This is a genomic window from Rhodoferax sp. SPJ21 (genome assembly GCF_058216335.1).
In genome coordinates, this window is record NZ_JBYZMO010000006.1 from 1 (window position 1) to 54696 (window position 54696).

A 54696-nucleotide genomic window follows, 5' to 3' on the forward strand; every position below is an offset into this window, starting at 1 on the left:
AGGCCCGAATCGGCTTCGAAGCGAGCAGTCTGACCTTCGTTGCGCGCCGAATCCTCAAAATTCCGGCAACGGCGGGGTCGGCGTGCATGTCGGTGGGCGGTATTTCAGCAGCCTGCTAAGCTCCCGGCCGGTTTTTCAGCCAATCCAGCATCTGCGGCAAAGGCATGGGCCGGGCGAACCAGTAGCCCTGCATCCAGTGGCAGCCCAGGGCTATCAGTGCATCGCGCTGCTGCTCAGTTTCTATGCCTTCGGCGATCACCCCCACGCCCAGCTCACCGGCCAGCGCCATGATGACCTTGGCGATATGCGCATCGCCACGCCCCAGCAGGGTGACGAAGGAGCGGTCCAGCTTGAGTGTGGAAAACGGCAGGCTTTGCAGGCGGTGCAGCGACGAGTAACCGGTGCCGAAGTCGTCCAGATGCAAGTGAAAACCCGCCTCGGCCAGCAGCTGCAGCTGGCGCTCGGCCAGTTCAGCATCCTTGGCCACGGCCGACTCGGTCAGCTCGAAATGCACGCAGGAGCGGGGTATGCCTTGGCGGTCTAGAAGCTCACACATGTCTTCCACCAGGGTGGTCACCATCAGTTGCTTGGCCGACAGGTTGATGTTCACCACCGTGTACGGGTTCTGCGCCAGCAGGGTCGGCAAGGCGGCGGCAACCTTGTTGGCAATCGCCATACCCAGGGCCACGATCAAACCGCATTCTTCGGCGATGGGGATAAATTTATCCGGCGGGCAAAAGCCGCCGTCCATCGGCCAGCGGGCCAGGGCCTCCATCATGGGCGCAGCGCCGTTGCGCGCGTCCACGATGGGCTGGAACCACACCTCCAGCTCATCCAGGCGCAGGCATTCGCGCAGCCGCTGCTCCAGCAGCATGCGTTCCTGCACATTGCCGAGCATCGATTCACTATAAAAGCTGTAGCGGCCCTTGCCCGCCCGCTTTGCGTCGTACATGGCCAGGTCGGCATTGCGCAGCAGGTCGTCCTTGTTCGTCGAAGGGCCGTGGGCGTAGCAAATGCCCATGGAGCAGCTGACGGTCAGGTAGGAGCCCTGGTATTGCCGGGTCTGGGCGATCGTCTCCTGCACCCGCTCGGCAAAGTGCCGCACGCCCAGCTCGTCGTCCCGGGCCACATACAGCAAAGCGAACTCATCCCCCCCGAGGCGCACCACCACGTCGCTGGTACGCGTCAGCTTTTCCAGCGAGCGGGCAATGCTGGTCAGCAAAAAATCACCGGCCGCATGGCCCAGGGAATCGTTGATGAGCTTGAAGTCGTCCAGGTCAATCAGCAACACTGCCAGAGTCAGACCCGGCTGACGTTGCTGCAAAGCCAGCAGTTGGTCCAGCTGTTCATGCAGCATGCGGCGGTTGCCCAGTTCGGTAAGGGCATCGGTGCGCACATCGCGCTCCAGGCCGGAACGCGCCTTGCCCAGTGCCGCCATCATGGTGTTCAGCGACAAGGCTAGCTCGTCCAGCTCGTCATGGCCCTGTACCGGCCATTGCTGCATCAGAGCCAGGTCGGTGCTGCGCTGGCTACGCGCCAGCTGGGCAAACCTGCCAAGGCGTTTGAGCACTAAGCGATCCAGCAAAAGTACCACCGCCAGGGCGCCCAGCACCACCAGCACCAGCGCGTTGGCCAGCAGTAGAAGCTGACTGGTTTCCTTCTGGGTCTGCATTGTGGGCAGGGTATCCACCACCAGCTGCAGCTGGCTGGGCCCTGCCGTGTCTTTCAGGATGGCGCTGCTGTCATTGCTGACCTGCACCCCGTCCGCCAAAGCGCCCGAAGGACGCAGCACAAAATGGCTGCCGGTTAGCTTCATCAGACGTGTCAGCCGCTCGCCCTGCCATTCGCGGGCCATCAGCATCCAGCCCACAACCGGGGAACCCGTCTGGCGCATGCGTATCGGGCTGAAAACCAGCAACACCGGCTGGCCCTTCAACCAGCGCTTGAATTCACCGCCCTTTTCACGCACCTCAGGAGGCAGCGCAAAAATAGCCGCCATCGCGCCTGCCAACACCGGGTCGTTACCCGCCAGAGGTTCCACCCGACCGCGCCGTATATCCACACTGGAATGCAGATGGCCCGCCAAAGTCAAGAATGCGACATAGTCCACGTCCAGGTTGCGCAGCGACTCCACCGTGTAGCTTTGTGTCAGATAGCCGAGATTGAAGTCTTGCATGTGCTGGGCCGACTCGTCCCACACGCCGTAGTCCAGTGCCGTACGTAAAAGCGCGGTGACCTCCTGTTGCAGCCCCAGGTCCACGCGCAAAAACTGGTCATGCGCCGCGCGCTGGTCAAAAGTAGCGCGCCGTTTAATTTGATCCAGCAAGACGTTTGAATTGATCCAGCATTTTTGGCAAATTTAACGGGCGCATCGGCAATGCTCAGCTAGAACAGCTGAGCGGGCTCTGCATCACGGTCCCAGCTGTAGATGATCAGTTCACCACGCTTTACCGCTTTCCCTCCACCGCCGACGGTGTAGTCGATCTCCTGGTCGCCCTGTTTTTTTTTAGGCCGCTTCGGCCAATTGGCTCTTGAGCGCGTAGCCTTCAAGCGGCCAAATCTTTTGCACTGCATTGGCACGGGCGATCTTTCGGCCAATCGCTGCGTCGAAGTTCTCCGGGCTGGCACATGCGCTTTCGCCGGTGACCGTAAAGCCATTGCGCAGGACCAGCACACAAAACGTCAGGGTGTCCAGCGCTTGTTTTTGGGTGTCATCGCCTAATTCATGGTGCCGCGTTCCCGTGCTACCAGCCGACAGCGCACCATCCCAGCCGGTGAAGTAATGCTCGGTGGCAATCACTTCTTCAATGCGTGCAGGCGTTACGCGGGGAGCTGTCAAGCCCTTGGCTTGGATTTCGGCTTCAATCGTGTTGTCAGAGGTGGACATACCGTGCTTTCGTAAAGTGCCGCCTTCCGGGCGGTGCGGGTTTTCGGATTCAGGTGCTTTGGTCGTGATCAGCACCCAGTTGAGCAAGTGCCCGGCAGTCCGGTTCTTGAATAGGTACGTCACCTGCGCCAGCTTCAGCTTGCGGCGCATCAGCCGCAGGTGCGCATCGGACACGGCTGCATACATGTAATGCAGCCCCAGCTTTTCAAACTCGGCCAGGCCGTGCTCTGCCAGGTGTTCATAGAAGCCTGGCCCCATCAAGCTATATAGAAACGCGCATTCCCCCATGATGGCCACCTGTACGCTGGCTACAGGGTTCATGGTGCCTTCGCGGCCAAAGAACAGGATGGAGCTTTGGCGTGTGATTGCGATGGGACTCATGGTTTAAACAGCTTTCAAAGTCGCTTCAAACCGCGCTTATTGAGGCGCGATAGCCGGTGCTGGTGGCAGCATGGCCAGAAGTTCGGCTTCGGTGGGTACGGGTAACGCACCCGCTTGCACCTGCGCCAATAGCTCATGGCACTTGGCCCAGACAAGCGAGCGCCAAGCGCGAAAAGCTTGGCCATCGACCTGATATTTGGGCACAGCAGGTTCGTCTGCGTAGCTGATGGCCGACAGCAGGTTGTCGTAGCCGTGGGTGCGCGCCTGTTTGTCCATGTGGTCTTGCACCGCCGAAGTCATGGCTGAGGCCGTAGCCGCCATCACGTCGGCAGCGCTTGGCGCTGGGGCAGGCACGATGACAAGTGCGCCGTTGATTACATCCAGCTTCTCGCCGGCCTGTAGGTGCATGGCTTGCAGATATTCGGCATCTGTGATGTCAATCACATCAGCGGGCAGCGCTGGATAGCTCTCGAATTTTGGGTAAAAACCGCAAGTTGATAGTGAAAATCGCATGTCAAACCTCCTTAAATTAGTAGCCAGTAGCACGCCAGTTCACCGTCTGTGACCCACCATTTGCCGCGCAAAGGGCTATTTGAGACGTGGATAAAAAGCGGGCGTTAGCAGCAGTGGCATAGCTAGCATTCCCGCTTGAGCACACGACATTCAGTGCCACGTTAGGGAACGTGATCGGGAGCGACTGAGTGCGTTCGACGTTTGTAGTCCAGGCCGCGTCCGCCAGAGTTCCCCACTGCTCAATCGTGCAGCCTGTCGGACTGTTGAGGTCGGGATATTTTTTCCACCCGTTGGCCGCAAGACTCGATGATGTAATCCCGGCCCCAAGGAAGACCTTCCAATTCGTGCCGTCGGATACAAAGTCGGCAGAAACGCGTGATGGCAATACCACCGTCGCTACGCCACCGGGGTAACCCGGTCCATAAAAAATCCCCCCCGCACTTGACGCAGTAAGAGTGCCGGACGATTGGTTGTTGCACAGCGAAACAACTCCGCCTGGATAAGCAGCCGCAGACGGCAATTGGCACGTGAGCGACGACGAGCCGCTCGACTCGTAAACTCCGCCGAAAGCCGCGTTACCGAGTATTTGATTGGCGTTAAAAATCACATACCCGCTGCGATTACCAAGTGCCCGCTGCACCGCAGCCATCGTCGCCACCTTCGTAGTGCTATCAAACTGGGGTGCGGTCGTAAACACCCCAGCGCTTCGCAATGCCGCCAAAACTTTGGTGTAGCTGGCAGGTACAGCCGGATCAAACTGCGCCCCCACCTGCCCACCAGCCGTCACAACCGCCATCAGCTCCCAAATAAGCTGGTTCATATCCAAGTCAGACACTGCCGTAGGCACGGCCTGCGCCTGCAAGTGCCTGCGAAACCCTGTGCCAGCATCGGTGGCATAACTATTACTGAGCGTGTAGTCCATCGTTCATCCCAATCAAACAAAAATCACATTGAGGGCATAGCGCGCAGGCACCACCCGTTTCAGGTAGCACATCAGCTCCCCGCCATTCAGCTGCCCTTGCAGTAGCCGGTTACCCACCCGCGCAACACCGACGCGGAAATACGTGGATTGCAGGGTCACCGTCACGTACAGCTGGCCGTCCAGCGCCCCCAGTCGGTCACCCACACGGTTCACGCCGCAGCGGAACGGCGTGTTGTAGGCCACGGTGGCCTGGTAGCCCAGCCAGGCGCAAATGGCCACCAGCGCACCCGTGCTGGCTGGGCTGGAATCGGTATAGGTCAGCACCGGGCCGCGCAAGCGCGACAGCAGCAGCTTGCGGCGCAGGTCATCGCTCTGGCTGGTGCCGAAGCAGGCATCGGGCAGGCCCGTGGCTTCTTCCCACTCCGCTAGGCGTGTGATGGTCTGGTGCGGCTGCCACTGCTTGGCGGTCAGCTTGGTGAACTCATGCAGTTCGTTAAAACTGAACGCCAATGCCCGCATGACCTGCATCAGGGTCGAATTTGGATTGCGTGGCCATGCGAAGCCGGTGGGCAGCAGGGCGGCGAGGGCTTGCCAGAACTTATCCATATCAGACGAAGCCCACCGTACCCAGCACCAGCAACCGGTCAAAGGTGCTGACCGTGAACAGCCCGCCCTCGGTCAAGGCCGGGGCGCTGATCGTATGGTTGTATTCACCTGTGACTTCGCTGATCACCTGCTTGAGATGGCTGTGCGGAATAGAGCCTCCCGGTACCGCCTCTCTAAAAAACAGGTCTTGCAGCGCCGTCACCACCCCGGCCCGGATCGCCGCCGTGTCGGGCGATACGTTGAGCGTGACATTGACGGTCACCGGTGTAGGAATGATCACAAACAGTTCATCCGGTGGACCGCGCTTGGGGTCGCGGATGTAGTCGCGCACCAAGCCCTGCTGCACCGTGGTGGGCAGGCCAGGCGATGCGTTGCCATCGGCCATGATGATTACCCCAGCAGTCGTAGCTCCAGCCGGATTGCGCAGGCCCCAGGCACGGGTGATACCAGCCACGCTCAGCGCCCAGCGCGCATAGTCCGCAGGGCAACCACCCATGGGCTCATTGCTCAGGCGCTGCTGCAGGCGGTAGATGGCCTGGGCATCCGTCTCCAAATCGGCCCCAGCGCTGATACCCGCAGCAGTGGCGAAAGCCGCGTCAATGCCATTGAGGGCAGACACCAGCGTCAAAGCGGTGGCGGCATTCAGGTTGCTGGCCGCTCCGGCTACCAGGGCAATCACGCTGGCCGTCACCGTGCCGTCCGCCGCTACGGCCACATCGGCACTCACCTTGTATTGCCGCCCGTCTGTGGTCTGCAGCACGGTGCCGGTGGTCAGCAGCGTGGCCACAACCCCTGTGCCGCTAACAGTGCCCATGGCGGCGGCGGCTTCCTTGCGCTGCATGCCATAGGTGGCCAGCCAGCCGTCCAGGAATTCACCCGCTGACTTGATGGGGATGGCCTGGCGGGCAATGAAGTCGCGCAAATAGCGGTACGCACCATGCAAGCCCATGGCCTCTACAAACGCCAGCGCAGCTATGTTGCTGCGCGCCAGGTCCAGGTCGGCCACACTGGTTACCGCTGCAGGGCCAGCTGACTGCTGTGCGCTGGCCAGCGACTGTTGCAGCAGCCGGGCTGCATTCTGTTGTAGGTCGGATATAGACGGAATCGTGGTGCCCAGAGGTGTAGTGCTCATTGCGCAGCCCTCTGCACGCTGGTGCCCCACAGCACGTCATACACCGGGCGGGTTTGGCGCGGCTGGTAGATGGTGGGCCGCACGGCCAGGCGGTCCATGCGCTCGCCTACCCACTGCGCCGTCACTTCCACCTTGCTGGCAATGCCAGCCTGCAGCATCCAGTCCAGCGACTCAGTTGCCGCAAAGCGTGCCGCCTCCAGCACATCGCCACTGGCCTTGCCCCAGTAGCACAGCCACAGGCGCGAACCCCAGGGGTCGGGCCGCGTATCAAAGTCGGTGGCCATGAACTCATCGCCCACCCAGCCGCGACGGTCGGTATCGTGCAAGGGCAGCTTGTCGTCCACCGTAGCGCGGCGGTCGGTGAACAGGGACAAGATAATGGCCGTCTGTAGCGAGTCCTCCAGCGCCAGCGCATAGGTGGCCAGCACATCGGCATACACCAGCGGCACGCCGCTGGGCTGTACAAAGTCCTTCCACGGATAGCTGCTGGCCGGGCTGGGCGTTACCAGCCGCCAGTCGAACGGAACGCCGAACACGCTGGCCGCGTCGGTGGTGTTGGGTTGGGGGCGGGTGGCTACATCAAACATGCAGCCAGTGTCTTTTTTACCCCCCGTTTTGGCCTGGTGAAGTGGTTCACCAGAGGCCAGTCAACCGCTGTTAGGTCGGCCCGCCCGAAGTGCCCGAGCCCGGCTGCACATTGCTGTGCGTGTGCCCACCACCGATATTCTTGCTCGCGTGCGTGATGCTGGCACCGCTAAATGCCGCATTGCCCGCTACATTCAGCGCAGCCGACACGTTGGTCACCGGGCTTGTCAGGCTGGCGCTGGTGCTGGCGCTCACCTGGAAGGTGTTCGCATTCACCTGGTAGGTTTTGGTATTGACCACATAGGCATCGCAATCCACCTGCACCAGCCGCCCGGCCTTCAGCGTCACGCTGTGCCCTTCTTTGTGCCACACGCTCACGTCATAGGCCGCCAGCGTGGGCCGCTCGGCAATGCGGTCCATACGCAAAATGATGGTGTGGCCACCGGCATTGATCACCAACCCCTGCCCGTCGATGGGCTGCGCGCTAAAGCCGTAGTCCTGCCAACGCTCTGCGGCATCCTTGGCATCAAATTCCAGCATTTCCACCCGCCCGGTCTGCACCTTGCCCTCTTTCAGGCCCCGGATGCGTGCCCGGCGCAAAAAGTTACCCATCATCATGTCAGTTTGCCTTGTCCGATGGGCCACGTGGGTGGTCGCTGGTGTTGCCCCTGTTGCCCCAGTTGCGGTGCTTCATTTTGGTTTTGAGCGGGGCCGTGTCATAGGCCTCTACAGGGCGCACCGTCAATTCGGTCACGTCGCCGTCTTGCAAGCTGCACGTCTGCTTTACCCCGCAAATCAGCCATTCCTGCCCACTGATGCACGCCACATCGTCATAGATGGCCACACGCTGGTTCAGTGGCCAGGGTGCACCCTCAAAGGTCCAGCCCTCCACCACGTAGCGCAGGCCCATGGCATGGCCACGGCGCACCCGCATGGTGTGCGCCACCAGCGTTTGCAACTCCGCCTGCGTCGTGTTGCCATCGGCGTTGATCACCAGGGGCAGATAGCGCTGCATCTCGTCATCCAGTGCCACCGCCTTCAGGCTGCGCGCCGCCTCAAAGTCGGCCACCGTGTTGCACTGGCCATAGGCAAAATAGTGGCTGTGCCGGTTGTCGTCAGAGCCCATGCCCTGCATGCTGATCACGTTCTGGCCGCGCACGATGGCGCCCTTGAAACGCAGCTTTCCCGCCTTGGTCAGCAGCAGCCGCCCGGCGTTGTCCCGCGTCACCAGCACACCGCGCAGCCGGGCCGCACGGGATATGGCATCCAGGGCCGTCTCGCCATGCCACAGCTTGAAGTCTTGCACCGGGTCGCCAATGTCGGTATCGGTCTGCACTTTCAGGCCAAACGGGCTGGCAATGTCCTTGATGATCCGGTCGATCTTGGCTCCACGCCACTGGCCGCCCTTGTAGATGGCAGAGCAGCGCACCAGGTCGCCCGTACGGTCCCGGCCCACAATCTGCATGCCGCAGTCATCCCGACGGTAAAACGGCTCCGCAGACAGCACATAGCCGGTGATCACCACCTCGGTGCCAATGCGCACCTGCACCTCATCCTGGCGCTTTATCTTGGGCACATCCCCCGGTACCATCGACACCGGAATGCTGAACGTGCCCGAGACATTCTCCAGGTTGCGGTCCACCTCGCTTTGCAGCCAGCCCGCGTAGGCCAGGCCATTCACCACCACCTCGATCTGGGCCTGGTCACGGGTGTAGCGGTCTTCACCCGCCTGTGCGGTGCTAGCCATGTAGCGGCACCTGTAAAGCTACGCCAGGCTGCAATAACAGTGGGTGCGTGATGCTGGGGTTCAGCGCCAGGATTTCATCGGCGTAGCTGGCTGTGCCATACAGCTTGTAGCTCACCAGCCATACCGGCATCCAGCTACTGGGCGTGTAGGTTGTCAGCCTGGCCAGGTCACGGCTGCGGCCCTGGATGTCGGCCAACGAGGCCACCAACAGCCCCAGCATCGCGTCATGCCACGGCGGCACCGCCTCGCCATTCACCGTGCTACCCGTGGTGGCCGTGCCACCCACCGTGCTGGTCACCACCGTGGTTGGCAGATCGTTACTCGCCGCCTGCGTCGATGCCCGCAGCAGTAGCCGGGTGCACTGGGTGTTCACCGTAGCCCGCAAGGTCAGCGCATCCCCATAGCTGGTCAATTCCGCCGCCGACACCGCCTGCGTCCAAGCAGCAACAGCCAAGGATTCAAACAGCTGATCGCTCGCCACCGTCAGCGCCGCAAGCTGTGCCCGCGCAGGTGTGGCCAGTCCCAACACGTCGGCATTGCCCGTGCCGTAGATCACCAATCCCGCACCCACGGCAGGCATGATGGACACTTCAAAATCCTTTTTTGTGACCCTTTTAGTCACGTCAAAAATGCTTTCAAAGGCCGTTGCAAAGTCTCGCGCCGCAGCAGTGGTCAAGTCATGCGGCAGGGTAAACAGCGTCACCAGCGCATCGGCCAGGAGGCGGGGCGTGCGCACCAGGTTGTTCAGCCCGTCGCGCAGTGCCTGGTAGTTGCCAATCACCGTATTCGTAAAGTCGCCCAGCCCATCGGTAACCCCCTTGATGCTTGCCCACGTTGCGCCAAGCGAATCGGTAATACGCGACACGGCCCGATCAGCCACCCAGCCTGGCTTATCCGCCACGCTAAAGGCGGACGCAAACGCATCTGCGCTGGCCTGCTTTGCCAGCTCGGCCTTGCGGAATGCCTGCTGCGGGGTGTCCGGCACGCCTGCTGGGTAGCGCCGCGTCTCCGCCCGCACAAACGTCAGCTCAAACCGGGCCATGCCTCCCTCAGTGGTGGGCGCTTCTTTGATGCTGTACTTGCCCAGCACAAACACCTTGACCGTGCCAGCGGTCGGGTGCACCAGCTCACCCACACCCTCGGCATCCAGCGCGGCTCGCAGCTCGTCACGGTCTGCCGTGTACGCGCCACCAATCACATAGGCGCTGAACTTGATTTCTTCCGCAGCCTGCCCCATGCGGAACACTGTGGGCAGGTCTTGAAACGGATATTCCCGTAGCACAGTGTGGTAGCCCGCAGAGTGCTCAATCGTGTCTACCTGAAAGGCCACGTTGCGAAACTTCGCGGGTCGCAGTTGGTCTAGCCATAGGTCGGCCATCAGCGGTTTCCTCCTGGGTTGGTATTGCCGGGGTTGATGCGGATCAGCGATGGCTGTTGCAGCACGCTGGCCGTGGCGCTGGCGGTCGGGTCGCCAGATACACGCACGTCGATCACCATGCGGCCTTCGCCCACCTTGATTTCTGTGCTCTTTCCAGCACCAAGGCTTTGTGGGCTGGCACCTGGCGCCGTCAGTGTCAGAAAGTCCATGGGTGGCATTTGCCACGGCGTAGCACCAGAACCAAAGCGCAGGGCGCTACCACTCGCTGGGGCCATAGCGGCATCACCCGCTTGAAGACGGGCACGAGCCTCCGGTGTCAGCGTTACACCGTCACGAGATTTAGCCTCATGCAACTGGTTTACCGCATCCCCTAACCTGAATAGCTCATAGCCCGCAAACAGACCCGCAACCGCTGTTGCAGCTGGCACGGCTGCAGCAAGAGCCGTCCCGCCGGTAGCTGCTGCGCCACCTTCCGCAGCGGCCGCCGCTGCTGCGGGAGCGCCACGTAGTCCCAGCATCTTTAACAAAGCACCACCCGCGCGCCCGCTGATATACGCACCCAGCGCCCCACCAATACCCAAAGCCGCCGTGCCCGCAGTTGGGTGCGCGTCTAGAAACCCCGCAACCGGTCCACCCAGCGCGTCGTTTGCTGTATCCATCACGGGCTTCAGTGCCTTGCCGGTTTGCCCACCGATCTGCGCCATCACGTTCTCAATCGTGCCGCCCAGGGCTTCCAGCTTGGATGCGAAAGTGCTCAGCTTTACGTCAATCCGTTCGTCCAGGGACGCCTGGTCGGTCACCCGCGCTTGAGCGGCTTCAAACCCGCCCACACCCGCCTGGGCCATGATCAGTGCGGGCCGTCCGCCTTCACTGCCGAATAGAGCCTTCGCCACCTCCAGCTTTGTCTGGTCGTCCGAAGTCCCATCTTTGTTCTTGATCTGGTTGAACTTCTCCAGTTCCGAAAAAATTCCCTTTACCGCGCTGCCATCTTTCTTTTTAAGCTGCCCGTTTTCATCAAAAAAGTCGAACTTGATATTGAGCTTGTCCAGCCGCTCGCTGGCGTCCGCCTTAATACCCTTCTTGGCCTCTTCCAAAGCCTTTGGCCCAGTAGCCAGGCGCGTCAGCATTTCGGCAAAGTTGGTGCCGAACTCCCCGCCATTCATGCCTTTTTGGTTGGCCATGCCCTGGACCGTGAGCACGTCATTCATCCCCTTCAAGCCACCCATGCCTAGCGCATTGATGATGGGGGCCTGGTACTTCGCGGCCATCACCAGCTCTTCAGGAGAAATGCCGCCAGCAAAACGGTTGCGCTGCACTACGTCGGCCATCAATGGCAACTCTTCGTCTTTTAAGCTGTAGGCCTCTCGCAACTTTGCAGTAGTCATGGCCGCACCCGTTTGCGGCATGCCCAGCACCACGCCCAGGTTGGTCGATGCCACCAGGCCACCATTCTTGACAGCCTGCGGGGTTATACCCAGGGATATCAGCTCTGTGGCTGCTGCCGTCATATCCTTGGTAGAGCCTGGCAGCTTGTTGCCTTGGTCCACCGCAATCTTGCGGATGGCGTCATAGTCAGCAGACACCTTGCCACCCTTGCTCATCATGGCAATCTTCAGCTCGGTTTCAGCCGCTTCCAGATTGGCAAACGCCCGAATCGGCGGGGCCACCATGGCTTTGGCACCGTAGTAGCCCGCTGTGGCCTCTGCAAATTTCTGCGGGGCTTTGTCGATGCCCTGGGCCAGTGACTGCTGCATGTGCCGCACTTTGTTCTGGGCCATGTCCGCCACGCTGGCCAGCCGCTGCAAATAGCCAATCTGGCGCTCTACGCTGGTATTGGTGCCCACCTTGGCCAGCACGCGGTCCAGCGCGTCAAACTTGTTCACCGCGCCAGTGATGGCCCCCTGCAGAATCCCCAGCTCCTGCCCGCTCTTATGCGTCAGGTTGTTCCAGTTGGCGAACTTGCTGGATGTGCCCGTGATCGCCTGCGCCATTTGGTCCTGCGCCTGCTTCATCACCTGCGCGTCGGCCTTGGCCCGTGCGCCGATGTTGCTCACCAGATCGATGACGTAACGCAGTTTGAGGTTGGATGCCATGGCGCGTCAGGCTTTCTTGCCCAGCTCAGCCGCCATTGCTTTGAGGCGTGCCAGTGGCAGCATCTCCAAGGTAATCGGTGAGCAATGCAGGGCCTGGGCCAGGTGCAGCAGCAGCTTGTCCCAGCTCTGCACTCTGGCCACTGGGCTGTGGGGATGCCGGGGGCACACCCTCGGGCGCTTTGCCCGCCACCAGGTTGTCAAACGCCGCCTGGGTGATATTCCCGTAGCGTAGCTCCGCCGCCAGCGTGATCAAAAACACGCGCTGCTCAATAAGCCCAAAATCGTGGGTGCTCAGCTTGCCCAGCATGTCCAGGTCCAGCACGGCCTGGGGAATCTTGGTGCCGTCGCACGACAGATACTCGATATGCCGCAGCGTCAAGGCATACCGAAAGTCTGCTTCGCTTTGCAACAGCTTTGGGGCACCGCCCACCATCACCACCCGCTCGGCCATACGCTGGGCTGCTCGTTCATCGGCCACCGTGGTTTCACGCAGCCCCACAGTCCGGTAGCGCAGCGTCTTGCCGCCACTTTCGACTGGTAGGCCGTCTACCAGGATCAAGGTATAGAGGTCGCCAATCGACTGGACTGGTGCAGAGAGGGGTGTTTGTGTATCCATGCCTCGTACTGTGCCGGGGCGGGGCTGTTTGGGCCTGGTGAAGTAGTTCACCAAAGCAAAAGGCCGGGGGATACCCGGCCTTTTTCGTCGTCAAAGTTTGCTCAGCCTACAGCCACTGCAATTCCGCGTTCAAGATGAATGCAATATCCACCGTGCCTCCACCAATATCACCCAGCGACTTGAACGTCGCCTTAGGTGCCAAGCACTTACGCCCGGTAAAGCTGTCACGCATCGCAATCTGGATATTGCTCATGTTCGCGTATGTCTTAGGGTCCGCTGTGGTGCCCCACTGCAGCTTAGCCTTCAGCATGCGCACTACGCGTTTGCGCAGCACAAAGTCGTCGCCGCTAGCGCTGAGCTTCTCGTCATTCTCAAAGCCCGCGGCACCCGAGATGGAGCCCGAACTATCTTCAAACGCCAGCACCTGGCCGTCTGCAATGATCGTGTCGATATGAAATAGTTGGTTTTCGCCTGCCATGGTTGGCTCCTTTTAGCGTCGGTTTTAAACTTGGCCTGCCACCACGCCGCTGCTGATTTCGGTCTGGTAGTGCTGGGTCAAGATCACGGGTTCATCGGTGATCTTGAGCTTGCCGTTAGGGGCATCAATCTCGGCGTTCAGGGTCGAGATGTAATAAGCCATGTTCTGGCACAGCCCGGCGTCAATAAAGATTTTGTACAAGCCAATCATGATCTCCTTGGCCAAGTCCACCGTCATGATCTTCTGGCCGGGGATGGGCTGTGTCACGTACTGCCCCAGCTTGTAGCCCATGTTGTTGTACTTGTTCTGGAACTCGGTCACCCGGTACCAGCGGTAGTAACTCATGGTCTTCAGCCAGCACATCTCCGCCATGCTGCGGTCAGGGGCACCACCCGCGCTGGTCTTGTAATTGGTCACCATACGGAACAAGCTAGCCGTGTAGTCGGCAGCGTTGTTCAACGGCGAACCACCCTTTGTCAGCAGGTTGTTCATGCTGTCCGTTACAAAGCCTGCACCTTGCACCGGCCCCATGTAGCCCAGCAGCTTGGCCGTTGGCCCCACCGCAGGGTCAATGGCTGCACTGCTTTCAATCGCCGCACCCGCCATCGCGGCAGTCTCCCATGGGTTGGTGCAGTCATTGGTTACCGCGATGGTGTGCACATGTGGGCTATTGCGTGTGTTCAGCCATGTCGTTACCACGGCCTCGGTGCCGCGCACACAGTTCACCACCATGCCATCCTGCATATTGTTTTGCAGCCAGCGGGTTGCCAGCTCCGTCTCCAGCAGCAGCATATTCGTACTGTCGGTGAAGGGGCACACGATTTCTGTAGCCCGGTACAAGTTCATGGCCACAATTACCGGGGTCACATCGGGGGTTACCGCGCCACCGGCCATGCCGGGGATGGTCAGCGTCACACCGGTGGCAAGGGCGTCGCTGGCGTAGTACGTCGAGCGCACATTGATGTCATTGCCCGTGGTGCCGCCCCAGTCTGCCGTCAGCGTCACCGTGCTGCCCGCCACCGCCGCAGTCACCGGCAGCTTCGGCAAAGCATTCACTGCCGCTGCCAGCTTGGTGGCAATCGTGGCGCTGGTATCGCTGGTGGTAACGCCCGTGCTCACCCGTTGCCCAGCGATATACAGCATCACTTCACCGGCAGCACTGGGTGCACCCGCAACCACAATCGCACAGGTTGCCGCCACAGGCGTATTTCCTGGGGCAATTGCAATCACGTCAATCGGCAGGCCCAGGTCGGCGTTGGCCTTGGCTGCACGCCACATAGCCACCAGCATGCTGCCTTCGCCCAGCTTCACAATCGCATCTGCCTCATTGCTGATAGTCGTCAGCGTGTTAACCGCCAAGCTGCCAGTCGCCAGCTTATGGCCCACCAGCAGCAAGCGCCGTGGCATGCCACGCTGGCCGCGAATTGCGCGGGTGAAGTCAATCTTCCCGGCCACAAAGGGCACCAGGAAATTGAGGCTCATCAAATTGGTAATCGCCATTTAAATACTCCGTTGTTTCGTTTTAAACCGTGGTTGATCGCGTGGTGAAGGGGCGTTTAAACAGGGTTCACGCGCACCAGGTCACCATCGGCCAAGCGGCGCAGCGTGGTTACCGTCACGGTCTGCAGCGTGGGCACACCAGGCACAAAGTCCTGCCCGGTTTCGTTGTTCAACAGGCTCACGCCCTCTGCAACCTGCACCGTAATCAGCTCGTGCAGGCGGGGCGGGTCTTGCGGTACTGCTGCAGGCACAGGGCTGGCTTCGGTTGAGGCAGCAGAACTAGTAGAGGTGTCGGCGGTGTTTTTAGCCATTTGAAATTCCAATCAAGGGTTTGCAATCAGGGTGATCTTTTCCGTCACCACCAGCGTGCTGCTAGCAACAGTGGTGGCCGCCAGCGTGGCGCGGGCCGTGTCTTCAATCTGCAGCGTCAGCCAGTTCACCAAGGCAGGCATGGGCAGGTTGGGCCGCTCGGCCTGCTCCCACCGCACCAGCCATAGCGCCTGGCCCTTTTTGTCCATGGCGCGGCCATACAGGTTTTCTGCCGTGGGGTCTGCTTCCAGAGGCGCAACCTGCATCGGTTGCGCGTTGTCCACCGTCGGAGTCCATTGGCGCAGCACCAGCGATAACTTGTCTGCCAGCGCCATGGCCCCGCGCATGCGCTGTGCACGCTTGGCGTGCTTGTAGACCACAAACGCAGCCAGACGTGCCTTGCGTGCGTATTTGCCGCTGAACCGTGTGCCGTTGTCTTCCTCGCTCCAGCCCAGCACCGTTACAAAAATGGCCGGGCAGCTGTAGCTGATCTGGTCCACTTCCTCACTGCTGAACTCGCCACCGTAGTCCTGCACATCGGCTACTTCGGTTTTGCTGAACTGGGCACGTATGTAAGCTACGGCCTGGTCTAGTAGCGTGGTACTCATTGCAGCCGCCGTATCTGGTCAATCAGCAGGTCGCCGATGCGTTTTTCATGGGCGTCGGTCATACCCATTACCGGTCGCGCCTCGATCTTGGTTTTATGGCCACGTCCCGTTTCACCACCAAAGTGATGGATAGCGGCATAAATGCTGTTGGAGCCCACTTCCAGCCCGTTTCCTGTCAGCTGGCGTATGTAGCTGTCATAAAGGTGGTGGTGCTCAATCAACGTTTTTCCAGCGCGGTCAATGGCAGCCTGGCTTTGTGGCATTGGCGTGCCATCAAACAGTTTTTGTCCATCCAAGCAGTCCTGGATTTCGCCTACCAGGTAGTCACCTATTTCAAGCCGAACCGCCTTAAATCCGGTCGCATCTGCAGCCGCCAGGCGTGACAAATGGCTGGTCAGCGCAGCATCGCCAAAACCAATGGTCAGTGCAATACCGCTCACCGCATGCCCCCAAAGCCACCCCAGCAAAACCCGCTCACTGCCTGCCCGGATCGCGTCTTACCGCTCACGTTGCTGGTTGCGCCCACACCCGCTGGGCTCACCAGTTGGGTACGGCCTGCGGCCACATCTTTCAACCAGGCACGCCAGGTGTCGGCCACTTTGTCCATTCGCTCCGTGGCGTTGTCGCTGTCGTCTGCTATGGCATAGCGTGCCAGGCCCAGGCAGCAATCCTCCAGCGTGCCAGCATTGGCGTCTGCTGGGGCCAGCGGCAGTTCCACCGCGCTGCGCAGGTAGCCATCCATGAAGTTGCTGGTGGTGCCCAGCACCCTCACCAGCCGGGCCAACCCAGCGTTGGCAGCGTCCATTTCCGCCTGGCTAGGCGTGCCAGCCCACGCACCGCCACCCGCCACGTTGATAGCGCTCTGCAGCAGGTCCGTGGTCAGCAGCTGTTGTTCATCCGCTAACAACTGGGCGGCCTCGGTCAGGCCAAAGCGCTGTACGAACGAGGCGGGTGTGGCGTAGGCCATGGCGTCTTACTTCTTGGCCTTGGCCGTAGCAGCGCTTGCTGCGTCGTCCGTGGGCGTTTTCACCACGCTGGCCGCACCTACTGCCACCAGCGCATCAGCTTGGGTGTCGGGCACTTCCAGCGTATCGCCGGGTTGGTAGATTTCGCCATCGTGCTCGATGGGAGTGATAGCCAGTAGGGCCACCATCACAATTGCTTTCGCCATAAGTCTCTCCAAAAGTTTAAAAGGGTCAGGGCTTGCGTATTGCGCAAGCCGTGGGTACTCAATCAGGCAATCGCGTTCTGGAAGAAGTAGCCCAGCGCCGGGCTGCTGAACACTTCTTTGACCGACTCCGCCACCCGCACCCGTTGCGAGCCGCGGATGCCCATCTTGGGTTCGGGCATATCGCCCGCCACCTTGTCACCCCACTGGGCCGTAAAGCCCCAGCACGGCTGCTGCGCCATTGCCGCTTCAGGGTCGATGTACAGCAGGGCTGCATGCTTGCCCCACACACGCTGGTTGTTGACGGCCTGGCCTTTGCGGGCCGTGTTCACAAAGCCAGCGCCCACCACCACCTGTTTGATTTCCAACACCTGGGCCAATTGGTCACGCGTCACCACGCCACCGGTCTGTGCCGTGCCAAACACCGCCTGCACGATCTTCGGGTGCTGGCGCAGCTTGGTAAACGTGGCCTGGCCGAACACCGCCAGGTTGGGCCGAAACACCGGCACATCCAGCGCTGCCAGCAGTGCATCCAGTGGGTTGCTGTTGGCAAAGTCGCTCCACTGGCTGGTGCCGCTCAAGGTAGCGGTATTGCCCCCCGCATAGTTGGCCGTGTTGAACACTTGGCCCGCAACGCGCACCTCTCGGTCCAGGCCCAGCAGCTTGGTCACCAGCATGGTGCTTACGTCCAGCGGGTTGGGTGGGCCACCACGTTCAGGCTTGGGGCTATCCGCCCAGGCCTGCACTTCATCATTGGGCACCACATCGTCCAGGCCGTAGTCCTTCACTTCGTCGGGCACCAGGGTGCCGGTGAAGTCCACCTCGGTCGGCACACTCTTGCGGCCCACCAGGGTCTGTGGCACGGTGTAGCCTTGGGCTACGTCGTAGTTCGACCACATGAACTTTTTAGCGGTGGGCACGCGGGGCATCACCGTATCGGCAATCAGCGTCACCGCTGGGTTGCTGTACACCATCGCAATGGCGGTAAGGGCGGGATTAACGGGGTAAGAGGTCGTTGCCATGTTCTGTCCAGGTAATTGAAAAAGGTGTTTTGCTTACTGCCGACTAGCCTGATTAGCCCTGGATGGAACCTGGCTCAATCATGATGCGGATCACATCGCCCGCAGCCGTGCCGCTTTCATCGGCAAAGCCCAAAATGCGGTTATTCACACCCGCTGCGGGTGCTGCTACCACCGCACGGCCTACGGCATCAGAGGTCACAGGCGAGCCGCGTGGCACAGCCGCGCCGCACTCCACCCAGCCGATACCCATGCGAACCACGTCGCAGCGCTCGCCCACGGCAATGGGCAGTTCATTGACCACGCCCATCACAAAGTCAGTGGCTGCGGTAGCCGGTGTCACCGTGCGATCAGCAGCGCCGTACTTCACGATGCGGTTGATAGGTATGGCCAGTTCGGCCGTGTAGTTGATTGCAAGCAGCGGGTTTGCCATGGAGAACTCCGAAAGTTAGGTGGGTTGGTGTGTGAGGGGCAGGTGCGGGTCAGCTACGGTGTTGGGCCGATACGTGAGCCACAGCCTGCGGCAGACTCACCGTCACGCCCTTGTCGGCCTGCTCCTTCATGTAGCTGCGGGTAGCTTCTGCCAGTTGGCTGGGGTCAGTGGCGTCCAGCGTGCTGCCAACTTCTTGACCGGTTTTGCGGCCTAACTGCACTTGCACCGGCAGCGCAGCCATAAAGTCGGTGAAGAATTGCGCGGGCGTCTTCTTCACTTCGCCGTCGCTCTTGGTGAAGCTGAATTCAGCAGGCGCGCTCTCCAGCGAAGCCATGAACTCGGCCAGGCCGGGCTCCATCGCAGGCAACAGCTTGCCCGCTGCCTTGGCCGCTGCAATCACACCGCCAATCCGGGTGGCCTGCACCGTGGCTTGCAGAGTTGCCAGTTGCTGGGACTGCGCCGAAAACTGGGCGCGGGTGGTTTCTTCAGCTTCCTTGGCCGCTTTGCTTGCAGCCGCCGCAGTAGCAGCATCCAGCTGCGCTTGGGTAAATGACATCACATCTCCTGTGGTGGTTTTTGAGAAAGGCAGCGGGTCTGCCGGGTTGTTGAGGTCTGCAGGGTCTTCGCCTGGGTCAGCCAGGGCGGCTGTCTTCACCCGTTGGGCGGTATCCGCGATGGACTGGATGCGCCAGTTCGGCAGCGTGGCATCGGCCACGTCCAGGCCCTTGTCTGCAATCAATTGCTCTCGCATGCGGCGCAGCAGCTCTGCCGTATCGTCCAGCGCCATGCCAATGTCGAAGTCATCGGCCTCAAATTGGTAGGCGTCAATCTGCGCGCTGTAGTCCAACGGTGCCAGCCCTGCAATGGCCGGTGGTGCAGCGCCCAGCCAGCCCACATGCTGCAAGCGCCAACCGGCATCTGCATCCTTGTAGACCGACACAGACCGGTTGCGGTACGCGCCGCTGGCCACACTGGCTTCAAAGTCGGGATTGATGTCCGAGAACTTGACGTACAGAGATGCACCTTCGCGCTTGGCCCCTTCCGGCTTCACCCAGCCATAGGCCGGGTCGTTGTGCTTGGGGTGTCCCAGTACGGCAGGCACCGCACCCAATGCCAGGTTGCTCACCATCTGGTCCAGGTCGGACTCGGTAAAGGTACAGGCGCGGCCCTTGCTGTCGGTGTGGCTGCCAGCCTTGAAGACTTCAATCCAGTCATTCAGGCCTTTGAACTGGTGGGCGGCGAGTGGGGTAGCAAGTGGGGTGCGGTGCTGTTTTGACATGCCCCGAACTTTGCCGGGATGGGGCGTTTTAATCTTGGTGAACTGCTTCACCAGCCCCAACGAAAACAGGCCCCGGAATGCGGGGCCTGTGGGGCGTTTGGAGGTGCGGGGGTATGCGCTGGTATCAGCCGCCCACAAAAACCGCGCTACGGCGATTGTGAAGTATGTTTAAACGCATTGTTTGAAGCATTCAGCCCTTTGGTTTGGTACTTGTCGCGGGCAATGAGCGAAACCGTGGTCAAACCGATACCAAAGCGGCTAGCAACATCACGCATCGCATAGCCACGCTGCACATGGTCTTTAACCATAGCCACCAATCCGCGTGTCACTTTCACAGCCATTCAAATTTCCTTTCACAACCCAAACGGGTTATTGGCCCGCCCCGCGTAGTTCTGCGGCTTGGGTGCATCGTCAAACAAATCCATCGTGAACACGTCCGCCTCGGCGTCGCCATGCAAGATGTTGATCACCCAGCGGCGGCTATAGCCAGTCTCGCGGGCAATGTCATCCATCGACAAGCCTTGGCCGCGTAATTGGCGCACCTGTTCGTGGCGCAGCTCTCGCAAGTAGGCGTCGGCATTGGGCAGCTCCAGCGTCTCACCCTCGTATTCAGCCACCAGCTTGCTAAAGCCCACTTCGCCCAGCAGCACTGCCAATGGATGCGTAGCCGTGGCGCGGTTGCGCTTTGGGATAGTGATCCGTCCACCACCTGCACGGCCTACCAGGCGCAGTGCATCAGCTTCGCCCAGTACGCGCACCAGCTCGCGCAACGCGGGCGGCAGCAAAGCGGTATCAATGTGCACGGTGGTGTGGGTCATGGCGTTTACCTCTGCGCCTGTGTGGCCACAGGTGCTGGGGCCGTCGTAGGTTTTTTCACCCGTAGCAGCCACTGTTTCATTTCCTCGATCAGCTTGCCCAGTTGCTCACTGGTGGCAAAGCGCAGGGCATCCATCGGTCCCAGCTCGGTGCCAGTCAGCTGCCGCTTGGCCCACACCTCCACCGCCGTGTCACAGGCTTTGGCACTGGCAGGGCGTGTTACTGCACCACGCTCAGCCAGGTCGTACCACATGGCCCGCAGTTTGCGGTGCTGCAGGCCGTGCAGCGGCTGTGCGCCAGCGGCCACGGGCTTGACCGCAAAGCCTTTGGCTTTGAAGTGCGCCAGCAGCTTCTCGCGCCCAGCGGCGTCCAGGTCGGCGGCGCTAGCCTTGCCTGTCACTGTGAGCAGCACATGCTGATAGTCCTCGGTACTCAGACCTAGGTGGGCCTTGGCCATGTGGATCAGGCCCAGCTCGCGCTTGCGGTTGCCGTTGACAGGGGTAGAGGTGGCAGCCATCGTTACCGCACCGTGGCCAGTTCTGCTGTAACTTGAATGGCGGCGGCCTCCCAGCACTTCTGGTCTGCAGGCTTCAGCCCTTCCCAGGGGGGAATAGCTTCGCCACGCCCCACGCGCTTGGCGTGCGCCTTGGCATACGCCTCGTAGGCTGCACGGCCCAACTGTTCAAAGCTCTTCATACTGCCTCCACAGCCACTTCAAACGGCGTGATCACAAAATCTTCCACACCCGTCACCAACGTAATGCCGCCCACACCGCGCACTGCATCTGGCTCATTGAGCATGGCTTCCTTGTTAGGCTCTTCCTTGGTGCGGATAAAGCGCTGCAGGCCCAGGCGCTTCAAAGTTTCCAGCACAGCATCGGCACCGCGCACGCTTACGCTAGGCGGGCGCTGGCGCCAGTTCACCTCGCCGGTAATCAGGTTGGCCGTTTTGCCCTTTCCGCACAGTTCTTCACGGTTGGCTTCACACCAGGTTTGAACGCCGTTTTGCAGAAGCTCCATCTGGGTTTTAAGCGCTTCCAAGCTGGGGGTGGCAGCTTTGGTCAGGTTGGCAACCGCGTCGTTCAGGTCTGCCGTCTGCCGGGTCAACTCACGCTGCAAGTCGCCTAGCTTCTTGATGTCGGCCTGCGCCTCGGCCTTGGTTTGCGGCGCATAAATTTGCGCCTTGGATTTCAGCTTGGTAGCCATGGTTTTCTCCTGTCTATGCCTATTCGGCGGTTGGTAAATTGGTTGATGCTTTGGTGCGTTCTTGCACTTGGCGCAGTTCGTTCAAGCGTTTGTCAAAGGCAGTTTTCAGCTTGGGTAAGTCACGCGGCAGCAGCAGTGGCTTGGCCGCGTCTTTGATCGCCACCACTGCGGGCACCGTCTCTGCGTTTGCCATCTTGCGCACCGCCCCAGCCAAGCGCACTTCGCTGGTGAAGAAGCTCAGGCCTGCCTCGGTGCGGTCTGGCATAGGGGTCTTTATGGCAGTGCTCACAGCGGGGCCTCCAGCGCAGCCATTGCGCCCATGGCTAGCGCCACTGCAGCACATACCAGCCATAGGGCTAGGTGATTCAGCACGGCCCGAATCTTGGTATTCACGGCAACCTCCGGGCGCTTATGCGGTGGGCATTCGCAAAGAAGTCCATGGCCGTCAAGATGGCTGCAAAACCATCGGCATACAACCCATGGTGCTCACCCACAGAGCCGTCATCCATCACGATGGTGACCAGGTAGGCTTTCATGCCTTGGCTCCGTTTTTCATGGGCCGGTCCATGAACAGCACCTTGGCGGCAATCTTCTCCACCTTCGGTGCAGTCAGCGGCAGGCTACCCATACCAAAGTCGCGCAGGGCGGGCACCAGGTTCTCTGTCAGCACGCGTGCGCTGCCGCCGCTGTAGTCCCACAGGGCATCCAGCACGTCGTCGGCCAATTCACCCGCTTCCACCAGTGCGGCGCGGGCCATATCGTCCATGTCGTCGCGGGTGATCTGCTCTATGGTCTTGGGCCACATACCTACACGGCTGCGTACCTGGTCAAACTGGCCATGCTGTGGCTTGATCAGGCTGGTCAGCCTCTCGGTTCCAATCAATACGATGCCCACCATGGCCATGTCGCGTATGCGGCGCAGGTACTCCATGGCACTGGGGCTGAGCTTTTCTGCCTCATCCACCATCACCAGGTAGTGCGTGCCGCGCAGCACCCGCACCACTTCACGAAACTTGCGGTCCAAACCTTGCGGTACTGCGTTGTGCAGTTGCTCCAGCAGCTCGGTTAGCAGCACGCCAGGTGTCATGTTCGGGCTTGACTCCACCAGCACTGTCATTGGGTTGGTGGCGCGGTATTCCTTGGCGAAGCGGGTTTTGCCCACGCCCACGTAGCCGGTCACTACGCCAAAGTTCTGGTGCTTACGGGTACGGTTGCACACCACATCCATCAGCCGATGCACGCTGCCCTTGATATAGCCCGGCGTGCCATCTTTCAGGCGCTGGCCTTCCACTTCCAGCACTGCAAGGCACTGGGCCAGCTGCTTGGTGGGGCTGCTCACATACTTGCCGCCCAATATCTGGCTTAGCGTTCCGCTGGGAATGCTTGCCGCCTTGCTCAGCCAGGCCCGGCTCTTGTCATGGTCGGCAAGCCACTTCACTACGACGGCGGCGCGGTCCAGGTCTTGTGCCGTGTAGGCGGCATGGGTAGGCGCTAGGGTTTCGGTCATGGTTTGTCTTTCCAGCTCAAGAGGTCAATGTCAAAGTCAGGTTCGGTAGCAGCGGCAGGCGTAGGCAAGGCACGTGGTGTCAAATCGGCAATGGCCTGAGCCTGGTCTTCGGCGGTAATCGCGTCGCTGCGCCGGGCACGGGCCTCGGCCACCTTGCGCTCCAGTCGTTTTTCCTGGCCTGCCAGGCGGCGGTTGCGGCCTTCTTCCAGGCGACTGGTGGGCAGCACACTGATCGTCTTGGTCAGCGTGGCCTCGGTGACTAAACGGCCCTTCAGGTCGTACACCCACACCTTGCGGTCATCGTGCAGGTCGTACTCCACATGCACGCGCTGGGCGTCGTACAAGGCCAAGGCCTCCGCGAAATAGGTACGGCCATGCAGGGTGACCACCTGGCGCAGCACCGTGCGTTCTTCGCGGGGGCGCACCATGGCTTGGGCTTCCATGCCTGCTGCCACGGGCACCAGCTCGGCCCACATTTGGGCAGGCGTGCGGCCATGCAGCTTGGGCTGGGGCTGGTTGTGGTAATGCTGCAACCACTCGGTGAAGCTCTGCACATAGGCCTGCAAGCTGGGTAGCGTGCGCTTGCCTTGTGCCAGCTCGGCGCTCAGGCGGCGGTTGGTTTCGGGGGCCATGTCATCCCCGCAGTACACGGTGCCGTTTGCAAAGAACTTGTCGTGCTTGTCGCGAACGGTGCGGAAGAAGCGCTCAATCCAGCCCTTGCCGTGCGGGTTGCCCGGCAGTGCACCAATCACACCAATGTCAAACCGGGCGTAGAAGCCGGTGGTTTCATCGCTCAGCAGCTTGGCGCGGTAGCCAGGCCCCCGGTCCACATACACCCAGGCGGGCACGTGCTGGTGCGTAGCCATGGCGTGGCTCAGGGCGAACATGGTGGACACGGTGCTTTCCGCTTCCGTCATGTACCAGCCCGCCAGGTAGCCGGTTTTGATGCAGATAAACGCTGTCAGTTCGGGGCGGAATGGTTTGCCTGTGTTGGGGTGGGCCACGTAGCAGTCTGCCGTATGGCCATCGCCTGCGTAAATCTCGCCCACCAGCACTTCGTCCAGGTGGCGGTGCTGGTACTTTTGGCGCGTGAGCTGGTGCAGGTGCTTGCCAATGCGGGCCGGGCTGTTGGCCCCCAGGGTGGCGGGCAGCGCCTTCAGGTAGCGCTTCACCCGACTGGGCGTAGCGTCTTCAAACCCCTCTTGAATCAGCTTTGAAGACACATCAGCAAAGCCGGGTTTGCCTGGTATGTTGTACAGCTCTATGGCGCGGGCATCCCAGCTGTAGCCCTTGCGCACCCGGCCTGTGTGGGCTGGCAGCAAGGCGTTTTTTCCGCCCTTGATGTAGTCGCGCAACCAGCGCTTGATGGTGGGCTCGCTCAGCGTGGCATCGCTGTGCAGGCAGGAGGCCAGGTGGCGCGTGCGGGTATCGGCCACGCCACCGTGCAACTGCGCTGCCAGCAGGCCAGCCGCACGGTTGATACTGGCCCCTTGGCCCACCAGTGCCGCCAGCGGAGCCAGTAAGCCCTCGCGGAAGCCCGCTATACGGCGTTGGTCTTCGCTGGCGCTGGCCCACGGGTCCGCCGTCAGCACGGCGGGTAGGTCGGCCATGTTGTCTATGTGTTGAACGAGCTTGAGTGCGCGCATGGGGGAATCCGGTGATAGAGGGATTTAGGCTTTGAGCTGGGGCGCGTTGGCCGGGCGACCCTTGCCACGCGGGCGGGCCGCAGCACGCTCGTGCTGGCGCAGGTCGGCTTCGTGCTTGTGCAGGGCCGTCAGCTCGGCCCATTCCTTGGCAACCGCCTGGACTTCGGAAGGCTGCAAATGGGCCAGCTCGGCAGGCGGCTCCATACCAATATCGGCGTCGATGGATTCTGCGTAGCTGGCCACTAGTCCGGCTAGCTGTACCTGCAGCGCCACCAGCCCGGCCAGCACCAGCCGGGTGCTGGGCTCTACCCAGGGGCCAGCGAGGTCGTGCCCGCGCAGGCCCGCCAGTTCCACCCCCAGGGGGTAGATGCTGGTAAGCGCCAGCTCGGCCTTCTTGACCAGGGCTGCGGCTTCGGCACGGATATCCAGCACCACAATGGGGGTGCCGGAATCCTCTTCGCTTTGGCTGCGGCGCTTGAGCTGCCTGGCCAGACTGTCGCGCTCGGCTTTGAGGGTGTCGCCATCTACGGACAAGTTGGCTTTTTCTGCCTCCAGGGCATGGATACGCTGGCGCAGCTCACGCACCCCCAGCAGCGTCAGGTCGCCGCCTTCCTCCAGAATTTCCTCAACCACAGCCGGGTCTGCCGATGCCAAGGCCAGCACCTTGGTCTTGGGCAGGTTCAACATTTCTGTGCGCTGTGCCTCTGGCAAAGCGGTCACAAACTTAGCCATCCGCATCAACTCGCCAGCACGCACCGCGCTAAACCCCAATGCTTCGACACGGGGGCCGAATTGACCGTGTGCCACCTCGGCTTTCACACTCAGCAGCAGGTAGCCAACCTCCACACCCATGCGGGCCATCGTGTTGTAGGTCGCGACGGCGCGAGACAAACGCTCATCCACAGAGCCCGCCAAAACGATACCCAGTGATAGCGCCACAGAGGCATCGTCTTGCTGTAAATCCAAATTAACTAACGGACGTAAATTTAAATCAGCGTCCACTACGGTGATTTCAGTTGCTTTATTTTTGGGCATGTTGTTGTTCATCCTTGGTTGGTTTTGTTGAATGCACGGGTAAATTGGCCAACGAGATAGACCGCAAAGTCGGCCGTATCGGCCCCGTCGTTTTCTTGGGTTGGTCCAACATCCAACTCCACGCTGGTGGCCTTCCAGTCGCGGCCATCGGTGGGCAGGGCTTCGCCCAGGTCGGCCAGCCACATCAGCGTTTCGCCCAGGCGGCGCAGGGCGGCGGGGCGAATCTCTAAGCCGTTGAACGGCTGGCCGTCCAGCTCCATCAGCGGCTTGCCGTCGCGGCAGCGGGTGAACTTGGTGAAAAACTTCATGCCGCCATGCCCATAGTCACGGACTTTTTGCGACGCAGCACAGTCTGTTTTTTGGGCGGCCAGAGCGTATCCACCGACTTACCGGTCACGGCAGAAATAGCTTTTTTGATGCGCTCCGATGTGCCGCGTCCGCTCATGACTTGCGAGACGGTGGAGCGTGAAACACCCAGCTCATCCGCAAGGGCGGTGGGGGTTTTTCCAGCCATTCGCATGGCTGCCTTTATTTCTTCGATATGCATGGGTTATCCTTTGTCTAACTTGTTGGACTCGCGGTGTTATTGCCTGTGTTGGGTTTAATTATAGGAACCAAACGGTTCCATTTGCAAGAAATTTTTATGAATCAAACGGTTTCTTTTGGAAATAGGTTGCGAGAAGAGCGCGGGCGACTTGAGCTAAACCAGTCCGAGTTCGGCCTGCTCGGTGGTGTCACAAAGAAAACTCAGATGCTTTACGAATCGGATGAGCGGGCACCAGACGCGCACTACATGGCCTCAATCGCACAGGCAGGTGCAGATGTCCTGTACGTGCTGACTGGTAAGCGCAGCGAGTCAGACGATGAATTTGCAGCCCGTCACCAGCGCATTCGGCGCATGGTTGAGTTGGTCAACGCTATGCCACTACGCGAGTTCACCCGGCTGAGGCTCAGTGCCTTGATGCAAGGCGATGTGGCGCAGGATGGCCTCTACATCGCCAACGCCATCCGCAATGAGGCGCTGGGCATTGACTTCGTGACTGGCAAGCCCATCGACACAAGTCCGGCCCCAGCCCCAGTGAAGGTCAAACAGAAAGCCAAAGGCCCAGGCTCCAGCATCCAGGTGGGCGGCTCAATTGCAGGTTCAACAGTTTTTAACGGAGAGATGGATGGCGACAGTGCAGCGGCAGAGCGGAAGCGGGCAACACGTGCAAGTGGGGCGGGACGTAAGCGGGGGTAGTGCGGTCACTGTCGGCGGCGTCACGATCATCATCAACCAAGGTTCTCAACAGGAAGTTAAGCGCGAGCTGCCCACCACGGTGGGCGATTTGCTGGGCTTAATTAGTGAACTCAAGCCCGCAGAACACAAGTCGTTTTTGAAATTCCTGCACTCGGTGCTGGGCGATCTACCGCTGGACAAGGTGGACGCATCGACTATGCGGCGGGTGAATGCGTATGTGGGTGCGATTTTTGAGAGACGGCAGTGATGTGGGAAGCAACTGCGATATGGGTCGCTGTTACATTCTTGTGGGCCGTGTTTGATTACCGTAAAAATCTACGAGTAAAAAATCCCGCAAAGCCACAGCCGCAAGAATCAGCCAAATCGCAACCATCCCCTGCCCAGGCTGCACCTATGCAGCGTGCGCAATCCCAGCCTCCAGCCGCGCCCACCATTTCCGGCAAGTCTTACACCAAGGTGCTGGCCGAGTGGATTGAGGATGCGTGCCTGGATAAAAGCGTGATATTGCCTGTGAGCGGGCCATTACACCAAGCGTGCATAAATGGTGACCCACGCTCACTTGACCGCCTTTTGAGAACGCTCGTACCCGCTGAAATGTGGGAGTGGCCTGGGTACTCCGCATGGGCCAAGCGAGTGGAGCAAAAGCCTACCCGCATCCGTATGGTGGCCGCTGCTGCCAACATGTTGCAAAGCCGCGTAACCCGGCAAATACGCCTGGCCCAAATGCTAGATAACGACCGCTATCCGTTCTGGCAACTGCGCTCTGTGGGTGGCGCTGGCGACTGCCCGGAATGTGCTCAGCACGACGGGCGCATTGAGTTATCCAGTAGTGATTTCTGGCGCACCCATGGCCCCTTTGTTTGCAGGAAGGTCGGCTGCACATGCTGCGTGCGGGCGTACAACGAGCGGGACATGCAAGACAAGAAATTGCGTCTTGGTGTCAACGCATGACATAGATGTGCAAGTAATTTTTAACCAACCGAGACAAACCAATGGGTGAAGAAGAACAAGGTCAGCTATTTAAAGAAGGCGGTCTCTATGTCTTCAAGGCATCCCACCGGGTGTACTACAACACCACCAAGCCCGTGCCGATTAAGGAGGTCATCCTGGCCCTGCAAGGGCTTGAAGGTATCTTGAAGCCGCTCCCCAAGGTCGTGTCAGGCATTACAGGCATTGCAGCCGACAACAGCCAGGTTCTGATACAGAGCATAGCCTCTGGCAGTCTGATAGAAGACATCGCCATTTGGTTCTTCTTCAAGGACAAAGAAAAGGCTGAGGCCTTTGTGAAGAAGCTGGGCGAGAATAGCGCGGTGCGCTACACCGTCATTACTGCTGCGATTGCTGCCATTGCAGGCTACGGCCTACACATGGCTATGGCAGATAAAACCGCTCCAGGCCTGACTGCCACCAACAGCGTCATCATCAATGCAGGGGCAGGCACGGTCAACATTACGCCCGAAGCTTTTTTGGCAGCGGTGCAAGCTGGTGTGACGGATAAAAAGGGCGTAGCAGAAAGCGCACTCAAACTCATCGGCCCAGCCAGGGCCGATCCCGGCTCTAAAGTTGAGTTTGATGGGCTGGAAATATCTGCATCCGCCATTGCAGAAGCACCTGCACGCATTGAGCTGGAAGCCAATGAGCGCATTGAAGAATATAAGGCAGCCCAGCTTACTATTCGTGCTACCAATTTGGACAGTAAGAAATCAGGTTGGGCTGGAAAATTGGGCCACAGAGAAGAGCGCTTGCCCATTGAACTAGACCCCGCCGTAGCAGAGGCCGATATTTTTGGTCGTTCCGCAGTGATTGTGGATGCAGCTTTGGTCTTCAAAGAAAAAGGGCGTTCCCGTGAGCTAAAACCGGCTCGAATTTACGTGCGTAAGGTCATTAAGTAGGTCGAGCCCCCCCGCCGGTGAACTAGTTCACCAGGCCAAAAAAAACCCCACTCCCGACACTCAGGGCACCCTCACCGGTGCCCTTTTTTCTTGTGTCTCAAAGGAGTGGAATATGTTTAAAAATGCCCCGCGCATGCTCTTGTGGTGTGTGCTGACCCTGGTACTCATGGCCGTGTCGCTATGGGTCCAATCCCGCGCCCCTGGCAGCGTGCTCACCGTCACGCTGTACAAGGCCCACCTGATGGCCCTGGGCGGCTGGGGTGGCTACTGGCTGGACCGGGCGCTGTTCCCGTATGACCGTCCACACCAGTACTTGGAGTATGACGGCACGCCAGAGGAACACGCAGAAGATGAAGCCAGTGTAGAACTGGTATCCGGGTATGCGTTTGGTCATGCGATGCTGCGCCGCGCCATCATCGTGGCAGCCTGCTTGATCTGCGTGGGCTTGGGGGCCTAAATGCGCAGCCCACAAGCCGATCTGCTGCGCCTGGAGCACGCCAGCTTCTGGCGTCGCACCATCGCCATTCTCAGCACCTACCTTGCCACGGTGCTACTGGCCGCCAGCTGCACCACTCCTATCCCCGCCCACAGTGCCAGCATTCCCGCCCAGGCGCAGCACCACAAGCTAACGCTGAAGCGCGAAGCCCAGCGGGTCTGGGGCCTGCAAGCCCCGGTGGCCAGCTTCGCCGCACAGGTGCACCAAGAGAGCCGGTGGAATGCATCCGCCCGTAGCCAGGTGGGTGCGGTAGGCCTCACCCAGTTCATGCCCGCCACGGCGCAGTGGATTGGCGGCTTGTCACCCGACCTGGCAGAACGCGCACCGCTGAACCCCACATGGGCACTGCGCGCCCTGGTGGTGTATGACCAGTGGTTGTGGCAACGCATCCGCGCCGACAACGATTGCGAGCGCATGGCCTTTGTGCTGAGCGCCTACAACGGCGGACTGGGCTGGGTCTACAAGCGCCAGAAGTTGAGCCCGCAGCCTGGCCTGTGCTTTGACCACACCTGCGCGATCAACCCTGGTGTGACGCCAGCAAGCCAGGCAGAAAACGCCCATTACCCTGCCGTCATTTTGCGGACCTTTGAGCCGCTTTATTCCGAGTGGGGTGCTGGCTCTTGCACAGGGGCGGTGCTGTGAGTGCCGCCGTGAAGTGGGCTGCGGCTGTGCTCACCGCCCTGATCCTGGCCGGGCTGCTGCACGCCCTCTACAACACGGGCCGCTTGGCAGGCAAGGCTGAATGCGAGGCCACCCAGGCCAAGGCTGTAGAAAAAGCCGAGGTGGTGGTTCACGCCCAGGCCAAGACCGACATCACCCGCGCCCACACCACGGGACGCCAGCGTGAGCAGTCGCGCCAGCACATCGATACCGTTTTTACCCAACTGGCAACAGAGGCCGCCCATGAAAAACCTGATCCTGTCGATAGCTGTGTGCTGCCTGCTGAGCGCCTGCGCATCTGGAGGGCTGCGAACGTCGGAGCCAACACTGGTACAGCCGATAGCCGTACCGCCACCAGCCAACCTGACGGTGCCACCGCAGCCCCTGCCTCAGCCCCAATCGGGCCAGATGCTGGAGCTGGAAGCCAACCACCGGGCGGTGGCCCAGGCCTACCACCAGCTAGCGGCGCAGATGTGCGCACTGCTGACCTTCCTGCAACTTGAAACCGAAGGCTGTGCTCCGTGGATGAAAAGTTTCTAGAACAAGCCAGCGCCCTGGAGCAGGTGCAGCGCGACAACGCATTGCGCAATGCCCAGGACCAACTCAGTGGTTGCGGCCGAAGTGAGTGTGAAGACTGCGGCCACCCCATTCCACAGGCGCGCCGCGCAGCGCTGCCTGGTGCGGTTCGCTGCATTGCCTGCCAGTCCATTTTTGAAAATTTGAAAGTAAGAAAACATGTCTGATAACTCCAACGCAACCGCTACCGCCGTGCTGGTTGAACTCGGTCAAGTCAAGGGCCAATTGCAGGCCATGACAGACCTGCTGCGCCAGAACCATGCGGCCACGCAAACCCGTATTGAAGACTTTTCAAAGTCGGTTGGTGTGCGGTTTGACGGCATCGAGAAACGCCTGGGCACGCTGGAAGAAAACGAGCGTGGCACCGCCATCCGCGCAGCCGGTACCGGCGCGCTGGCGGGTGCCATCGTGGCCGCAGGTGTTGCCATGATCAAGGGCCTGGGCCACTAAAACCCATGGCCTACACCCCGCAAACCCGCGCCAAGGTGCGAGCCAAATACGTGCAGGGCGCGCCCCTCAAAACGGCGGCTGAAGCCTGCAAGGTGCCCTACAACACCGTGCGCAACTGGAAGCGCGAAGACGCCGAAGCCGGTAACGACTGGGACATGGGCCGCACCGCTCGCCGCATGACCAAGAGCGGTGTGGAAGAGATGGCTAACGAGGTGCTAGGCGAGCTGGCCGACCAGTTCCTGGTCACCCTGGAAGCGGTTAAGAAAGACCCCACCATGCCCGCCGCCACGCGGGCGCAAATCCTGGTGCAGCTGATGGACGGCTACGGCAAGTCCATCAAGGCAGCCAGCACCGCCATGCCCAACGCCAACCGCTTGGCCACAGCGATGGACGTGGTGAAGTTTCTCAGCCAGTTCATCACCCAGCACTACCCCAAGTTCCGCGAAACCTTTATCGCGGTAACAGAGGCTGCTGGAGCCGACTTTGTACGTGAATTTGGAGGCCAATCCCATGCTTGAAAACCTGTTTTCCTTGGTGCTAATGCCATTTCGCTACGCCGCGTTTGCCTTGGTATCCATCGCGGCGAATGTGCTGGTGTGGCTGTTATCGCCCGTGCTGGCTTTGATGGTGGTGGTAGAGCCCTGGGACGGTGCCCCCAGGGAGTTTCTGCCGCGCTGGTGCCGCTGGTTGCAGACGCACGACAACCCGCTAGATGCCTGGTGGCGCGACGGCTATTACAAAGACGCATTCGACTGGAGCGCAAAGCTCACTGATGCGGACTTTGAACAGTCTGCCTGGTTGCGCTATGTGGCGCGCATGTGCTGGCTGCAGCGTAACCCGGCCTATGGCTTGGCCACCTATGCGCTGGGCTATCGCAAGACCAAGGAATACAAGGAGGCCCGGACAAAGCGCGGCGAATGGGACACGGCTAGCACGAACATGGAGTTGGTGGTCTCTAAGTGTGACGATAGTCCGCTGTGGCAGCGTTGGGCATTTTTGTTTCATGCACAGCTCTACTACACCCGCACCCGCTATGTGCGCATCCAGATTGGCTGGAAGCTGCAGCGTGACGAGCCCAAGGTGATGCTGGCCACCCACTTCAATCCATTTCGCAAGTGGGCTAGCACCTAATGGCAAAGCAGCGCCAGCTCAAAGAAAAGCAGTTCCTGGAAGAGCTGCGGGCATTTGCGGATGAACAGCGCAAGCTGGTCGAGGCCGAGTGCGACGGCTTTGCCACGGACTTCGCGGCACGCGATGTACGCCGCACCCGCGCCCAGGTCGATTACGAGTTTTTCTGCCGCACGTACTTTCCGCACTATGTCAAAAGTGAACCCAGCCTGTTCCACCGTTGGTTCTTCGACAATGTACCCAAGCTGATCGACGAACCCCGAGGCAATTGGGTGGACATCTCCGCGCCTCGTGGTGAAGCCAAATCCACCCTGGGCACCCAGCTATTGACGTTGTGGTGTGTGGTCACGGGTCGCAAGCACTTCGTGCCCATCGTGATGGATAGCTTCGACCAGGCAGCCACCATGCTGGAAGCCGTGAAAGTCGAGCTGGAAAGCAATCCACGCCTGGCGATGGACTTCCCAGAAGCTTGCGGCGCTGGTCGCGTGTGGAATGCAGGCGTGATCCTCACCGCCAACGGGGCCAAGCTGCAAGCCTTTGGCTCTGGCAAAAAGATGCGCGGCCTACGCCACGGCCCGCACCGGCCCGACCTGGTGCTGCTGGATGATATTGAAAACGACCAGAACGTCACCCAAAAAGACCAGCGCGACAAAGTGGAAGCCTGGGTCAAGAAGACCGTTGTCCCCCTCGGTCCACCCGAGGGGACGATGGATATCGTCTACCTCAATACCATCCTGCATTACGACTCGGTGGCGAACCGCTTCCATAAAAACCCGCTGTGGAAACGCATCAAATTCCGCGCTATCACCCGCTGGCCAGACCGCATGGACCTGTGGCAGGCCTGGGAGGAAATGTTCATCAATGACGGCGAAGAAGCCGCCGATGTCTTCTACGCGCAGCACCGCGCCGAGATGGATGCTGGCTCCATAGTCAGCTGGCCCACAGTGCGCCCGCTGGTCAAGTTGATGAAGTTGCGGGCCGGTGACCACCACGCCTTCGACTGCGAGTACCAGAACGACCCAAGCAACGACGATGCAGCGTTCTTTACTCACATGCAATATTGGGTGCAGCCCCAGCGTGACTGGGTGTACTACGGTGCACACGATCCAAGCCTGGGCAAAAACAATAAAAGCCGCGACCCATGCGCCTGCCTTGTAGGTGGGTTTGACCGGTTGAGCGGCAAGCTCAGCGTTGTAGAGGCCGCAGTGGCCCGCATGGTGCCGGACCGCCAGATCAGCAAGATCATCGAATTCCAGCGCGAGTACCGCTGTCTCGTATGGGGCGTGGAATCCATCCAGTTTCAGGAGTTCTTCCGGCAGGAGCTGGTGAAGCGGTCCGCACAGCAAGGCGTAGCCGTGCCTGCCGTGGCCCTCACGCCCAACACCGATAAAGCCCTGCGCATTGAGTCGCTGAGCCCGCACGTAGCCAACGGCCTGATCCTATTTAGCCAGGCGCACACGGTACTGAATGAGCAACTTCGCCACTGGCCCGAGGCCGACCATGACGACGGCCCCGATGCTCTGCACATGCTCTGGATGCTGTGCACGAGCCGGGCGGGCGGTATCCCAAGAATCATCACCGGACCAAGAAAATGACCCCAGCACGCGGCCTACTCAAAACCCTGGGCGGATGGCTTAGTAAGCCTATTGCCACCGCTGACAGTGACCCCCAGCGCTTCTTTGGCACGCTGTACGCATTGCCCAACCCCGACCCCATCCTGCGCCAGATGGGCGAGGCAGACAAGGTGTACCAATCCATCATGGCCGATGCGCATGTGCTGGGTGAACTTCGCTCGGTGCGCGGTTCTTTTCGCTCGCAAGAATTCCGGCTAAAAGAAGGCGATGGCTCGGATACGGCATCCGCTGCAGCCTTGGAGTTGTGCCAGCAATGGCTAGCCAAGCAGCAGCCAAACGCCGTAGCCGATTGGTTGGAGGTCATGTGGCAAATGACCAGCTCCATCTTCACGGGCTACAAGGTGCATGAGCTGGTGTGGGACTTGGTAGACGGCAAATACCTGCCGGTGCAGGTGCTAGACCGGCCCAATCGGCGGTTTAAGTTTGATGTGGATGGCAAGGTGCTGCTGGTCAGTCGCGGTAACTTCCAGGGTGAACCAGTAGAGCCATACCAATTTGTGGTCAGTCGCAACATGCCCACCAATGACAACCCCTATGGGGTCGCACTCTTATCCAGCTGTTTCTGGCCGTGGACTTTTAAAACGGGTGGTTGGCGTTATTTCGTCAAATACTGTGAGCGGCATGGTTTGCCTTGGCCCGTAGGGCGCTACCCAGCGGGTACACCTGAAGACCAGCAAAACGAGTTGGCTACTGCGCTGGCCAGCATGGTCGAAGCGGGCTATCTGGTTACCCAAGAAGGCAACGGCATTGAACTGCTGGTGCCCAACAGCAGTGGCGGCAAGCTGCCACAGCAAAGCCTGATCGACCTCTGCAATAAGGAAATGTCCAAGGCCCTGACCAGCCAGGCTATGGTGGGCGAACAACTGGACGTAGGTGCACGGGCAGCAAGTGATACCGCCAAAGAGCGCCAGGATGAAGTCCACGACTCTGACCGCGACATCGCTGCTGCCGGTATGAACCAGGTTTTTGCCTGGATTACCCTGTTCAATTTTGGTGAAGGTGTTGCGGCGCCCACTTTGGAGTTCTACAAACGCGAGACGGCCAACAAGACCCGCGCCGAAACCTACCAGATTGCGGCGCAAATGGGTGCCAAGCCTTCTCGCAAGGCGATGCTGGATGAGTTAGATATACCTGGTGCAGAAGACGATGCAGATGCTTTGCTGCCAGTTGTGGCACAGGCCACTACTTCGGCAACTGCCGCGAAGCCGCCCCCACCCAAAGTGAACTTTGCAGCCATGCAGGGATTCACTTTCGCCAAGGCTGCAGGCATGACGGAAGACGAAGCCATGGCACTGGCCAGCGATGCTGCAGACCAGGCTATCGAAGACCACATGATTGCCCCGGTCTACGCCATGCTGGTGCAGTTTGAGCAAGACGGCAAGACACTGGCCCAGTTCAAAGACGCACTGGCCGACCTGGTAGGGCCGATGGACGATGAAGCCTTGCGTGAGGTGCTGGACCGGTCGCTGACATATTCAATCTTGCGTGGTGCAGCCACGAATGCAGCATGATGCGCGTCTACATTGCCGGGCCGATGACGGGGCTGCCTGATTTCAATTACCCCGCATTCAACGTTGCCGCCGCCAGCTTGCGGGCCATAGGCTACTGCGTGGAAAACCCCGCAGAAAACCCGGTGCCTCCGTGTGGCTCATGGGATGGCTATATGGCCATGGCCATAGCGCAGCTGGTGACATGTGATTGCGTGGCATTCCTGCCTGGCTGGACTAGCTCTAGGGGCGCACGGGTAGAGAACCGCCTGGCGCACGACCTGTTTTTGAAGGTCATCACCGTGGCGGCGCTGCTGGAGGGCGTGGGCTATGGCGAATGAGGTGCAACCGTTCGGTGTGAAGTTCAGCGAGGCCATCGCCTATCTGAAGGGCAAGCTGCCCGAAGCCACGCTGAAATATGACGATCTGGCCGGGCCAGTGCATGGCCCCATCTTCGCCGTGGCTGGGGCTACCCAAGCAGACGTGCTAGCAGACATCCATGGTTCGCTGGCACGCGGCCTGGAAAATGGCACCACCATCACCCAGTTCCGCAAAGACTTCGATGCCACCGTGCAGCAGCACGGCTGGACCTACAAAGGCAAACGCGGCTGGCGCACCCGCGTCATTTTCGACACCAACATGCGCACGGCCCACATGGCCGGGCGCTGGCAGCAAATCCAGGCCAACAAAGACCGCTATCCCTATTTGCAGTACCGCACGGCGGGTGATTCCCATGTACGCCCCCAGCACCGCCTGTGGTCTGGCCTGATCTACCCAGTGAACTCGCCCTTTTGGGATACGCACTATCCGCCCAACGGCTGGGGTTGCCGCTGTACCGTTCGCGCCTACGCCCAGCGCGACATCACGGACAAGAACCTGCAAGTGCAGCCCCCGTTCGACCCCGCCAAGATGAAAACCCGCGACGTGGTGACCTTGGACGGTGAACTGAAAGACCGCGTGCCCGTGGGCATAGACCCCGGCTGGGACCACAACGTAGGCAAGAGCTGGATCACACCAGAGCTGGCCCTGGGTGAAAAGTTGGCCCGCCTGCCGCTGGAATTACGCGGCCCCATGGTGGACAAAGCCATTTCACCCGCGTTTCAAACGGTGTTGAATGACCGTTTTAAGGCCTTTCGAGCCACGCTTAAAGTGGCAGGCCGCCCAAGCGGCGAAGCACAGATTGTGGGTTTCTTGGATAGCGCCACCCTGGGTGTGCTGTCCCAGGAACTGCCCGCAGTCACTCTGGAGTCCACCGCTGTGGTCGTAATGGACAACAAAACAGCCCACCTGGAAGGCAATCACAAAGCTGCATCGGCGCAGCAATGGCCCGACGACTGGATTGACGCACTGCCAGAGCACTTTCGCAACTACCGGGCTGTGCTGTGGGACATTAAAAGTGAAAGCTTGGTGGTGGTCCCGCAAGGCAGCTTCAACAACACCGTGCCCAAGATCACCGTAAGGCTCAATCAAAAGACCAAGCTGGGTAAGGCGGTTTCTGTGGTGTCTTTGGGTAGTGGCCGAATCGCCAACCTGGGAGATAACAACGCCTACAAACTGTTGGTAGGCAAGCTGTGAAGAGGGAGGCCAGGGAGTGCGCTAGGTTCCATAATCAAGTCGCCCTGCGGCGGATTGGGGCTGGTGCATTTCCAGTCCACTGACCTGGCTCAATTCTAGTCTTTGGGCATTTAACCCGCAAACTTCAAACACCCACCGGGCATTTTCTGGGCATTAAACCCACACTTTGCGCCCAATTTTGGTCACTCGCTGGATCAAAATAAACGTTTCTCACCCAATCGACCAATTTGGCCCAACCTTTTGATTCCATTGGGCTTTTTTGGAATTCCAGCCTGCATTCGGGTGGATCAATCCAAACGTCTCCCCCCTTCAAACGATGCCTGGCTACGGTCCAGCAGCGATGAGCTGACCCAAAAGCTGGCCACACCGACCACGCAAAACAGCAGCGCCAGCAAGCCCAAAATGCGTGTGCGCAAGCTGCTCATCTTTGCCTGAAGGGGTTAAGTAGCTGCATCACAAATTCCGCATCAGAATGACAAACATGCCGAATATGAAATACAAATTATTACATTTCGCATGTCGTTACCCGAACCCATCACAGCGCCGCGTTACGACTGGGCTTGGCCGCCACGGGCGGACGGGTATGGCGCAGCGTCATGCCCAGCAAAAGCACCAGGTAAAACGCAAAGGCCAGGCGGGGCACATCCAACAAGCTATCGAACAGGCCAACGACCACAAACCCGACTAGGCCGCCAGCAATGCCGGGAGCCAGCGGGTGGTCCTTGGCCCGCCCCAGGGTGACACGCCACAGCGCCGCCAGGCCCATGGCAACAAACAGCGCCAAGCCCACACCGCCCTGGTCAAACAGCTCGTTCATAAACACGTTCTTGATGTGCCAGGGCAAGTGGTTGCGGTCGCTGGAAAAGAACCAGCGCTGCAGGTCTTGCGAAAAATCTCCGTTGTCCAGAAGCTGACGACCGTCCGCGCTATTGAGCTGGATGTTGTCTACGTCCACCAGCCCCAACACGCTGTCGGTAGCAACCGAGAACGACACAATCCGCGGCGCAAACCAGGCGCCACTGGACAGCTCGCCGCCCTTGAGCGGCACCTCGAAGCTTTGCCAGTCGGTGGTCTTGGGCTCGACATACACGCCGCCCAGCAGGCAGCCAGCGCTGTACAGCAGGTGCTTCTCGCACACCTCCAGGTGCACATTCACCGGTTTGGTAACGCGTACCGACAGGCTGACTGTGACCGGCCCCTTGGGCGGCAGAATGCGCTGCGAAACGCGCAGTATCTCGCCCCAACCCATGTATTGCTGCTTGCCGCCGGCCAGCACCAAGTAGTTGTTGCCAGCCTGGCTGGACAGGCGATAGTCGCCAGGGTGCTCTATCGAGGAACGGGCAAAAAAGTAGCTGGACGGATAACGGCCCAGGCCCTTGCCCAGCACCGGGTCCAGCGGCGCATCCAACATCTGCCAGCCTTCGCTCCAGTGCGCCAAACGGGTATCCAGATCGCTGCTGCTGGTTGAGAAACGGTCCCCCATGTAGGCACCGCCACCAAAGATACCCACGATGCCCCCCACCAACAGCATGGCGGCCCCCGTCGTGGCATGCCAGCGCAGGCGATCGGGCCACAGGCTGACAGGCGCCGCACCTGCCGCAAATGCCAGCAACACTAGCACCAGCAACACCGGCAATGTGGCCTCCAGCCCCCGGCCATAGCCCCAATGCTCAGCCACCAGACCCATGCCCATCAACAGCCCCAGATAGCTGGCAAACGCCAATTGCGCCGCCAACCCCGTAGGCTGCCTATGTCCCGCTGGCGCGGCGCTACGACTGCTGGCTAGCAGCAGGCCAGCCGTCAACAAGGCACTGACCGCATAGACCAGGTACGCCCCCTTGTCCAGCGCCAATGCAATGCCCCACCAGGCTGCACACAGCAAACCACCGGCCACCAGGCCGACGATCCAATCCGCCTGCGTGAAACGTCGCAGCTGGCTAGCCAAGGGCATCAACAAGCCCATGGCGCCCAGCAAACAGGCCAATCCACGGTAGCCGCTGGACGGAAAGGTCCACCACACGCCCAGGCTGAATATGACCAACAAGGCAAGCGCCGACAACAGCCTCGCAGATGCCGGCTTTGCAACCGATGCCCCCGCCTGCGCCACCCTGCGCCGGTTGGCCAACAAATACAAAGCCCCCGTCACGCCGACCGCTATGGGCAGAGCCAGGTAGACCCCGCGCGAGAAAGTAGTTAGGCAGGCATAGGCCCCCATGCCCAGACACAGCGCAAAAGCACTCCAGCGGCGCAGCGAGCGGGCCACCAGCAGTTCACGCACCACGAATGGCAGCGTCAGGGCCAGAAAGCCGTCCAAAGCCGCGCCGCCCACATGCATCTCCCAAAACAGGGCGGTAGTCCGGTAATCGGAAGAAAAATTGAACAGATCCACAAAGGCGGAGCGCTCCCACATCGTCGCCCAGGACGCGGCGGCCAGGCCCAGAGCCAAGCCCGCTGCCAGCCAGCGGCTGGCCTGCTCGCCCCGGCGCACCACAGCGGCCCGCCACAGCGGAAACACCAGCAAGGCCAAAAAGAAGCTTTTCGCCAGACGCAGGCTATTCATGGACTCGTGGTAGCCCTGGTACCAGCCAAAACTAAAGCCACCGGCGTTGTCAAAACCCCGGACCATGGATACCAGAATTGAAATGCCGAACAGCAGTACTAGCAGCCATACGCCCCCAGACGCGTGCTGGCCGCTGCCCCGCCTGTGCTCTGCCGTCAATGGGTATAGAGTGCGCCGGGCGTACCCTCCTGCGGCCGCCGCCAGCACCAGCATGTCCAGCTCTTCAAAGGTCAGCCAGCCCGTCCAGGGTGCAAAGCCAATCAATGGCAGCAAACCCGGTATCGCCAGTAGCCAGGTATCGGGCCAGCGGTAGAAAACCGCGCAGGCCAACGCAAACAGTGCGAGCGCCACAGAAGGCAACACTGGGTAGTGCAGGGCCAGCGCCAGGCCGGCACCACCACTGGCCAGGGCCAGCAGCGCATAACGTGCGCGAAAGCGCAGAGTGCGAGGCTCTGCGCTCGCGCCGGCCAAAAGCTGCTGTTGGGAGTCCATCCTGGTCCGCCGCCGTCCGTGTTGAAGTGGGGTGATGGTATCGTACGCAAGTCCTATCCGATCGGATACGCCAGCCCGTGCCACTGCGCATCTGGCGCTGCTGACGCCCCTGTTTATGGCCCTATGAGCTCCAACCTACCCCGACGACGCTTCTCTCTACTCCGGCTCATCCGCAGCCGCCCGCGCCTGTTTTCCTCGGCTTTGGTGGGCATACTGGTCGTCCTGGTCCTGGCCTATTCGCCGGACTTTAAAACCGCTACCCGCTTGATACTGGGCTGGAACACCTTTGCTCTGATCTACCTGGCATTGGCAGCACGCATGATCTTCTATTCCGACCACGACAAGATGCGTAGCCGCGCGCTGCAACAGGACGAAGGCCGCGGCACGATACTGGCCCTGGTGGTGCTGGCTGCGCTGGCTACGCTAGGCGCCATCATTGCCCAACTGGGGGTGGTGAAAGACCTGCAAGGCTGGCTGCGCTATACCCATATCGGCCTGGCTGCCCTGACCATCGCTACATCCTGGGCCTTTACCCACGTGATGTTTGCCCTGCACTATGCCCATGACTTCTATGCGGCGCAGGTGCGCTGCAAGCCCGTAGGCCTGTCGTTCCCCGGCACGGACAAGCCGGACTATGGCGATTTTCTGTATTTCGCCTGCATCATCGGCACCTCAGGACAGACCGCCGACGTCAGCTTTACCACCTCGGCCATGCGGCGTACCGGCCTGCTGCACTGCGTGCTGGCCTTCTTCTTCAACACCACCCTGGTGGCACTGACCATCAATATTGCATCCGGGCTTCTGTGAATACACATTCCACCACGTCTTTATCCCGCCGGCTGAACAACCCAGCCCTGGTCCTGCTGTTGCTCGCGCTGTGGCTGCTGGCGACTCTGGGCGTGCGCCCACTGCTGCTGCCCGACGAAGGACGCTACGGCAATGTGGCGCGCGAGATGTTGCTGGGCGACGGCCTGGTGCCCACGCTGAACGGCCTGCCCTTCTTCCACAAGCCGCCGCTGATGTACTGGCTGGACATGGCAGCTTTTCAGGTATTTGGGGTCAGCGCCTTTGCCGCGCGTTTTGGCGCCTTCGTAGGCGCCTGGCTGATGGGCGCATCGCTGTTCCTGGCGCTGCGCCGCTGGGTCGGCCTGCGGTTTGCACTCATTGCACTGGGCATACTGGCCACCTGCCCATTCTTCTATGTAGGCAGCCAATATGCCAATCTGGACATGCTGGTGGCCGGCATGCTGACGGTGGCCGTGCTGTGCTTTGTACGCGCGCTGGAGCTGCCCAAGATAGACCTGGCCTGGCTGGTCGCTGGCTGGCTGGCCTGCGCACTGGCGATGTTGGCCAAGGGCCTGATCGGCTTCGTGCTGCCCGCACTGGTGCTCGGCCCCTGGCTGCTGGCACAGGGCCGTTGGCGGCAGATCATCGGCATGCTGCATCCGCTGGGCTTGCTGGCGTTCGGCCTGGTGGCTGCACCCTGGTTTCTGTGGATGCAGCAACGCTTCCCGGGGTTTTACGACTACTTCTTCATAGAGCAGCATTTCCGCCGCTTCGCCCAGGCCACGTTCAACAACGTCCACCCCTTCTGGTTCTATATCGCCGTGTTGCCGCTGCTGACCCTGCCGTGGAGCTTGTACTTGCGCAGCCAGTTGCAACCCAGTCCTGACGCACAAGCCCAGCCACTCAAGGGGCTGACCAGCCTGATGGTGTGGTGGGTGCTGGCCATCGTCGGATTCTTCTCGCTGCCCAGCAGCAAGCTGGTGGGCTACATCCTGCCTGCGCTGGCACCTTGGTGCGCGCTGCTGGCCGTGACAGTTGCGCGTGGCCGCGCCTGGCGTTGGCTGATACCCACCAGCGCAGCACTGTGCGTGGCTGTGGTGCTGGGCCTGGCCTGCAAGGCGCCGGGCTCGCACCGGGACGCGGCCCAAGAACTGGCCCGCGTGCAGCAAGCCGAAGACCATGTGGTGTTCGTCAACGACGCGTTTTACGACGTGCCGTTCTATGCCCATTTGCGCCAACCCGCCATCGTGCTGAGCACCTGGAGCGATGCGGATATTTCCCAGCACGACAACTGGCGCAAAGAGTTTGCCGACGCCGCCCGCTTCGACACGGCCCAGGCCGCAAAAGTGCTGTGGACGCCGGATCGCCTGGCCACGCTACGCTGCAGCCCCGGCACAACCTGGTTGGTCGCCGAGAAAAACTACAGTCTGCCGGCAGAGTTGGGCACTGCCAGCCCGGTCTTCACTGGTGCCAACGCGCAGCTGCTGCGGCTGGAAAAAACCGGCTGCCCTTAAATCGTCCCCAACACCACGTCCGCGCTGCGCAGATCCTGCGCAAAAGCCTCGCTGCGCAAGTACGCCCATTCGCGCAGCCTTGCCGGAGCAATCGGGTCCACCACAGTGTGCGCTGGGCCTTCCACGCCAGGGTGGCAAAACAGCAAGCCGCCCTGTGCGGGCAGGGCTGCCAGCCAGGCCCGCATGCGCCGGGCGTAGTCGGGATCGATGAAGTCGTAAGCCCCGGTCAAACAAGGGTTGTGGCGTATGCCCTGGCGGGCCAGCGCGCTTTGCAGCGCACGGCCACCGGTTGCCTGGATAAGCCAACGTTTCAGCCCTTCGCCCGGCCCTAGTAGGCGGCCAGTGGCGCGCACGGCCGGCATGGGCGATAGCGACGTGACCAGCGCCAGCAGCTCCTGCCTCACACCGGGCAAATGGTGTACGTGCTGGTGGCCATCTACGAAATGCGGAGCAGCGCCAGTTGCATCGGCAAACGCCTGCCACTGCGCCCGCAACTCCAGGGCAATCGCAGCCATCGGCAGTTGCCGCAGGTGCGCAGCCAGAATCAGCTTCGGCAAAGCCAGGAAGCGCGGCCAATGGCGGCGCAGCTCAGGGCTCAGGGGTTGGCCCTCCGTCAGGTTGAAATGCAGTCCGCGCTGCACGGCGGCTGGCATGGCCGCCAGCAATGGCAAAGAAGCTTGCCAACCCGGCGCCTGGGGCATGCAAGACACCAGATTGATGCGGCCGGCCTGGGCCAGCTGCGCAATCCCTTCCGAAATACCTGGCGTCAGACCAAAATCATCGGCGCAGATGGCCAAAACACGCGTCACCCGGCCTGCCCTTCATCCGCACCATCGGTAAACGTGCTGCGCCCTTGCTCAGACGCCACGATGTAGATGGGCCGGTGTTTCACCTCGTCAAAAATCCGCCCCACGTATTCGCCCAGTATGCCGATGGACAGCAGCTGCACGCCGCTGAAAAACATCATGCTGGTCGCCAAGGTGGCCCAGCCGGGCACGGCCTCGGAATCGATATAGTGCTCCATCACGATCCAGCAACCAAACAACAAGGCGCCCAACGCGATCAAAGAGCCCAACGCACTCCATAAGCGCAGCGGAAAATTGGTAAAGGTGGTGACACCGGTAAATGCCAGCCGGGCCAGTCGCTTGAGCGAGAAGCTGCTCTGCCCGGAAGCCCGTTCGTGCGGCGTGTAGGGCAGTATCTGCGTGCGAAAACCCACCCAGGCAAACAGGCCCTTCATGAAGCGGTTGCGCTCAGGCAAGGACTTCAGGGCATCTACCACGCGGCGGTCCATCAGCCGGAAATCCCCGGCGTCCACAGGTATGTGCACCGAAGAATTGGTGTTGATCAGCCGGTAGAACAACCAGGTCCCGAGGCGCTTGGCCACGGTTTCGTCAGCGCGCGACGAACGTGCAGCACACACCATGTCAACGCCTTCGCGCCAGGCATGCAGCATGGGGCCCAGCATGTCTACCGGGTGCTGCAAATCGGCATCCATGCAGACCACTACATCGCCCTGGGCGTGTTCAATACCGGCGGTAAGTGCACATTCCTTGCCGAAATTGCGGCTCAGGCGCAGATACCGCACGCCGGATGCACTGACCCAGGGCAACATGGCCAAGGGCGTGGCGTCCCGGCTGCCATCGTCCACCACCAGCACCTCCCATTCGTCTGTCAACTGGCGCAATGCGTGCGTTAGCCCAGTCAGCATGGCAGGCAGGTTGGACGCCTCGTTATAGGCGGGCACCACCACGCTCATGCGCGGGCGCAAGGAACGGGTTGAAGAAGATGCCTGCGCCGCAGCCGGTTCGTTATTCATAAAAACTATATTATTCAAGCCCTCGGAGCCCCTGTCCGATTCGCGAGGCCCAAGTGTAGGTGTTCGCCGTAACGCTGCCGTGAACGCGCGTATTGGTGTTTCCTCTCCACTTAAAAGAACAAGCAACTGCTATATTGCACTGCAACAATACTTTCCCCCTGCTGAAACCACCATGCTCTACCAAATCTACGAAACCCAGCGCGCGTTGATGGAGCCGTTTGCAGATTTTGCGCAAGCAGCTTCCAAGCTTTACAGCACCCCCATGTCCCCCCTCGGGAAAACCAGCCTGTCGCAGCGCGTGTCTGCCGGCTATGACCTGCTCTACCGCCTGGGCAAGGACTATGAGAAGCCCACATTCGGCTTGCAAACCATCGAGGTAGATGGCACCAATATCGCCATCCACGAGCGTGTGGAAATCGACAAGCCCTTCTGCGAACTGCGCCGTTTCAAGCGCTTCACTGACGACATACACACCCTGACCCAGCTCAAGGGCCAGCCCGCCGTGCTGATCGTGGCCCCGCTGTCGGGCCACTACGCTACGCTGCTGCGCGACACTGTCAAAACCATGCTGAAAGACCACAAGGTCTACATCACCGACTGGAAGAATGCCCGCCTGGTGCCCTTGTCCGAAGGTGAGTTTCACCTGGACGACTACGTGAACTATGTGCAGGAGTTCATTCGCCACCTGCAAGGTATTTACGGCAACTGCCATGTCATGAGCGTATGCCAGCCCACCGTGCCGGTGCTGGCAGCCGTGTCGCTGATGGCCTCGCGCGGCGACCTGACCCCTCTGACCATGACCATGATGGGCGGCCCCATCGACGCCCGCAAGTCACCCACGGCGGTGAACAACCTGGCCATGAACAAGAGCTACGAGTGGTTCGAAAGCAATGTGATCTACAAGGTGCCGTCCAGCTTCCCCGGCGCAGGCCGCAGGGTCTACCCGGGTTTCCTGCAGCACACCGGCTTCGTAGCCATGAACCCGAACCACCACGCCAAGAGCCATTACGACTACTTCCAGGACCTGATCAAGGGCGACGATGTGGGCGCCGAGGTGCACCGCAAGTTCTACGACGAATACAACGCCGTGCTGGACATGGACGCGAATTACTACCTGGAAACCATCTCCACCGTTTTCCAGGACTTCAAGCTGGTCAACGGCACCTGGAACGTGCGCGGCATAGACGGCAAGATCGAACTGGTGAAACCGCAAGACATCAGCCAGACAGCCCTGCTCACCGTGGAAGGCGAATTGGACGACATCTCTGGCTCCGGCCAAACCCGTGCTGCCCACGATCTGTGCACGGGTATCCCCACCAGCCAACAGCAGCACTACGAAGTCCAGGGCGCAGGCCACTACGGCATCTTCAGTGGCCGCCGCTGGCGCGAAATGGTCTACCCCGAGGTCAAGGCGTTCATCAAGGCGCACAGCCAGGTTGCCGCCGCCTCGACACCCAGCACCACCACACCTGCGACGCCCGCTGCACTGGCCAGCCCAGCTCCAGTAGCAACTGTGGCGGAGAAGCCGGCAGCCGCCGAACCTGTGGCCCGCAAGGCGACGGCACGCAAACCTGCGGCCCAGAAAGCCTGATTCAGCGTAAGGTCCAGGTGCCAGTGCTTTCACCCCCCTCGGCACGCATGCTGCAGGCCGAGCAGATCAACGCTGCGCTTCCCCAGACCCAGTGCACGCGTTGCGGCTACCCGGACTGTGCATCCTATGCACAGGCCATAGCCGCTCTGGAAGCCCCCATCAACCAATGCCCACCCGGCGGAGCCGAGGGCATTGCGCGGCTGGCACGCATTACTGGGCAGGTGGTCGTACCGCTGAACCCCACCTTTGGGGTGGAAACCAGCCGCGCTGTCGCCGTGGTCGATGAAAGCTGGTGCATAGGCTGTACGTTGTGCTTAGCCGCCTGCCCCACAGACGCCATTCTGGGCAGCAACAAACGCATGCACACCGTCATCGAGGCGCATTGCACCGGCTGCGAACTGTGCCTGCCCGTCTGCCCTGTGGACTGCATCCAGCTAGTGAACGCCAGTGGCGAGCGCACCGGCTGGGACGCCTGGTCAGCCGCCGAGGCACTTAACGCCCAGGCTCGCTATTCAATCCATAGCAGCAGGCGCAATCAGGATATGCGCCAAGCCGAGAAAACATCTGAAAAATCTAGCCAAGTAGCCGCCCCCGCCACAGTAGCTGACCCGCTCCCGGCTGCAGACTCCAAGCAGGCCACCATCGCCGCCGCTCTGGCGCGTGCGCGTGCCCGGCGCCAGCCCAGCGGCAGCTGACCGCACCATCCACAAAGGGGAGCATGCCCCGGGGCCGATAGCAACTAAAAGCCTACAACGCGGGAGTCGGCCTTGTTATAGTCAATTGGCGTTACAAAATGCCACATCGATCAGCCGTGCCCAGGAGCCTGTACATGCAAAACTCTCTGCGAAACATCCGAATCTTGGCCTGCACCCTGGGTGCTTTCTGGACGTTCTCGGTGATGGCCCTGGACAAACCGGAGGGGCGCGTCATCCTGACCATCAGCGGCACCATCACGCAGGCCAATGTGGGCGCCAATGCGGAGTTCGACATGAAGATGCTGGAGAAACTGCCGCAAAAAACCTTCACCGTGCAAACCCCCTGGTATGCCACGCCGGTCAGCTTCACCGGTCCCTTGCTGCGCGATGTACTAGCCGCTGCGGGTGCGAAGGGCAACAAGATCGTGGCTACGGCACTGAACGACTACAAGACCGACATCCCGTTTGACAATGCCGTCAAGTTCGACACCATCGTCGCCCGCTTGATGAACGACAAGCCTATGCCGGTGCGCGAAAAAGGCCCACTGTTCATCGTCTACCCGTTTGACACCAAGCCCGAGCTGCGCACTGAAATCTATTACAACCGCTCGGCCTGGCAGCTCAGCGGCCTGAAGATCCAATAAAGTCTTCGCGGTCACCGGGTATGTCCAGCAGCCCCCAAGCCAGGCCCAGGCCCGCCACCGCCAGAACCGGCATAGACCGGCCCGCTCTTTCACACGCTCTGCAGTAAAGCGTACGTGCCAGCCATGCACGTACCGAACGACGAGGAGATCCTATGAGCCATCCATCCGATGCGCCAGACAGACTGACAGTACTGGTGGTAGACGACACGCCAGACAATCTGTCATTGATGAGCAACCTGCTGCGCAGCGTGTACCGGGTCAAACTGGCGCCGAATGGCGAGCGCGCGCTGAAAATTGCCCAGGCGGATGACAAACCCGACCTGATCCTGCTCGACATCATGATGCCCGACATGGACGGCTACGAGGTCCTCCGCCAACTGCAGGCACAAGCAGCAACCGCGAATATCCCGGTCATCTTCCTCACCGCGATGAGCGCCACGGAGGACGAGAAGATTGGCCTCGACCTGGGGGCCGTGGACTACATCACCAAGCCCATCAGCCCCGCCACCGTCATGTCCCGGGTACGCAACCACCTGGAGCTCAAACGGGCCCGCGACTTTCTGCAGAACCAAAGCCGCTACCTGGAGCTGGAGGTGCAAAAACGCACCCGCGAAGTTGCCGCCATCCAGGACATTACCGTGCGTGCCATCGCCCTGCTGGCCGAAACCCGCGACAACGAGACCGGCAACCATTTGCGGCGCACCCAGAAATACGTGAAAGCGCTAGCGCAGCAATTGCAGACCCACCCGCGCTTCAGCGACGAACTGACCGATGCGGCCATCGAGTCGCTGTACAAGTCTGCGCCGCTGCACGACATCGGCAAAGTCGGCATACCCGACCGCATTTTGCTCAAGGAAAGCAAGCTGGACTTCAACGAGTTCGAGATCATGAAGACCCACACCACGCTGGGCCACGCAGCGCTGGTCAAGGCCGAAGAAGGCGCCGACTACGCCACGGCATTCCTGCGCTACGCCAAGGAAATCACCCTCTGCCACCAGGAGAAATGGGATGGTTCGGGCTACCCGCAGGGCCTGCGGGGCGACGCCATACCCATCTCCGCGCGGCTGATGGCGCTGGCAGATGTGTACGACGCACTGATCTCCAAACGCGTCTACAAGCCCGGCTTCAGCCATGCCGAGGCCAGCGGCATCATCCACCGGGGCAGTGGCTCCCATTTCGACCCGGATATCGTGACGGCCTTCGGCGCCATCGAGGCGCAATTCCAGAAAATTGCCATCGATTTCGCCGACGATGACGGCATGGCGTCGGCCGAGGTATACCGCATGGCCCAGGAATTCGCGGCCGAATCCAGCAGAAAAGTTTAGGCCGGCACCTGCGCCCAGCGCGCGAATGCCCCCACCACTTCGGGCGGCGCCTGCACCAGTTCAATCAGCACGCCCTCGCCCGACACCGGGAACGCCTCGTTCGACTTGGGGTGCACAAAGCAGATGTCAAAGCCCGCAGCCCCTTTGCGGATGCCGCCTGGCGCAAAACGCACGCCCTGGGCCGTCAACCACTCCACGGCCAGCGGCAAGTCGTCCACCCACAGGCCCACATGGTTCAGCGGCGTGGTGTGCACCGCTGGCTTTTTGTCTACGTCCAGAGGCTGCATCAGGTCCACCTCGACCTTGAACGGGCCACTGCCGAGGGCGCAAATATCTTCGTCTACGTTCTCGCGCTCGCTGACGAAGTTACCAGTGACCTCCAGGCCCAGCAAGTCCACCCACAGCGTGCGCAGACGCTGCTTGTCGGGGCCGCCAATGGCGATTTGCTGGATGCCCAGGACTTTGAATGGCCTGTCCTGAGCCTGTCGAAGGAGCCTGTCCTGAGCCTGTCGAAGGAGCCTATCCTGAGCCTGTCGAAGGAGACGGGTCATCGGTTTAAGCCGCCAGCATGCCCGACGTAGGCAAGCCCAGCTTGGCCAGCAGTTGGCGGTCGGCTTCCACATCCGGGTTGCCGGTAACCAGCAGCTTGTCGCCGTAGAAGATCGAATTCGCACCGGCCAGGAAGCACATGGCCTGCACGGCCTCGCCCATCTGCTGGCGGCCGGCAGAAAGACGCACGCGGGTGGTCGGCATGGTGATGCGGGCCACGGCGATCACGCGCACAAACTCCAGCGGGTCCAGCGGGGGGGCATCGGCCAGCGGCGTGCCCTCCACGCGCACCAGGTTGTTCACCGGCACCGATTCGGGGTAGCTGGGCTCCAGATTCGCCAGCTGGGCCACCAGGCCGGCGCGCTGGGCGCGGGTCTCGCCCATGCCGACGATGCCGCCGCTGCAGACCTTCACGCCAGCGCCGCGCACGCGGTCCAGCGTGTCCAGGCGGTCCTGGTAGACGCGGGTGTCGATGATGTCGCCGTAGAAGTCGGGCGAGGTGTCCAGGTTGTGGTTGTAGTAGTCCAGGCCGGCATCGCGCAGCTGGGCGGCGTGGCCGTCTTCCAGCATGCCCAGGGTGGCGCAGGTTTCCATGCCCAGAGCCTTCACGGCTTTCACCAGCTCGGCCACGTTGTCCACATCGCGGTCCTTCGGGCTGCGCCAGGCAGCTCCCATGCAGAAGCGCGTGGCACCGGCCTCCTGGGCCGCCTTGGCGGCTGCCACCACCACGTCCACGCCCAGCATCTTGGTGGCCGGGGTCCCGGTGTCGTAGTGCACCGACTGCGGGCAGTAGCCGCAGTCTTCCGGGCAGCCACCGGTCTTGATGGACAGCAGGGTCGACAGCTGTACGTCACCGGCGGGGAAGTTCTCGCGGTGCACGGTTTGGGCGCGGTGCATCAGCTCCAGGAAAGGCAGCTCGAACAGCGCCTCGACTTCGGCCAGGGGCCAGCGCTCTTCGGAATTCGCCACGGGTTTCGGAGCCGCACGGTGCAAAGTGATCGGCTGTTCAAGGGTCGCAGTATTCATAGGTGTTGCTTATTCAAATCGGACAATGGGCTGGTCTACAGACAGGGATTCTCCCTTAGCTGCCAGGACCTCTTCCACCACGCCATCGGCGGCGGCAAACAGCACATTTTCCATCTTCATGGCTTCGATCACAGCGACGCGCTCGCCGGCCTGCACTTTTTGGCCCGGCTGCACCGCCACATCCACCAGCAAACCCGGCATGGGCGAGAGCACAAACCGGCTCATATCCGGCGGCGCCTTGTAAGGCATCAGGGCATGCAGAACTGCGGCGCGCGGCGACAGCACCAGGGCATCCAGCTGGCGGCCATCGTGCGCGATGCGCAGGGCCAGCGGGTTGCGCAAGGTGCCGCGTTCGACCTGTGCCGTGAAGGGCTGGCCGTTGCAGGTGCCGTGGATGCGCGGTGATCCCAGGCGAGCATTACTACAAAATTTATAGCTGCTTGCGCCTATAGATACTGCGCTAGAGCCAGTTTTTCCTTCAAAGTCCTGCACACGCACCTGGGTGTGCACCGCATGCCCGCCGGCGCCCAGGGCCACCACAGTAAAGTCCTCGCCCACCTCCACCTCGTGCCCGACCACCTGGCCGTGGATGCCGCTGGCGCGGTCGCGGTAGCGGCGGTGCACAAAGGCGGCCAGGGCCAGCAGAAAGTCGGGGTCTGCATGCGGCACGTCCTCGGCACGGAAGCCACTGGCGTATTGCTCGGCGATGAAACCGGTGTTGAAGTCGCCGGCCACAAACTTCGGGTGGGCCAGCAGCGCCGCCTGGAACGGGATATTGCTGCTCACGCCGCGAATCACAAAGCCGTTCAGCGCCTCGCGCATCTTGGCAATCGCATCCAGCCGGTCCGTGCCGTGCACGATCAGCTTGGCGATCATGGAGTCGTAGTACATCGGGATCTCGCCGCCGTCCTGCACGCCGGTGTCCACGCGCACGCCGTACAAATCCTGCGTGTTCGCCTGGAACATGGTTTCCTTCGGCGGCTGAAAGCGCACCAGGCGCCCGGTGCTAGGCAGGAAGTTGCGGAACGGGTCTTCAGCGTTGATGCGGCACTCTATTGCCCAGCCATTGCGCTGCACGTCGGCCTGCGCCAGCGGCAGCTTCTCGCCAGCCGCCACGCGGATCATCAGCTCTACCAGGTCCAGGCCGGTGATGCATTCGGTCACCGGGTGCTCCACCTGCAGGCGGGTGTTCATCTCCAGAAAGTAAAAGCTCTGGTCCTTGCCGACCACGAACTCCACCGTGCCCGCGCTCTGGTACTGCACGGCCTTGGCCAGGGCCACGGCCTGCTCGCCCATGGCTTTGCGCGTGGCGTCGCTGATGAAGGGGCTGGGCGCCTCTTCAATCACCTTCTGGTGGCGGCGCTGGATGGAGCATTCGCGCTCGTTCAGGTAGATCACATGGCCATGCGCATCGCCCAGCAGCTGGATCTCGATATGGCGGGGTTCCTCGACAAACTTTTCGATGAAAACGCGGTCGTCGCCAAAGCTGTTGCGCGCCTCGTTGCGGCAGCTGGTAAAGCCCTCCAGCGCCTCCTTGTCGTTATAGGCCACGCGCAGGCCCTTGCCGCCGCCGCCGGCGCTGGCCTTGATCATCACCGGGTAGCCTATGCCCTGGGCGATTTGCACCGCGCGCTCGGCCGTTTCTATGGCGTCATTGACGCCCGGGATGCAGTTCACACCTGCGGCAGCCGCTAGCTTTTTGGAAGCAATCTTGTCGCCCATGGCCGCTATCGAATGGTGCTTGGGGCCGATGAAGACAATGCCCTCCTCCTCCACCCGCTTGGCAAACTCGGCGTTCTCGCTCAGGAAGCCATAGCCCGGGTGCACCGCCTGCGCGCCGGTAGCCTTGCAGGCGGCGATGATCTTGTCGGCCTGCAGATAGCTCTCGCGGCTGGGTGCTGCGCCTATGTGCACGGCCTCGTCGGCCAGATCCACGTGGCGGGCGTCCTTGTCGGCGTCGGAATACACGGCCACGGTTTGGATGCCCATCTTGCGGGCGGTGGTGATGACGCGGCAGGCGATTTCGCCGCGGTTGGCGATCAGGATTTTTTTGAACATGGAATAGTCCTAAGTTTTATTCTTCAGCAAGGCTTTGCGTTCGGCGGTGAAATCCCACCAGGGCTGGCGCGGGCCGCCTTGCATGAATTTCTTGGCCGCCATGAAGGTGTCCAGCACGCAGGGGTCGTGGCGCTGACCCATGGGGCCGCGCAAGGCCTCGTACACCTGCAGCGGGTCCATGGCGGCCACGTCGGCTGGTGTCTGAACCCCTAGACCACGCAGATCCTGCGCAATCGAGGCGCCGATATTGGGGATGTCGGTCAGCACGCGGGCTTGGGCCGCAGTCTCGGCTTTGGGCATGGCTTTCTGACCGGCTTTACAGCGGAATATTGCCGTGCTTGCGCCACGGGTTTTCGATCTTCTTGCTGGCCAGCATGACTAGGCTGCGACAGATGCGCTTGCGGGTCTCGTGCGGCAGGATCACGTCGTCGATATAGCCGCGTGCGCCGGCCACAAAGGGGTTGGCGAAGCGGGCCTTGTACTCGGCTTCCTTGGCGGCCAGCTTGGCCGGGTCGCCCTTGTCGTCGCGGAAGATGATTTCCACCGCGCCCTTGGCGCCCATCACGGCGATCTCGGCGTGCGGCCAGGCGAAGTTGACGTCGCCGCGCAGGTGCTTGGAGGCCATCACGTCATACGCGCCGCCATAGGCCTTGCGGGTGATGACGGTGACCTTGGGCACGGTGCATTCGGCGTAGGCATACAGCAGCTTGGCGCCGTGCTTGATGATGCCGCCGAACTCCTGGCTGGTGCCGGGCATGAAGCCGGGCACGTCCACGAAGGTGATCACCGGAATGTTGAAGGCGTCGCAGAAGCGGATGAAGCGCGCGGCCTTGATGCTGCTCTTGATGTCCAGGCAACCGGCCAGCACCAGGGGCTGGTTGGCCACGATGCCGACCGTCTGGCCCTCCATACGGGCGAAGCCAATGAGGATGTTTTTCGCGTACTCGGGCTGGATCTCGAAGAAGTCGCCGTCGTCCACCGTCTTGGTGATCAGCTCCTTCATGTCGTAGGGCTTGTTGGGGTTGTCTGGCACCAGGGTGTCCAGGCTGTAGTCCATGCGGTCGGCGCGGTCGCCACTGGGGCGCAGGGGGGCCTTTTCGCGGTTGTTCAGCGGCAGGTAGTTGTACAGGCGGCGCAGCATCAGCAGGGCCTCCACGTCGTTCTCAAACGCCAGGTCGGCCACGCCGCTTTGCGTGGTGTGGGTGATGGCGCCGCCCAGCTCCTCGGCTGTCACTTCCTCATGCGTCACGGTCTTCACCACCTCGGGGCCGGTGACGAACATATAGCTGCTGTCCTTCACCATGAAGATGAAGTCGGTCATGGCCGGGCTGTACACCGCGCCACCTGCGCAGGGACCCATCACCATGCTGATCTGCGGCACCACACCGCTGGCCATGGCGTTTTTCAGGAACACATCGGCATAGCCGCCGAGCGAAGCCACGCCCTCCTGGATGCGTGCGCCGCCCGAGTCGTTCAGGCCGATGACGGGCGCGCCGACCTTCATGGCCTGGTCCATGATCTTGCAGATTTTTTCGGCATGGGCTTCGCTCAAAGCGCCGCCGAACACGGTGAAGTCCTGGCTGAAGACGAACACCAGGCGGCCATTGATCATGCCGTAGCCGGTGACCACGCCGTCGCCGGGAATCTTGTTGTCGGCCATGCCGAAGTCGGCGCAGCGGTGCTCGACAAACATGTCCCATTCTTCGAACGTGCCTTCGTCCAGCAGCAGCTCCAGCCGCTCGCGGGCTGTGAGCTTGCCCTTGCTGTGTTGCGCGTCTATACGCTTTTGCCCGCCGCCCATGCGGGCTTGTTCACGCTTGGCTTCCAGCTGTTCCAGGATGTGTTGCATAAGAATGGTTGCTCCGTTTTTGATAGCTAGCTACGCAGATATTTGCTGCGCCAGCAATAGATTTCGTGCTGCAGTGGATGCGGGCAGCCGCCCTGCCGCCACCTCGGCCTGCAGCTGCGGCAACAGGGCCTGCACCTGCGGGTGCTGGCGAAAGGCCTGCTTCAGCCCCGCGTCAATGCGCTCCCACATCCAGGCCAGCGACTGCTGCTGGCGCCGGGTCTGCCAGTTACCGTTGGCGGTTTGCAGCTTTTGGAACTGCAGGGCTGCGGCCCAGAACGCCTCCACGCCCTGGCCACCCAGTGCGCTCAGCAGCAGGGCCTGCGGCCGCCAGTGGGCGTCGTCGTGCGGGCCAAACAAGCCCAGCAGCTGCATGGCCGAGGTCATTTGCAGCTGGGCGCGCTGGGCTGCCAGTGCGTCGATGTCGGCCTTATTGATCAGCACCAAGTCGGCCAGCTCAACCACGCCTTTTTTGATGGCCTGCAGGTCGTCACCGGCGTTGGGCAGCTGCATCAGCACGAACATGTCCGTCATGCCGGCCACGGCCGTCTCAGACTGGCCCACGCCCACGGTTTCCACAATCACTACGTCATAACCCGCGGCCTCGCAGACCAGCATGGCCTCACGCGTCTTCTCGGCCACGCCGCCCAGGGTGCCGCTGCTGGGGCTGGGGCGGATGTAGGCGCGCTCGTGCACCGACAGTTGTTCCATGCGCGTCTTGTCGCCCAGGATGGAGCCACCAGATACCGTGCTGGACGGGTCGATGGTCAGCACTGCCACGCGGTGGCCC

Annotated in this window: 65 protein-coding genes and 1 pseudogene (1 of these 66 only partly in view); 21 read left to right on the forward strand and 45 right to left on the reverse strand. The window is 61.0% G+C overall.

Going from position 1 to position 54696, the window contains the following annotated elements; all coding sequences use genetic code 11:
• Positions 1-115 precede the first annotated feature (115 nt).
• The 35 genes and pseudogenes from AC4BBN_RS22030 to AC4BBN_RS22200 all read right to left on the reverse strand — a co-directional run bounded on the left by AC4BBN_RS22030 (position 116) and on the right by AC4BBN_RS22200 (position 26410).
• Entirely contained in the window at positions 116-2326 is a 2211-nt protein-coding gene (locus tag AC4BBN_RS22030; protein WP_490594179.1) for a putative bifunctional diguanylate cyclase/phosphodiesterase, read from the reverse strand.
• A gap of 59 nt (positions 2327-2385) precedes the next feature.
• Positions 2386-2487 (reverse strand): annotated as a pseudogene (locus AC4BBN_RS22035) (DNA adenine methylase); the annotation flags it as partial.
• Between the two features lie 19 nt (positions 2488-2506).
• A complete protein-coding gene (locus AC4BBN_RS22040; RefSeq protein ID WP_490594180.1) occupies positions 2507-3268 on the reverse strand; it encodes a Gp49 family protein in 762 nt (253 codons plus the stop codon).
• 36 nt (positions 3269-3304) lie between these two features.
• On the reverse strand, positions 3305-3712 hold the full coding sequence (locus tag AC4BBN_RS22045; RefSeq protein WP_490594181.1) for a hypothetical protein: 408 nt from the start codon (positions 3710-3712) through the stop codon (positions 3305-3307).
• An 85-nt stretch (positions 3713-3797) separates the two neighbouring features.
• A complete protein-coding gene (locus AC4BBN_RS22050; protein ID WP_490594182.1) occupies positions 3798-4703 on the reverse strand; it encodes a gp53-like domain-containing protein in 906 nt (301 codons plus the stop codon).
• A gap of 12 nt (positions 4704-4715) precedes the next feature.
• Entirely contained in the window at positions 4716-5309 is a 594-nt protein-coding gene (locus AC4BBN_RS22055; protein ID WP_490594183.1) for a putative phage tail protein, read from the reverse strand.
• Between the two features lies 1 nt (position 5310).
• The gene (locus AC4BBN_RS22060; protein ID WP_490594184.1) at positions 5311-6441 is read right to left on the reverse strand and encodes a baseplate J/gp47 family protein; all 1131 of its coding nucleotides are present in this window, start codon (positions 6439-6441) and stop codon (positions 5311-5313) included.
• Entirely contained in the window at positions 6438-7028 is a 591-nt protein-coding gene (locus AC4BBN_RS22065; RefSeq protein ID WP_490594185.1) for a phage GP46 family protein, read from the reverse strand. Before AC4BBN_RS22065 ends, AC4BBN_RS22060 begins: the two co-directional genes overlap by 4 nt.
• Positions 7029-7098: 70 nt before the next feature.
• The gene (locus tag AC4BBN_RS22070) at positions 7099-7644 is read right to left on the reverse strand and encodes a phage baseplate assembly protein V (RefSeq protein WP_490594186.1); all 546 of its coding nucleotides are present in this window, start codon (positions 7642-7644) and stop codon (positions 7099-7101) included.
• A 1-nt stretch (position 7645) separates the two neighbouring features.
• Positions 7646-8773, reverse strand: a complete 1128-nt coding sequence (locus tag AC4BBN_RS22075; RefSeq protein ID WP_490594187.1) for a phage baseplate assembly protein — start codon at positions 8771-8773, stop codon at positions 7646-7648.
• On the reverse strand, positions 8766-10151 hold the full coding sequence (locus AC4BBN_RS22080; protein ID WP_490594188.1) for a DNA circularization protein: 1386 nt from the start codon (positions 10149-10151) through the stop codon (positions 8766-8768). The genes AC4BBN_RS22075 and AC4BBN_RS22080 overlap by 8 nt, the downstream gene beginning before the upstream one ends.
• A complete protein-coding gene (locus AC4BBN_RS22085) occupies positions 10151-12244 on the reverse strand; it encodes a phage tail tape measure protein (RefSeq protein WP_490594189.1) in 2094 nt (697 codons plus the stop codon). Before AC4BBN_RS22085 ends, AC4BBN_RS22080 begins: the two co-directional genes overlap by 1 nt.
• Positions 12245-12269: 25 nt before the next feature.
• Entirely contained in the window at positions 12270-12860 is a 591-nt protein-coding gene (locus AC4BBN_RS22090) for a phage tail assembly protein (RefSeq protein WP_490594190.1), read from the reverse strand.
• A 106-nt stretch (positions 12861-12966) separates the two neighbouring features.
• Positions 12967-13338: a hypothetical protein gene (locus AC4BBN_RS22095; protein WP_490594191.1), complete on the reverse strand. Its 372-nt coding sequence runs from the start codon at positions 13336-13338 to the stop codon at positions 12967-12969.
• Between the two features lie 24 nt (positions 13339-13362).
• Positions 13363-14838: a phage tail protein gene (locus tag AC4BBN_RS22100; protein ID WP_490594192.1), complete on the reverse strand. Its 1476-nt coding sequence runs from the start codon at positions 14836-14838 to the stop codon at positions 13363-13365.
• 56 nt (positions 14839-14894) lie between these two features.
• Complete coding sequence (locus tag AC4BBN_RS22105) at positions 14895-15149, reverse strand: hypothetical protein (RefSeq protein WP_490594193.1); 255 nt, start codon at positions 15147-15149, stop codon at positions 14895-14897.
• A 12-nt stretch (positions 15150-15161) separates the two neighbouring features.
• Positions 15162-15755, reverse strand: a complete 594-nt coding sequence (locus AC4BBN_RS22110) for a phage protein Gp37 (RefSeq protein WP_490594194.1) — start codon at positions 15753-15755, stop codon at positions 15162-15164.
• The gene (locus tag AC4BBN_RS22115; RefSeq protein WP_490594195.1) at positions 15752-16195 is read right to left on the reverse strand and encodes a phage virion morphogenesis protein; all 444 of its coding nucleotides are present in this window, start codon (positions 16193-16195) and stop codon (positions 15752-15754) included. Before AC4BBN_RS22115 ends, AC4BBN_RS22110 begins: the two co-directional genes overlap by 4 nt.
• Positions 16192-16722, reverse strand: a complete 531-nt coding sequence (locus tag AC4BBN_RS22120; RefSeq protein ID WP_490594196.1) for a phage protein Gp36 family protein — start codon at positions 16720-16722, stop codon at positions 16192-16194. Before AC4BBN_RS22120 ends, AC4BBN_RS22115 begins: the two co-directional genes overlap by 4 nt.
• A 6-nt stretch (positions 16723-16728) precedes the next feature.
• On the reverse strand, positions 16729-16926 hold the full coding sequence (locus tag AC4BBN_RS22125; protein WP_490594197.1) for a DUF7210 family protein: 198 nt from the start codon (positions 16924-16926) through the stop codon (positions 16729-16731).
• 62 nt (positions 16927-16988) lie between these two features.
• A complete protein-coding gene (locus tag AC4BBN_RS22130) occupies positions 16989-17945 on the reverse strand; it encodes a major capsid protein (RefSeq protein WP_490594198.1) in 957 nt (318 codons plus the stop codon).
• A gap of 52 nt (positions 17946-17997) precedes the next feature.
• Positions 17998-18375, reverse strand: a complete 378-nt coding sequence (locus AC4BBN_RS22135) for a structural cement protein Gp24 (RefSeq protein WP_490594199.1) — start codon at positions 18373-18375, stop codon at positions 17998-18000.
• Positions 18376-18424: 49 nt separating this feature from the next.
• On the reverse strand, positions 18425-19654 hold the full coding sequence (locus AC4BBN_RS22140; protein ID WP_490594200.1) for a hypothetical protein: 1230 nt from the start codon (positions 19652-19654) through the stop codon (positions 18425-18427).
• Between the two features lie 146 nt (positions 19655-19800).
• Entirely contained in the window at positions 19801-19995 is a 195-nt protein-coding gene (locus AC4BBN_RS22145) for a hypothetical protein (protein ID WP_490594201.1), read from the reverse strand.
• A 12-nt stretch (positions 19996-20007) separates the two neighbouring features.
• A complete protein-coding gene (locus tag AC4BBN_RS22150) occupies positions 20008-20472 on the reverse strand; it encodes a helix-turn-helix domain-containing protein (RefSeq protein ID WP_490594202.1) in 465 nt (154 codons plus the stop codon).
• A gap of 5 nt (positions 20473-20477) precedes the next feature.
• Positions 20478-20987, reverse strand: a complete 510-nt coding sequence (locus AC4BBN_RS22155) for a phage protein GemA/Gp16 family protein (RefSeq protein ID WP_490594203.1) — start codon at positions 20985-20987, stop codon at positions 20478-20480.
• Positions 20988-20989: 2 nt separating this feature from the next.
• A complete protein-coding gene (locus tag AC4BBN_RS22160; RefSeq protein ID WP_490594204.1) occupies positions 20990-21166 on the reverse strand; it encodes a hypothetical protein in 177 nt (58 codons plus the stop codon).
• Positions 21163-21675 carry a host-nuclease inhibitor Gam family protein gene (locus tag AC4BBN_RS22165; RefSeq protein ID WP_490594205.1) on the reverse strand — a complete coding sequence of 171 codons (513 nt, stop codon included), beginning with the start codon at positions 21673-21675 and terminating at the stop codon, positions 21163-21165. The genes AC4BBN_RS22160 and AC4BBN_RS22165 overlap by 4 nt, the downstream gene beginning before the upstream one ends.
• Positions 21676-21694: 19 nt before the next feature.
• Positions 21695-21940 carry a hypothetical protein gene (locus AC4BBN_RS22170; RefSeq protein ID WP_490594206.1) on the reverse strand — a complete coding sequence of 82 codons (246 nt, stop codon included), beginning with the start codon at positions 21938-21940 and terminating at the stop codon, positions 21695-21697.
• Between the two features lie 124 nt (positions 21941-22064).
• Positions 22065-22211, reverse strand: coding sequence for a hypothetical protein (locus tag AC4BBN_RS22175; protein WP_490594207.1), 147 nt, complete (start codon positions 22209-22211; stop codon positions 22065-22067).
• The gene (locus AC4BBN_RS22180; protein WP_490594208.1) at positions 22208-23182 is read right to left on the reverse strand and encodes an AAA family ATPase; all 975 of its coding nucleotides are present in this window, start codon (positions 23180-23182) and stop codon (positions 22208-22210) included. Before AC4BBN_RS22180 ends, AC4BBN_RS22175 begins: the two co-directional genes overlap by 4 nt.
• Positions 23179-24828: a transposase gene (locus AC4BBN_RS22185; RefSeq protein WP_490594209.1), complete on the reverse strand. Its 1650-nt coding sequence runs from the start codon at positions 24826-24828 to the stop codon at positions 23179-23181. The genes AC4BBN_RS22180 and AC4BBN_RS22185 overlap by 4 nt, the downstream gene beginning before the upstream one ends.
• Positions 24829-24852: 24 nt before the next feature.
• Positions 24853-25863: a hypothetical protein gene (locus AC4BBN_RS22190; RefSeq protein ID WP_490594210.1), complete on the reverse strand. Its 1011-nt coding sequence runs from the start codon at positions 25861-25863 to the stop codon at positions 24853-24855.
• A gap of 8 nt (positions 25864-25871) precedes the next feature.
• Positions 25872-26171 (reverse strand): hypothetical protein, encoded by a 300-nt coding sequence (locus tag AC4BBN_RS22195; protein ID WP_490594211.1) that lies wholly within the window; start codon positions 26169-26171, stop codon positions 25872-25874.
• The gene (locus tag AC4BBN_RS22200) at positions 26168-26410 is read right to left on the reverse strand and encodes a helix-turn-helix domain-containing protein (protein WP_490594212.1); all 243 of its coding nucleotides are present in this window, start codon (positions 26408-26410) and stop codon (positions 26168-26170) included. The genes AC4BBN_RS22195 and AC4BBN_RS22200 overlap by 4 nt, the downstream gene beginning before the upstream one ends.
• A gap of 33 nt (positions 26411-26443) precedes the next feature.
• Here AC4BBN_RS22200 and AC4BBN_RS22205 point away from each other — a divergent pair, with 33 nt between their 5' ends.
• The 15 genes from AC4BBN_RS22205 (at position 26444) to AC4BBN_RS22275 (ending at position 37001) form a co-directional block, all read left to right on the forward strand.
• Positions 26444-27103 carry a helix-turn-helix domain-containing protein gene (locus tag AC4BBN_RS22205; protein ID WP_490594213.1) on the forward strand — a complete coding sequence of 220 codons (660 nt, stop codon included), beginning with the start codon at positions 26444-26446 and terminating at the stop codon, positions 27101-27103.
• Positions 27078-27350 (forward strand): hypothetical protein, encoded by a 273-nt coding sequence (locus AC4BBN_RS22210; RefSeq protein ID WP_490594214.1) that lies wholly within the window; start codon positions 27078-27080, stop codon positions 27348-27350. The genes AC4BBN_RS22205 and AC4BBN_RS22210 overlap by 26 nt, the downstream gene beginning before the upstream one ends.
• A 47-nt stretch (positions 27351-27397) precedes the next feature.
• Positions 27398-28054 carry a putative phage head morphogenesis protein gene (locus AC4BBN_RS22215; RefSeq protein ID WP_490594215.1) on the forward strand — a complete coding sequence of 219 codons (657 nt, stop codon included), beginning with the start codon at positions 27398-27400 and terminating at the stop codon, positions 28052-28054.
• A 41-nt stretch (positions 28055-28095) separates the two neighbouring features.
• Positions 28096-28995, forward strand: a complete 900-nt coding sequence (locus AC4BBN_RS22220) for a hypothetical protein (RefSeq protein ID WP_490594216.1) — start codon at positions 28096-28098, stop codon at positions 28993-28995.
• A 112-nt stretch (positions 28996-29107) separates the two neighbouring features.
• On the forward strand, positions 29108-29452 hold the full coding sequence (locus AC4BBN_RS22225; protein WP_490594217.1) for a putative holin: 345 nt from the start codon (positions 29108-29110) through the stop codon (positions 29450-29452).
• Entirely contained in the window at positions 29453-30133 is a 681-nt protein-coding gene (locus AC4BBN_RS22230) for a transglycosylase SLT domain-containing protein (protein ID WP_490594218.1), read from the forward strand.
• On the forward strand, positions 30130-30654 hold the full coding sequence (locus AC4BBN_RS22235) for a hypothetical protein (protein ID WP_490594219.1): 525 nt from the start codon (positions 30130-30132) through the stop codon (positions 30652-30654). The genes AC4BBN_RS22230 and AC4BBN_RS22235 overlap by 4 nt, the downstream gene beginning before the upstream one ends.
• An 18-nt stretch (positions 30655-30672) precedes the next feature.
• Entirely contained in the window at positions 30673-30894 is a 222-nt protein-coding gene (locus AC4BBN_RS22240) for a TraR/DksA family transcriptional regulator (RefSeq protein ID WP_490594220.1), read from the forward strand.
• Positions 30887-31177, forward strand: a complete 291-nt coding sequence (locus tag AC4BBN_RS22245; RefSeq protein WP_490594221.1) for a hypothetical protein — start codon at positions 30887-30889, stop codon at positions 31175-31177. The genes AC4BBN_RS22240 and AC4BBN_RS22245 overlap by 8 nt, the downstream gene beginning before the upstream one ends.
• Before the next feature lie 5 nt (positions 31178-31182).
• Positions 31183-31695, forward strand: coding sequence for a DUF1804 family protein (locus AC4BBN_RS22250; protein ID WP_490594222.1), 513 nt, complete (start codon positions 31183-31185; stop codon positions 31693-31695).
• Complete coding sequence (locus AC4BBN_RS22255; RefSeq protein ID WP_490594223.1) at positions 31688-32308, forward strand: DUF7338 family protein; 621 nt, start codon at positions 31688-31690, stop codon at positions 32306-32308. Before AC4BBN_RS22250 ends, AC4BBN_RS22255 begins: the two co-directional genes overlap by 8 nt.
• Positions 32308-33900, forward strand: a complete 1593-nt coding sequence (gene terL / locus AC4BBN_RS22260; protein ID WP_490594224.1) for a phage terminase large subunit — start codon at positions 32308-32310, stop codon at positions 33898-33900. Before AC4BBN_RS22255 ends, terL begins: the two co-directional genes overlap by 1 nt.
• Entirely contained in the window at positions 33897-35450 is a 1554-nt protein-coding gene (locus tag AC4BBN_RS22265; RefSeq protein WP_490594225.1) for a DUF935 domain-containing protein, read from the forward strand. Before terL ends, AC4BBN_RS22265 begins: the two co-directional genes overlap by 4 nt.
• Entirely contained in the window at positions 35447-35767 is a 321-nt protein-coding gene (locus AC4BBN_RS22270) for a DUF4406 domain-containing protein (RefSeq protein WP_490594226.1), read from the forward strand. Before AC4BBN_RS22265 ends, AC4BBN_RS22270 begins: the two co-directional genes overlap by 4 nt.
• A 1-nt stretch (position 35768) precedes the next feature.
• Complete coding sequence (locus AC4BBN_RS22275; protein WP_490594227.1) at positions 35769-37001, forward strand: phage head morphogenesis protein; 1233 nt, start codon at positions 35769-35771, stop codon at positions 36999-37001.
• A 287-nt stretch (positions 37002-37288) separates the two neighbouring features.
• On the opposite strand, the gene AC4BBN_RS22280 is transcribed toward AC4BBN_RS22275, so the two are convergent.
• Positions 37289-37417, reverse strand: coding sequence for a hypothetical protein (locus tag AC4BBN_RS22280; RefSeq protein ID WP_490594228.1), 129 nt, complete (start codon positions 37415-37417; stop codon positions 37289-37291).
• A 119-nt stretch (positions 37418-37536) separates the two neighbouring features.
• Positions 37537-40053, reverse strand: coding sequence for a hypothetical protein (locus AC4BBN_RS22285; RefSeq protein ID WP_490594229.1), 2517 nt, complete (start codon positions 40051-40053; stop codon positions 37537-37539).
• A 123-nt stretch (positions 40054-40176) separates the two neighbouring features.
• Here AC4BBN_RS22285 and AC4BBN_RS22290 point away from each other — a divergent pair, with 123 nt between their 5' ends.
• Positions 40177-40860: a DUF1345 domain-containing protein gene (locus AC4BBN_RS22290; RefSeq protein ID WP_490594230.1), complete on the forward strand. Its 684-nt coding sequence runs from the start codon at positions 40177-40179 to the stop codon at positions 40858-40860.
• Positions 40857-42353, forward strand: a complete 1497-nt coding sequence (locus tag AC4BBN_RS22295; RefSeq protein WP_490594231.1) for a phospholipid carrier-dependent glycosyltransferase — start codon at positions 40857-40859, stop codon at positions 42351-42353. Before AC4BBN_RS22290 ends, AC4BBN_RS22295 begins: the two co-directional genes overlap by 4 nt.
• Here AC4BBN_RS22295 and AC4BBN_RS22300 read toward each other — a convergent pair.
• Positions 42350-43162, reverse strand: a complete 813-nt coding sequence (locus AC4BBN_RS22300) for a ChbG/HpnK family deacetylase (protein ID WP_490594232.1) — start codon at positions 43160-43162, stop codon at positions 42350-42352. The two genes, AC4BBN_RS22295 and AC4BBN_RS22300, sit on opposite strands and share 4 nt — an antisense overlap.
• Entirely contained in the window at positions 43159-44172 is a 1014-nt protein-coding gene (locus AC4BBN_RS22305; RefSeq protein WP_490594233.1) for a glycosyltransferase family 2 protein, read from the reverse strand. Before AC4BBN_RS22305 ends, AC4BBN_RS22300 begins: the two co-directional genes overlap by 4 nt.
• Positions 44173-44344: 172 nt before the next feature.
• Here AC4BBN_RS22305 and AC4BBN_RS22310 point away from each other — a divergent pair, with 172 nt between their 5' ends.
• The 4 genes from AC4BBN_RS22310 (at position 44345) to AC4BBN_RS22325 (ending at position 48427) form a co-directional block, all read left to right on the forward strand.
• Positions 44345-45763 (forward strand): polyhydroxyalkanoate depolymerase, encoded by a 1419-nt coding sequence (locus AC4BBN_RS22310; protein ID WP_490594234.1) that lies wholly within the window; start codon positions 44345-44347, stop codon positions 45761-45763.
• A 47-nt stretch (positions 45764-45810) separates the two neighbouring features.
• Positions 45811-46458 carry an RnfABCDGE type electron transport complex subunit B gene (locus AC4BBN_RS22315; RefSeq protein ID WP_490594242.1) on the forward strand — a complete coding sequence of 216 codons (648 nt, stop codon included), beginning with the start codon at positions 45811-45813 and terminating at the stop codon, positions 46456-46458.
• 134 nt (positions 46459-46592) lie between these two features.
• On the forward strand, positions 46593-47102 hold the full coding sequence (locus AC4BBN_RS22320) for a putative pterin-binding protein (protein ID WP_490594235.1): 510 nt from the start codon (positions 46593-46595) through the stop codon (positions 47100-47102).
• 152 nt (positions 47103-47254) lie between these two features.
• Positions 47255-48427, forward strand: a complete 1173-nt coding sequence (locus AC4BBN_RS22325; protein WP_490594236.1) for a response regulator — start codon at positions 47255-47257, stop codon at positions 48425-48427.
• Here AC4BBN_RS22325 and AC4BBN_RS22330 read toward each other — a convergent pair.
• The 6 genes in view from AC4BBN_RS22330 to meaB are tightly spaced (at most 30 nt apart) and all read right to left on the reverse strand, a layout consistent with a single transcriptional unit that may run on beyond the window.
• Entirely contained in the window at positions 48424-48978 is a 555-nt protein-coding gene (locus tag AC4BBN_RS22330; protein WP_490594237.1) for a VOC family protein, read from the reverse strand. The two genes, AC4BBN_RS22325 and AC4BBN_RS22330, sit on opposite strands and share 4 nt — an antisense overlap.
• Before the next feature lie 4 nt (positions 48979-48982).
• Positions 48983-50002 carry a biotin synthase BioB gene (bioB, locus tag AC4BBN_RS22335; protein WP_490594238.1) on the reverse strand — a complete coding sequence of 340 codons (1020 nt, stop codon included), beginning with the start codon at positions 50000-50002 and terminating at the stop codon, positions 48983-48985.
• Positions 50003-50011: 9 nt separating this feature from the next.
• On the reverse strand, positions 50012-52060 hold the full coding sequence (locus AC4BBN_RS22340) for an acetyl-CoA carboxylase biotin carboxylase subunit (RefSeq protein WP_490594239.1): 2049 nt from the start codon (positions 52058-52060) through the stop codon (positions 50012-50014).
• A gap of 9 nt (positions 52061-52069) precedes the next feature.
• Entirely contained in the window at positions 52070-52360 is a 291-nt protein-coding gene (locus AC4BBN_RS22345; RefSeq protein ID WP_490594240.1) for a helix-hairpin-helix domain-containing protein, read from the reverse strand.
• A gap of 16 nt (positions 52361-52376) precedes the next feature.
• Positions 52377-53909 carry an acyl-CoA carboxylase subunit beta gene (locus tag AC4BBN_RS22350; RefSeq protein ID WP_490594241.1) on the reverse strand — a complete coding sequence of 511 codons (1533 nt, stop codon included), beginning with the start codon at positions 53907-53909 and terminating at the stop codon, positions 52377-52379.
• Between the two features lie 30 nt (positions 53910-53939).
• Positions 53940-54696, reverse strand: partial view of a methylmalonyl Co-A mutase-associated GTPase MeaB gene (gene meaB, locus AC4BBN_RS22355; RefSeq protein ID WP_490594243.1) — the 3' portion only. The gene runs 197 nt beyond the window's last position; 757 of the gene's 954 nt are visible here — the last part of the coding sequence; its start codon lies off the right edge, out of view; it ends in the stop codon at positions 53940-53942.

Excerpts from the sequence above, each read along its gene's own strand:
- AC4BBN_RS22075 (WP_490594187.1), bottom strand. The coding sequence starts at position 8,773 with ATGGCTAGCACCGCACAGGCGGGTGAAGACCGCTACACCCGTGACCAG.
- AC4BBN_RS22250 (WP_490594222.1), top strand. The coding sequence starts at position 31,183 with ATGGCCTACACCCCGCAAACCCGCGCCAAGGTGCGAGCCAAATACGTG.
- AC4BBN_RS22245 (WP_490594221.1), top strand. The coding sequence starts at position 30,887 with ATGTCTGATAACTCCAACGCAACCGCTACCGCCGTGCTGGTTGAACTC.
- AC4BBN_RS22220 (WP_490594216.1), top strand. The coding sequence starts at position 28,096 with ATGGGTGAAGAAGAACAAGGTCAGCTATTTAAAGAAGGCGGTCTCTAT.
- bioB (WP_490594238.1), bottom strand. The coding sequence starts at position 50,002 with ATGAATACTGCGACCCTTGAACAGCCGATCACTTTGCACCGTGCGGCT.
- AC4BBN_RS22070 (WP_490594186.1), bottom strand. The coding sequence starts at position 7,644 with ATGATGATGGGTAACTTTTTGCGCCGGGCACGCATCCGGGGCCTGAAA.
- AC4BBN_RS22150 (WP_490594202.1), bottom strand. The coding sequence starts at position 20,472 with ATGACCCACACCACCGTGCACATTGATACCGCTTTGCTGCCGCCCGCG.
- AC4BBN_RS22140 (WP_490594200.1), bottom strand. The coding sequence starts at position 19,654 with ATGTCAAAACAGCACCGCACCCCACTTGCTACCCCACTCGCCGCCCAC.
- AC4BBN_RS22190 (WP_490594210.1), bottom strand. The coding sequence starts at position 25,863 with ATGCCCAAAAATAAAGCAACTGAAATCACCGTAGTGGACGCTGATTTA.
- AC4BBN_RS22130 (WP_490594198.1), bottom strand. The coding sequence starts at position 17,945 with ATGGCAACGACCTCTTACCCCGTTAATCCCGCCCTTACCGCCATTGCG.
- AC4BBN_RS22200 (WP_490594212.1), bottom strand. The coding sequence starts at position 26,410 with ATGCATATCGAAGAAATAAAGGCAGCCATGCGAATGGCTGGAAAAACC.
- AC4BBN_RS22060 (WP_490594184.1), bottom strand. The coding sequence starts at position 6,441 with ATGAGCACTACACCTCTGGGCACCACGATTCCGTCTATATCCGACCTA.
- AC4BBN_RS22195 (WP_490594211.1), bottom strand. The coding sequence starts at position 26,171 with ATGAAGTTTTTCACCAAGTTCACCCGCTGCCGCGACGGCAAGCCGCTG.
- AC4BBN_RS22080 (WP_490594188.1), bottom strand. The coding sequence starts at position 10,151 with ATGGCCGACCTATGGCTAGACCAACTGCGACCCGCGAAGTTTCGCAAC.
- AC4BBN_RS22305 (WP_490594233.1), bottom strand. The coding sequence starts at position 44,172 with ATGAATAACGAACCGGCTGCGGCGCAGGCATCTTCTTCAACCCGTTCC.
- AC4BBN_RS22230 (WP_490594218.1), top strand. The coding sequence starts at position 29,453 with ATGCGCAGCCCACAAGCCGATCTGCTGCGCCTGGAGCACGCCAGCTTC.
- AC4BBN_RS22345 (WP_490594240.1), bottom strand. The coding sequence starts at position 52,360 with ATGCCCAAAGCCGAGACTGCGGCCCAAGCCCGCGTGCTGACCGACATC.
- AC4BBN_RS22090 (WP_490594190.1), bottom strand. The coding sequence starts at position 12,860 with ATGGATACACAAACACCCCTCTCTGCACCAGTCCAGTCGATTGGCGAC.
- terL (WP_490594224.1), top strand. The coding sequence starts at position 32,308 with ATGGCAAAGCAGCGCCAGCTCAAAGAAAAGCAGTTCCTGGAAGAGCTG.
- AC4BBN_RS22165 (WP_490594205.1), bottom strand. The coding sequence starts at position 21,675 with ATGGCTACCAAGCTGAAATCCAAGGCGCAAATTTATGCGCCGCAAACC.
- AC4BBN_RS22105 (WP_490594193.1), bottom strand. The coding sequence starts at position 15,149 with ATGGCTAAAAACACCGCCGACACCTCTACTAGTTCTGCTGCCTCAACC.
- AC4BBN_RS22315 (WP_490594242.1), top strand. The coding sequence starts at position 45,811 with ATGCTGCAGGCCGAGCAGATCAACGCTGCGCTTCCCCAGACCCAGTGC.
- AC4BBN_RS22285 (WP_490594229.1), bottom strand. The coding sequence starts at position 40,053 with ATGGACTCCCAACAGCAGCTTTTGGCCGGCGCGAGCGCAGAGCCTCGC.
- AC4BBN_RS22325 (WP_490594236.1), top strand. The coding sequence starts at position 47,255 with ATGAGCCATCCATCCGATGCGCCAGACAGACTGACAGTACTGGTGGTA.
- AC4BBN_RS22185 (WP_490594209.1), bottom strand. The coding sequence starts at position 24,828 with ATGCGCGCACTCAAGCTCGTTCAACACATAGACAACATGGCCGACCTA.
- AC4BBN_RS22050 (WP_490594182.1), bottom strand. The coding sequence starts at position 4,703 with ATGGACTACACGCTCAGTAATAGTTATGCCACCGATGCTGGCACAGGG.
- AC4BBN_RS22095 (WP_490594191.1), bottom strand. The coding sequence starts at position 13,338 with ATGGCAGGCGAAAACCAACTATTTCATATCGACACGATCATTGCAGAC.
- AC4BBN_RS22100 (WP_490594192.1), bottom strand. The coding sequence starts at position 14,838 with ATGGCGATTACCAATTTGATGAGCCTCAATTTCCTGGTGCCCTTTGTG.
- AC4BBN_RS22265 (WP_490594225.1), top strand. The coding sequence starts at position 33,897 with ATGACCCCAGCACGCGGCCTACTCAAAACCCTGGGCGGATGGCTTAGT.
- AC4BBN_RS22320 (WP_490594235.1), top strand. The coding sequence starts at position 46,593 with ATGCAAAACTCTCTGCGAAACATCCGAATCTTGGCCTGCACCCTGGGT.
- AC4BBN_RS22120 (WP_490594196.1), bottom strand. The coding sequence starts at position 16,722 with ATGGCCTACGCCACACCCGCCTCGTTCGTACAGCGCTTTGGCCTGACC.
- AC4BBN_RS22180 (WP_490594208.1), bottom strand. The coding sequence starts at position 23,182 with ATGACCGAAACCCTAGCGCCTACCCATGCCGCCTACACGGCACAAGAC.
- AC4BBN_RS22255 (WP_490594223.1), top strand. The coding sequence starts at position 31,688 with ATGCTTGAAAACCTGTTTTCCTTGGTGCTAATGCCATTTCGCTACGCC.
- AC4BBN_RS22145 (WP_490594201.1), bottom strand. The coding sequence starts at position 19,995 with ATGGCTGTGAAAGTGACACGCGGATTGGTGGCTATGGTTAAAGACCAT.
- AC4BBN_RS22290 (WP_490594230.1), top strand. The coding sequence starts at position 40,177 with ATGAGCTCCAACCTACCCCGACGACGCTTCTCTCTACTCCGGCTCATC.
- AC4BBN_RS22040 (WP_490594180.1), bottom strand. The coding sequence starts at position 3,268 with ATGAGTCCCATCGCAATCACACGCCAAAGCTCCATCCTGTTCTTTGGC.
- AC4BBN_RS22170 (WP_490594206.1), bottom strand. The coding sequence starts at position 21,940 with ATGCCAGACCGCACCGAGGCAGGCCTGAGCTTCTTCACCAGCGAAGTG.
- AC4BBN_RS22160 (WP_490594204.1), bottom strand. The coding sequence starts at position 21,166 with ATGAAGAGCTTTGAACAGTTGGGCCGTGCAGCCTACGAGGCGTATGCC.
- AC4BBN_RS22155 (WP_490594203.1), bottom strand. The coding sequence starts at position 20,987 with ATGGCTGCCACCTCTACCCCTGTCAACGGCAACCGCAAGCGCGAGCTG.
- AC4BBN_RS22065 (WP_490594185.1), bottom strand. The coding sequence starts at position 7,028 with ATGTTTGATGTAGCCACCCGCCCCCAACCCAACACCACCGACGCGGCC.
- AC4BBN_RS22085 (WP_490594189.1), bottom strand. The coding sequence starts at position 12,244 with ATGGCATCCAACCTCAAACTGCGTTACGTCATCGATCTGGTGAGCAAC.
- AC4BBN_RS22340 (WP_490594239.1), bottom strand. The coding sequence starts at position 52,060 with ATGTTCAAAAAAATCCTGATCGCCAACCGCGGCGAAATCGCCTGCCGC.
- AC4BBN_RS22350 (WP_490594241.1), bottom strand. The coding sequence starts at position 53,909 with ATGCAACACATCCTGGAACAGCTGGAAGCCAAGCGTGAACAAGCCCGC.
- AC4BBN_RS22175 (WP_490594207.1), bottom strand. The coding sequence starts at position 22,211 with ATGAAAGCCTACCTGGTCACCATCGTGATGGATGACGGCTCTGTGGGT.
- AC4BBN_RS22125 (WP_490594197.1), bottom strand. The coding sequence starts at position 16,926 with ATGGCGAAAGCAATTGTGATGGTGGCCCTACTGGCTATCACTCCCATC.
- AC4BBN_RS22055 (WP_490594183.1), bottom strand. The coding sequence starts at position 5,309 with ATGGATAAGTTCTGGCAAGCCCTCGCCGCCCTGCTGCCCACCGGCTTC.
- AC4BBN_RS22330 (WP_490594237.1), bottom strand. The coding sequence starts at position 48,978 with ATGACCCGTCTCCTTCGACAGGCTCAGGATAGGCTCCTTCGACAGGCT.
- AC4BBN_RS22225 (WP_490594217.1), top strand. The coding sequence starts at position 29,108 with ATGTTTAAAAATGCCCCGCGCATGCTCTTGTGGTGTGTGCTGACCCTG.
- AC4BBN_RS22110 (WP_490594194.1), bottom strand. The coding sequence starts at position 15,755 with ATGAGTACCACGCTACTAGACCAGGCCGTAGCTTACATACGTGCCCAG.
- AC4BBN_RS22310 (WP_490594234.1), top strand. The coding sequence starts at position 44,345 with ATGCTCTACCAAATCTACGAAACCCAGCGCGCGTTGATGGAGCCGTTT.
- AC4BBN_RS22135 (WP_490594199.1), bottom strand. The coding sequence starts at position 18,375 with ATGGCAAACCCGCTGCTTGCAATCAACTACACGGCCGAACTGGCCATA.
- AC4BBN_RS22270 (WP_490594226.1), top strand. The coding sequence starts at position 35,447 with ATGATGCGCGTCTACATTGCCGGGCCGATGACGGGGCTGCCTGATTTC.